The sequence below is a fragment of the Pseudomonas sp. NPDC047961 genome (assembly GCF_050272435.1).
Classification (GTDB): Bacteria; Pseudomonadota; Gammaproteobacteria; order Pseudomonadales; family Pseudomonadaceae; genus Stutzerimonas.
This window is the reverse complement of the sequence record NZ_JBNNMD010000001.1, coordinates 682187-738155: the sequence shown is the minus strand read 5'-3', so window position 1 is coordinate 738155 and position 55969 is coordinate 682187. Positions and strand designations below refer to the sequence as shown.

Below are 55969 nucleotides of genomic sequence, written 5' to 3'. Positions count from 1 at the left end.
AAGCGCTGAACCAGATGCAGCGCGGCATCGCCGAACGTGAGCAACTGATTGCACACAACATGCTGCACGACGATGTGACGGGTCTGCCCAATCGATCCCTGGCCGCCGAATTGCTTTCCCGTGCTGTCGAGGCCGGCCGGATAACGGCGGTTTTGCACATTGGTATCGGTAACCTCGACGCCGTGCAGGACAGTGGCGGCTCCGAAGGCGTAGACCAGGCGCTGCGCGAACTGACCCAGCGCCTGCAGGCAGGCTTGCAGCCCGGTGATCACCTGGCAAGGATGCTCTCCGATGAATTCCTGCTGATCGTCAGCGATACCTCTGCTGACAACGCCTTCAGCGCAGCGGTGGCGGTGCAGCAGGCATTGGCCCTGCCAGTGCGCGTCGCCGAGCTTGAAATGCGCATCGAAGCACACATCGGTGTGGCCGGTTATCCGGACGATGCCGGCAGCGTCGACGAGTTGCTGCGCCGCGCCAGAATCGCCATGCAGGACGCGGCGCAGATGCCGGACGGTCTGCAGCTCTACCAGCATGGGCGTGACGATGCCCATCAGCGGCAGATCAGCCTGATTCGCGACCTACGGCATGCCGCAAACGCCGGTGGTCTACATCTGCATTTTCAGCCCAAGGTTGATCTCGAACACGGTCGGGTCTACCAAGCCGAGGCGCTGCTGCGCTGGAATCACCCGATCTATGGCATGGTGTCGCCCGGCGAATTCATTCCGTTGGCTGAACGCACGGGCAGCATCCAGCTGCTTACCGCCTGGGTGATCGAGGCGGTGCTGCGGCAGCTACATATCTGGAACGGTCGCGGCCTGTACATGGAAGTGTCGTTGAACATTTCCGCCGAGGACCTCAGCAGCCTGACCTTGGAGCAACGGGTGACCGAGTTGCTGCAGCGCTACGTGATTCCGGGGGACCAGCTGGTATTCGAGATTACCGAAAGCGCCATGATGCGCGATCCGGAGCGCGCGCTGACGATGCTTCATCGGTTGCGTGCGTTGGGTATTCGGTTGTCGGTGGATGACTTCGGTACTGGCTTCTCCTCACTCGCTCAACTGCGGCGTATGCCGGTACAGGAATTGAAGATCGATCAGTCGTTCATTCGCGAGCTGGACGACACCTGTGGCGATGCGGTGATTGTCCGTTCGACCATCGACATGAGCCATGCGCTGGGCCTCAAGGTCGTCGCCGAAGGCGTCGAACATGGCGAAACGCGTGACCTTTTGCGGGCTTGGGGGTGCGACACCCTGCAGGGGTATTTTTTCAGCCGACCGCTGCCTGCTGATGCCTTCGAGGCCTGGTTGAAACAGCAACCCCACCTGGCTGCGCGACCGCTCAAGGAGCCTTCATGACAGTCCTGCGAACACTGCTGCTGGCCGCGTGCTGCGTGCCGATGATCGCCAGTGCCGATGCGGGGCGTTTATTGGCTACCGGTGGCGCGACGGGTATCGAAGGTGCTGCGGGCGGCGGGATCACGCCGTGGGCTGTGCTGGCCGGGTACGGCGAGCGAGGCGAGTGGGGCGGCGATGTCTTCGCGACTCGCGTCGAAACGGGCGACTACCGACTAGACGTCGCCGGTGTGGCGTTTGCCTTCGATAATCGCCTTGAGCTGTCTTTTGCGCGGCAGCGTTTCGATCTCGGCAATCTGGCGCGGGACCTGTCGCTCCCGGAAAACAGCCTCAGCCAGGACATTTTCGGCATCAAACTGCGGTTATTCGGCGATCTTCTCTATGACCGGTTGCCTCAGGTTTCGCTAGGCGCACAGCATAAACGCCAGAAGGACTTCCTGATCCCGTCGTTGATCGGTGCTCAGCGCGACGAAGACACCGAGGCCTACCTCACCGCGAGTCGGCTTATCCTCGGCGGTGCCTTTGGTTACAACCTGCTGCTCAACGGTGGCGTCCGCTACAGCCGCGCCAACGAACTCGGCCTGCTCGGCTTCGGCGGTGACCGTCGAGACAGCCGCAGCCTGCTCAAGGAAGGCTCAGCCGCTGTGTTGTTCAATCCGAACTGGGTGCTCGGCGTCGAATACCGGGAGAAGCCCGACAACCTGTCGTTCGCCGGCGAAAGCGATTGGGCGGATTTGTTTCTCGGCTATTTCCCCAACAAGCGCTTTGCCGTGGTGCTGGCTTATGCGCGGCTCGGTGAAATTGCCACGCTGGACAATCAGGATGGCGCTTACCTGTCCGTACAAGGGAGCTTTTGATGCACCGGCTCGTCCTGCTGTTCTGTTTGTGGCTTGCTGCCTGCACCCAGCAAGCGATCAAGGATGACAGCCTGTACCGGCAGCTAGGTGGCGAGCCCGGTATTACCCGCATCGTGGAAGGGATGCTGCTGCGCATTGCCCGGGACCCGCGCATCGTCGAACACTTTCAAACTGTCGATATCCAGCGTGTGCGCGACAAGCTGATCGAGCGGTTCTGCGTCGAGGCGGGCGGCCCGTGCATTTACACCGGCGACAGTATGGAGGAAAGCCACAAGGGCCTGGCGCTGACACCCAGCGACTTCAATGCGCTGGTCGAAGATCTGCAGGCGGCGATGACTGATGAGGGTGTCTCGATGCCGGCGCAGAACCGTTTGTTGGCGCGCCTGGCGCCCATGCGCGGGCAAGTCATCGACCGCTGAAAGCGCTAGCGGTGACGATCAAAACAAATCGCTGCATGACCGGTTCGCCAGCCTGGTCAGCCAAGGACGGCCCTAGGTCGTTCCGTTCGCACGTTTCCCAGTCAAAACTGTCCGGTCACGAGCGCAGAGTGCATCGAGACGCTATGCTTTGGTTCTAACCCGACCCATCCGTTGCCAACGCTGCGCCACAAGCGTTCGCGTTTCGTCAGTGAAGGCGGGGCCTGGTCCCCGCAGCACAAGGAAAACAAAACCAATGAATGTGAGTACCCCCACTCTGATCACCTTCGTGATCTACATCGCGGCGATGATTCTTATCGGTTTCACCGCCTACCGCGCCACCAAGAACTTCGACGACTACATCCTCGGCGGCCGCAGCCTCGGCAGTTTCGTCACCGCATTGTCGGCGGGCGCGTCCGACATGAGCGGCTGGTTGTTGATGGGGCTGCCGGGCGCGATCTTCGTTGCGGGCCTGTCCGAAAGCTGGATCGCCATCGGCCTGATTGCTGGTGCGTGGCTCAACTGGATCTTCGTTGCTGGCCGTCTGCGCGTGCACACCGAGCACAATCACAACGCCCTGACCCTGCCGGACTATTTCTCTCATCGCTTCGAGGACACCAGTCGCCTGCTGCGCATCTTTTCGGCGCTGGTGATTCTGGTGTTCTTCACCATTTACTGCGCCTCCGGCGTGGTGGCTGGAGCGCGCCTGTTCGAGTCGACCTTTGGGATGGAATACGGTACGGCACTGTGGGTAGGTGCAGCGGCAACCATTCTTTACGTGTTCATCGGCGGCTTCCTCGCGGTGAGCTGGACCGATACCGTGCAGGCGACGCTGATGATCTTCGCGCTGTTGATCACTCCGGTATTCGTCATCCTCGCGCTGGGCGACATGGGCACCGCCATGGACACGATCGCGGCGCAGGATCCGTCGAATTTCGACATGTTCAAGGGGCTGTCCTTCATCGCCATCATCTCGCTGCTCGGCTGGGGCCTTGGCTACTTCGGTCAGCCTCACATCCTGGTGCGCTTCATGGCAGCCGACTCGGTGAAGACCATTCCCAACGCTCGCCGCATCGGTATGGCTTGGATGATCCTGACGCTTGCAGGCGCTGTAACCGTGGGCTTCCTCGGTATCGCTTACTTCGCCGACAACCCCGCGCTGGCCGGTCCGGTCACTGAGAACGGCGAGCGTGTGTTCATGGAACTGGTCAAGCTGATGTTCAACCCCTGGGTGGCCGGCATCATCCTCTCCGGCGTACTGGCTGCCGTCATGAGTACCCTCAGTGCGCAGCTGCTGGTCAGCTCCAGCGCACTGACCCAGGACTTCTACAAAGCCTTCCTGCGTAAGGGCGCGTCGCAGACCGAACTGGTCTGGGTCGGTCGCGGCATGGTGCTGCTGATTGCCTTGATCGCCATCGGCATTGCGTCAAACCCGGACAGCAAGGTGCTGGGACTGGTGTCCTACGCCTGGGCCGGCTTCGGCGCTGCATTCGGGCCTGTGGTGTTGATCTCGCTGGTGTGGAAGCGCATGACGCGCAACGGTGCGCTGGCGGGCATGTTGGTCGGCGCTATCACCGTGGTGGTGTGGAAGGAGTTCATCGGTCTCGGACTGTACGAAATCATCCCAGGCTTCATCCTCGCCAGCATCACCATCTATGTGGTGAGCATCATGGGCAAGGAGCCGGCGGCTTCCATTCAGCAGCGCTTCGAAGTGGCTGACGCGGAGTACCACGCGGGCTAAGCGAGGCCTCGACAGGATCGTCCTTCGCTGGTGATGATCCTGTCGCATCTCAGTTGCCGTGTAACTTCGACTCAATCGGAAGAAGATGCCTCTGTCTTCGAGGCGCGCAGCGGCGGATACTGTTCCTCAGGCGCCAGCCCTTGGCGTCCAGAGGAAATTCAGGAGTATTCCAATGAAAGCGCAATCCGTGATGACTCGCGCCGCAGCCATCGTGCTGGCGGCTCTGTTGATGACTGGCTGCAGCCTGCGCTTGCCAGGTGTCGGTATCGACATCGGTGATGGCGGTGGCGGTGGCCACGGCGGCAATCACTGCCCGCCGGGCCAGGCTAAGAAGGGCAACTGCTGACCCAGGCGCAACCCCTCCCACCAACTGAATGGCGACTGCCATTCAGTACCCCTCCTAGTGACGCCAGGAATCGTCTCCTGCTCGATTCGGTTTCTTTGTTCGCCTCGCTTACCCGCCGTGCTCAGCCATCATAACCACGGCGACAGTCCTGATATTTCCGAGACGACATAGCCGCTCATCCCCTGAGCCGCCGAATGGTTTGACAGGTCTAAGCTTTCTGCCACGGTTAGTCTGGAGTGCGCGTACCGCTTGCGCTTGGCAAGCCCGGCAAAGCTCGCATCGCTAAAACAAAAACAATAAACATCTGAGGAACCTCTCATGCTTCCAAGCAAGTTGGCTTTAGCCTGCACGCGTGCCGTCGCCGGCGCGGTGCTGGTCGGTACTATCGGAATAGCTGCTGATGTTCAGGCACGGTCCAAGCCGATCAAGCCCCCGGTCTCTCACAGCGAATCACGTGAACAGGATTCGCGCGCCTTCGCCCCGATTGTCTCGCCGTTGGCAGCATTTCCCGGTCTGCCCAGCGAGCGCTGGACCGGCGTTTACGAGGGCGCGTCCTACCAGATCGAAGTGCCACCTAATTGGAACGGCATGCTCGTCATGTATGCGCACGGCTATCGCGGTACCGGACCCGAACTGACCGTTGGTCCGCCGCCGATCCGTCCATGGCTGCTGCAACAGGGATACGCCTGGGCGGCCTCCAGCTACAGCAAGAATTACTACGATGTGCGCGCCGGCATTGAAGACACCAACGCGCTGGCGCTGGCCTTCAGCGAGCTGACCGGCAAAGCCCAGCCGAGCAAGACCTACATAACCGGGCACTCCATGGGCGGCCACGTCGCTGCGGCCGCGGTGGAAGCCGAGACCTACGCCACCGCTAACAATCCGGTGCGCTACAGCGGCTCGGTGCCGATGTGCGGCGTCACGGGTGACGTCTATGAATTCGAATACCTGATGAACTTCACCCTGGCCGCACAGCACCTGGCCGGGCAGGGCCCGACCACCTTCCCGGCGACGGATTTCCAGGCCAAATTGCCGCAGATTATCGGAACGCTGTGGGACAGCTACCCGACCGACCCGTCGCCGCAGGGTGAGAAGCTGGAAGGCATCGTTCGTGACCTCAGCGGTGGTGAACGCCCGATCTTTGCCGAGGGCTTCCGCACCAGCCTGCAAAGTGTCGTACTGGGCACCGGAGGCCAAGACGGTTCGGTAAACGGCATTCTGGCCGACGCGCTCAGTGGCAACCTCGCCACCCGCTATCAGTTCGACACGAACAAAGCGATGTCCCGCGAAGAACGCGAGTTCAACGACTCGATCATCCGCGTCGTCGGCCATCCGCCGGCCAACAGCATCCGCCCGGACGGGCTGCGCTGGATTCCAGTCGTGAACGGCCAGTTCAACGTGCCCGTAGTCAGCATCCACACCCTCGGCGACCTCTACGTGCCGTTCAAGCACCAGCAGATCTATCGCCGCAACGCTGAAGCCAACGGCAACGGGGACTTGCTGGTGCAGCGTGCCATTCGCGCACCCAGCCACTGTGACTTCACGTATCAGGAGCAGGTTGAAGCGATGGCGGCAATGCTCCAGTGGGATCAGCAGGGCATCAAGCCGGCGGGTGACGAGGTCCTCAATCCGCGCGTAGTCGCAAACCCTTCCTACGGCTGCCAATTTACGCGTAATGACGGCACTCAAAACCGGACGTCGTTGCCGGCTTGCCCTGAGAGTTGATCCGCTAGCGACGGAAAACGAAAAAGCCCTGCTCCGGCAGGGCTTTTTAATTGGAGCGGGCGAAGGGATCGAACCCTTATGCTTGGTGTGTCGTTCCGTCTCAAAGCGTGTCGTTACGGGGTTTCCAGCTATCTCGCCTGCTCGTTTCGTCGCAATGCGTCACAGTGATTTCGGCACTTTTTCGACATGTCTGCTAGGGGTATTCCCGTTTCGATCTAAATCATCGATGTAGAGGAACAAGCTCGTATCGTTGTAGTTCTTACACAACACCAGTACGAGCTTGCAATGCCCCGATTGCTGCCCAGTGATGAGCACTGGTCGAAGCTGAGGGAAATTCAGCTGCACAAGGCCATCTACAACAAGCGTAATCTACGGATGACCGTCGAAGGCATGCTGTATCGCATGCGCGGAGGATGCCCCTGGCGAGATTTTCCCGAGGCATTCGTAAGCTTGAGCAAAGGCTACAAGCGTTTCAATGCCTGGTCCGCGTCAGGTTAGCTCGCAGCCAACCTCTATGGCTTCAACCTGACAGGTCGCATGCTTAGCGTACGATTTATCCGTTTTCTTTATCGCCCCCTTGAAGGCCCTCCGTCCAGCCAAACACTTTGCCCACCGACAGAGGTAACTCAATGATTCGACTTCTCTATATCAGCCGTGCCGCCCCCACAATATCGAATGAACAAGTGCAGGACATACTACTGTCCTCGCGCAAAAATAATCCGGCCAGCAGTATTACTGGCATCCTGGTCCACGGTGGTGGACTGTTCATGCAAGTTTTAGAAGGGCAGGAACAGGATGTTCTCCGGAAATATGTGAAGATTCTAGATGATCCCAGACACAGTGGTGCAGAGATTCTTTATATTTCGCCGGCGAACAATCGGATCTTTGGGAAGTGGTCGATGGGGGGCATCAAGAGCGATCCCTTGCAATTTCAATATATCTCCAAATCGCGCGCCCGCCGTCTAGAGGTCATCGATGCAAGTACGTTCACGGAGACGATGCGCGAGTTTGCACAGATGCTGGGAGACGCGAAGTAGGGTGTGACCACAAACCCCTGTTTAGGATGACCTGTGGTCAATGTGTAGGGGGTGGCCCAGCTTCGATCTAAATCATTTATGTATAGGAACAAGCTCGTATCGTTGTAGCTCACACACAACACCAATACGAGTCTGCAATGCCCCGATTACTACTCAGTGATGAGTACTGGTCGAAGCTGCGGTAAATTCTGCTGTACAAGGCCATCTACAACAAGCGTATGCTAAACGCTCCTCAATGTTGATAATTCTGAAGCTTCCGCTACCTCAGCCCATTGGGTTAAAGCTGCTTGCTGCTCCGCAATAACGGGTTTTCATCCGATCGCTTAGATCTTTGCGATCACCGTCAAAGCGGGCACGCCATGTCTGACATTGTTCATGGAAGTGCTGTTTGGCAGCCTTGCGGCATTCTCTATAGTCGATTGAGCCTCGGCGATGATTGCCGCACACGCTCGTTCCGTCGATGTAGTTGTTTACTGCCACCCACTCCGCCAGATAGTTAGTACCGCCATTCCAGCTCTTTATCCATGTGGATGTGCGCTCCCGGCTTACCGTGCGCGGACGTCGCTCGCTACTAGCGGGCTTTGCTGCACCTTCACGGACTACCGGCGGAGTGTAGGTGCTGGCCGGCTGCTTGGGCGTGTAGTTGTCATCGTTGAATGATGTTTGGCGAGACTGCGCGGCCTCCGCCGAACGCTCTGCGAACCACTCGATTTCTTCTTGGCTCAGCTGACGCTGCTGGGGCGCTGGTGTCGGTTCTACTGCTGGGGCTTCGTAGCTTGCAACGGATGGCTGGCTAATCGGCTGAATGGGTTGTGCTGGCTCTGGGTTAAACAAAGGCTTGCCGCCGATACGAATGCCTTGCTTGATCTGGTTCATGTCCAGAACGATCGGCTTTCCGAACGTCAATGCCAGTGCCGCGATGACCGCCGAACCGACCCCCAGTATCGCTAGGAATCGCCATGGCCCTTGCTTCTTCCTGCTGCGTAGATACTCGGGCGCATCGTCCCAGTCCGATTTCATGTCGCCTCCTTGCTTCGTGATCGGTGCCATGTAAATGGCCCGTTTTCTCTCGTCGGTTGGTTCGCTTGGCCGTCGCGAGGCAGTTTGTCACAGCGATTTTCACCACTTCCTTGATAGTTCTGCTGGACATCCAGCGTATTACCCTCGTAGGGTTCTGGCCAGCACGGTCGGACTTAGAAAGAACTATAAGATTTCGCTGAACGCTGCACAGTAAAACCCCCTCGGCAATTGGTCAAGTTTTGCGCTGTGATTGATCCTCATGATATTGCGGCATACTAAGGGTTCTAGCTGCTCTTTTTCTTCTGATTATTTATGGAGCGAAAATTGAAGAAAATTGATCTCCACATGCATACGATTCCAACGGTTAGTGAGTCACACTTTCAGTTTTCATTGGAAAAACTAAAGCAGTATGTGTGCTCCGCAAGCTTAGATGCTATTGCCATAACGAATCATGATATGTTTGATCTTGCCCAATACAACGAAATCGTTGAAGCGGTAAGTTGCGTGGTGTTTCCGGGAATTGAAATAAATTTAGAAAGCGGTCATGTTCTTATAATATCTGAAAGGGAAAATTTAGATGATTTCCAATTAAAAGCGAATGCTGTGACGCAGAAAATTGTAGCTGTAGGAGATTCAATAAGCGTCGATGAGTTAATTCGGATTTTTGGTGATCTGAATAATTATTTAGTAATCCCTCACTATGAGAAAAGACCCAGCCTCCACGCAGAAACAATAAAGAAAATACGGGGGTATATCTCCTCTGGTGAGGTTGATAGTCCTAAAAAATTCGTTCGAATGACCAAAGATGAGGCCGAATTAACGCCGGTAATCTTTAGTGATGTTCGAATTTCTGAGGGGATGAGCAAGTTTCCAATTAGGCAGACGTATATAGATTGTGGAGAGTTGTCCATAAAATCATTGAAATACAGTCTTCTGGATAGATCCAAAGTGGCACTATCTAAATCAGATGGGAATTCACTGTTCGAGGTTTTTGACGATGGGCAGAAGCTGTCTACGGGGTTAAATATTGTTCTTGGGGCTAGGTCTTCAGGGAAAACTGTAACCTTAGCCCAGATAAATAGTGACTTCGAAAACGTAAAATATATCCAGCAATTCTCTCTTGTTCAAAGGGATGATGCGAGCTATGAGAAGGAATTCAACGCGGATGTGGCTCGCCAAAAAAGTACTTTTGCGGATAAACATTTAGCCCCATTCAAAGCTGTTTTAGGCGATGTTCTGAATATTGACCTTGAGATAAATCAACGCAAGGTCACAGATTATCTCGAAAGTCTTTTGAAATCGGCTGAGGAAACCGAAAAGCTAGACTCATTCTCCCGGGTCGTCTTGTTTAACGAGGCCCTATTTGAGGTTGGCGAAGATCACACGCTTAATAATCTAATCGGCTCTGTTCGCCAATTAATAGAAAATATTGAGTATAGGGCGGTTATCGATAAGTATGTTGATATGTCCGGGCTGAAGGCCTTGGCTTGCGAATTGATATTGCTTCTATGGTCCAAGGCATATGAAAGAAAGAAGAAGTGTTTGGTTAATGACATTGTGCGAGATGTTAAAAACAAACTTCAGCTAAGGACGTCAGCTACTCAAGTTAAGGATGTCGATCTTTATAATATTATGCTTGAGCGCAGGAAGATCTCTAGATTTATTCAAATTACCAAGCTGCTCCAAGAGGAGAAGTTAATTTTCCAGGAAATTTTTCAAGGGTTTAAGGTTGTCTGTAAGCAGCGTGCTTTTTCAGGTGCTGGCGAAATCAAGCAAGTTAGCGGCCAGAAAGTTGCTTTTAGTGATGCGTTCAGAGATTACTCTAACCCATATAAGTATCTTGCTGCTCTGAAGGCAAACGACAGTCTGACTCCGTCGGAGTTTTATAGGTATTTTGCTTGTATCGATTATGAGATATTGAATAAGGATGGTTTTAAGGTTTCTGGTGGTGAAAGATCTGAGTTTAGATTGTTGCAAGAAATCAAAGATGCTCAGAACTTTGATTATCTATTGATAGATGAGCCGGAGTCGTCATTTGATAACGTCTTTCTAAAAGGCGAGGTTAATCAAATGCTAAAGCAAATATCCAGAAGTATGCCGGTTGTCATTGTTACGCATAATAGCGTGGTTGGGGCTTCAATTAAGGCTGATTATATAGTTTACACTGCCAAGGAGGTCGAAGGAGGGCGTATCATATATAGAAGATATTCGGGGCATCCGTCAGATAAGGAGCTGATCTCAACTGATGGAAAGAAAATAGGTAATTTTCAAGTAACTATGGACTCGTTGGAAGCAGGCGAAACTGCTTATGTGGAGCGAAAGGCTGGATATGAAAATCTTAAAAATTGAAAATCATCAAGGCTATTTCTTAACCGACGAAGGCGGATACGAACCTGTAGACAAGATAGGTAAGAACGTTTTGTCGAGGTTGGTTACTTTAGCTTTGGAAGATGATTTTGAAATCGACGAGTACGATGACGAAAAACTTAAAAATCAAGCCCATCAAATAATATATAAAAGTATCAGTGGAAAGCTGGCCGACTTGCATCTGAAACGGAATCAGTTTCGTGATGAGTCTGAGCGCCTATACTTAGATGAGTATGAAAAGTATAAGGTGTGACGCTCTCGTTTAAGCCTCAGTTTTCTAGAGAGCGCGGCCAAACCGCCGCTGCTCTGAATTCTTAGCTCTAGGAGTTGCATCGTTCCGTAGAGTCTACGGAATATCTCGCTGTCCGCTCTCAGGATAAGCCCCTCACTGCCCCGCCCGTTGGGAAAACCAGCGCCTAGCTACTGCTTTAGTAATCGCTATCCCGCGTTTTGATTGGGCAAGTTTGAATGCGAAAAAGGGGACATATTTATTTTTCCGCCAAAGCTGCCTGGACCTTGCCGAAACAAGCCAAACCCTAAACGAAAAAGCCCTGCGATTGCAGGGCTTTTTTAATCTGGAGCGGGCGAAGGGAATCGAACCCTCGTCATGAGCTTGGGAAGCTCAGGTAATGCCATTATACGACGCCCGCGTAGGCAGCCTTTGTACCAGAAGGGCGGCGTAAGGAGAAGCGGGTGCGGCATTTGGGTCGATGAATGTGTTCAGACCTGCGCAATTTCTCCGGGCGTCAGGCTGCGGTATTGGCCTGGGGCGAGGGTGGGGTCGAGAAGCAGCGGACCCATGCGTTCGCGATGCAAGGCGGTGACCTTGTTGTTGAAGTGGCCGAACATGCGTTTGACCTGGTGGTAGCGGCCTTCATGCAGTGTCAGGCGGGCCTGGTGTGAGCCCAGCAGTTCGAGTTCGGCGGGCAGCGTGGTGAGGTTCTCGAAGCGAAAGTAGAGGCCTTGGGCGAAGCGGTCGACACAAACCGGGTCGATGGGGTCTTCGGTGTCTACGAGATAGGTTTTGCCCAGCAGGCTTGCCGGTTGGGTGAGGCGGCGGGACCAGAGGCCGTCGTTGGTGATGATCATCAGGCCGGTGGTGTTGAAGTCCAACCGCCCGGCGATGTGCAGTTCGTCCTTGTCCGGCTCGTTCAGCAGATCCAGCACCGTGGGGTGTTGCGGATCGGCGGTGGCGCTGACGCAGCCGACCGGTTTGTTCAGCATAAAGAAGCGTGCGGGTTTGCCTGCTTGCAGTACCTCGCCGTCCAGCTCGATACGGTCGAAGACGCGAACGTCATGGGTGCCGTCGCAGACCGTCTTCCCGTTCACCGCAGCACGGCCCGAGGCCAGCAGCAGGCGCGCTTGGCGATGGCTGCAGTGGGGCAGATTGGCGAGGAAACGGTCGAGGCGCATCAGGGTTTTGCAGGCAACTCGCCGCGCGCGCAACGCGGACAGATACAGGCTTTATTGAGCGCGTCATCAGGAATCTGTTCGCGGGCTTCGGGCGCTATCTCAACGCTGAAGCACCAGCAGGGCCGTGTCGCAGTGGCTGGATTAGCCAGGCTACAGCTGTTGGGCTCGCCACAAATCGGGCATCTATTAGGTTCGGGTGTATCGGTCATAACCGCCTCCGGGCAGTGGCAGCGCGTGATGCAGTGGAGCGGTTAGTTCGTATCAAAATCAGGCACTCGGCATTGCACCGAGCGCCTGTGCTATGGCTTCGTTACTTCACGCGTTGACCGGGCTTGGCGCCGCTGTCCGGGCTGAGCAGGTAGATCTCTTCACCGCCAGGGCCGGCCGCCAGCACCATGCCTTCGGAGATGCCGAACTTCATCTTGCGCGCGGCGAGGTTGGCGACGTACAGGGTCAGGCGGCCTTCCAGCTTGCTTGGGTCCGGATAGGCGCTCTTGATGCCGGAGAACACGTTGCGCTTGGCATCGCCAATGTCGAGGGTCAGGCGCAGCAGCTTGTCGGCGCCTTCGACGAACTCGCACTTTTCGATCAGCGCGATGCGCAGGTCCACGGCGGCAAAGGCGTCGAACGCGATTTCGGCGGCGATGGGCTCTTTGGTCAGCTCCCCATTGCCGCTCGGCTGGGCGGCGGTTTCGGTGGAGGCGAGGTCTTCCTTGGATGATTCGATCATGGCTTCGATTTTGGCAGGCTCGATACGGGTCAATAGCGGGGTGAAAGTGTTCAGCTGATGGTTGGTCAGCAGCGTTTGCAGGTCAGTCCAGCCTAGTGGCTCGACGTTCAGGAAGCGCTCGGCGTCGGCGGCCAGGTTCGGCAGCACCGGCTTGAGGAAGATCACCAGTTGGCGGAACAGATTGATGCCGGTAGCGCAGATCGCCTGGACTTCATCCTGCATGCCGTCCTGCTTGTTCAGTGCCCAGGGCGCCTTGTCGGCGATCCAGGCATTGGCGCGGTCGGACAGGGCCATGATCTCGCGCATGGCGCGGGCGAAGTCGCGGTTTTCGTAGGCCTCGGCAATGGACGGCGCGGCGGACTGGAAGGCGTCGGTCAGTTCCGGCGCAGCGTTGCGGTCGACCATTAGGCCGCCGTTGCCTTTGTGGATGAACCCGGCGCAACGGCTGGCGATGTTGACGACCTTGCCAACGAGGTCGGAATTGACCTTCTGTACGAAGTCTTCGAGGTTCAGGTCGAGGTCATCCACGCCGCGGCCGAGTTTGGCGGCGTAGTAGTAGCGCAGGTATTCGGGGTTCAAATGGTCGAGGTAAGTGCGCGCCTTGATAAAGGTGCCGCGCGACTTGGACATCTTCTGCCCGTTCACCGTCAGGTAGCCATGCACCGCGACGGCGGTGGGCTTACGCAGGCCGGCGCCTTCGAGCATGGCGGGCCAGAACAGGGTGTGGAAATTGATGATGTCTTTGCCGATGAAGTGGTACAGCTCGGTGGTGGAGTCCTTCTTCCAGAACGCATCGAAGTCCAGTTCCGGGCGGCGTGCGCAGAGGTTCTTGAAGCTCGCCATGTAGCCGATGGGCGCGTCCAGCCAGACATAGAAGTACTTGCCTGGCTCATCGGGGATCTCGAAGCCGAAGTAGGGCGCATCGCGGGAGATGTCCCACTCGTGCAGGCCGCCGTCGAGCCATTCGGCGATCTTGTTGGCGACTGAGTCCTGCAGGCTGCCGCTGCGGGTCCACTCCTTCAGCATCGCCTCGAAATCGGGCAGCTTGAAGAAGAAGTGTTTGGAGTCGCGCAGCACCGGTGTGGCACCAGAGATGGCCGAGCGTGGGTTCTTGAGTTCGGTGGGCTCGTACGTGGCGCCGCACTTTTCGCAGTTGTCGCCGTATTGGTCTTCTGCCGCGCACTTCGGGCAGGTGCCCTTGATGAAGCGGTCGGCGAGGAACATGCCTTTTTCAGGGTCGAAATACTGTGTCACCGAGCGTGTGGCGATGTGGCCGGCGTCGCGCAGACGGGTGTAGATCATCTCCGATAGCTCGCGGTTCTCTTCCGAGTGGGTCGAGTGGAAGTTGTCGAAGTTGACCAGAAAGTCGGCGAAGTCCGCACTGTGCTCGGCCTGCACGTTGGCGATCAGTTGCTCGGGCGTGATGCCTTCCTTTTCGGCGCGCAGCATGATGGCCGAGCCATGGGCGTCATCGGCGCACACATAGATGCACTGGTTGCCGCGCAGCTTCTGAAAGCGCACCCACATGTCCGTCTGGATGTACTCGAGCATATGGCCAAGGTGAATAGAACCGTTGGCGTAGGGCAGGGCACTGGTAACGAGGATCTGACGGGCTTCGGACATGGGGGAAATCTGCAGTCGGGGTTGCGAAGTGAGCTGGTCACTATAAAGGTGCGACGTTTTTTTTTCACCCGCACTGGCGCGGCTGGTGCCGGTCAGATGCCGAGTGCCGCGCCATGTTGACGCGGTTGATGAGGCCATACGGCACCACGGGGTAAGATGCCCGTCTGTTTTACTAGGTTTTCTTGGGAGTAGTCATGACCGTCACACGCGAAGCTGTGGAAGCCGTACTGCGTCAGTACACCGACCCTAACCTGAACCAGGACCCGGTCACTGCCGGTTGCGTGCGTTCCATCGATGTTCAGGGCGATCGCGTCAGCGTGCAGATTGAACTGGGCTACGCCGCCGGGCTGTTTCGTAGCGGCTGGGCACAGATGTTGGCCATGGCCATCGAGCAGTTGGAAGGCGTCACTCGAGCGGACGTGCAGGTCGACTGCGTGATCCGCTCGCACAAGGCGCAGGACCAGCTCGAGTCGATGGCCAATGTGAAGAACATCATCGCCGTCGCTTCCGGCAAGGGCGGCGTGGGGAAATCCACCACGGCCGCTAATCTGGCTCTTGCGCTGGCCCGCGAAGGCGCGCGGGTTGGCGTACTGGATGCGGATATCTATGGCCCGAGCCAGGGCATCATGTTCGGCATTCCCGAAGGCGCCCGCCCCGAAATTCGTGACAACAAAGCCTTTATCCCGCTGGAAGCCCACGGCGTACAGATTATGTCGATGGCTTTCCTGGCCGACGACAAGACGCCGATGGTCTGGCGTGGCCCGATGGTATCCGGCGCGCTGCTGCAGCTGATCACCCAGACGGCTTGGAATGATCTCGACTATCTCATCGTGGACATGCCGCCGGGCACCGGTGACATCCAGCTGACCCTGGCGCAAAAGGTGCCTGTGGTTGGGGCGGTCATCGTGACCACGCCGCAGGATCTGGCGCTGCTGGATGCCAAGAAAGGCGTGGAGATGTTCCGCAAGGTGAACATTCCGGTGCTGGGCGTCGTGGAAAACATGGCCATTCACATCTGCTCGAACTGCGGTCATGCCGAGCATCTGTTCGGCGAAGGCGGTGGCGAGAAGCTGGCAGAGCAGTACAACGTAGAGCTGCTGGCCTCGTTACCGCTGTCGATGGCAATTCGCAGCCAGGCCGACGCAGGCAAGCCGACCACCATTGCCGACCCTGAAAGCCAGATCGCGATGATCTATCAGCAAATGGCGCGCAGTGTGGGGGCACGGATTTCGCTGAGCGGGCAGATCATTGCGCAGTCGATGCCGAACATCGTTGTAACCGACGACTAGTTTCAAAGCAGGGTGGCGCTTCGCGCTGCCCGTGGCTTATCGCTCGCCAGTAAATCGCAGGCATAAAAAAGCCCCGCCGAAGCGGGGCTTTTTCAGCAAAGAAGCTTCAGGTTAGATAACCTGAACTTCCTCAGCTTGCATGCCCTTCTGGCCGCGAGTAGCGACGAAGGAAACTTGCTGGCCTTCTTTCAGGCTCTTGAAACCGTCGCCTTGGATGGCGCGGAAGTGTACGAAAAGGTCGTCACCGGATTGCGGAGTGATGAAGCCGAAGCCTTTCTCATCGTTGAACCATTTAACGGTACCGGTTTGGCGATTGGACATTTGAAATGTCTCCTTGAACAAGGTGTAGAGATGATTTGAACGGGCAAATACCCCGAACGGTGACTGTGTGCAAGGAGTTAGGAGTCGTAGCAATGATCGGATCGAAATCTAAACATGTAGCGATTCACGGTGACACATGCAGCAGCAGCCAATGAAAGATACTCCATTTCTGTCGCAATGCGAGCATTATTTTCAGTTTCCTGCCAAAGCGTCAGAGATGCGACGCATGGACCCGGTTCGAGGGCTTTGAACCGGCTCCGTGGGGTCGGTAAGATGCACACCCTTATATGAACGCCCACCAGCCCAGTCAGGACGCCCGCCATGAGCATCAAATCGGATAAATGGATTCGTCGGATGGCCCAGGAGCACGGCATGATCGAGCCCTATGTCGAACGCCAGATGCGCGGCGAGGGCAGCGAGCGCTTGATCTCTTACGGCGTGTCCAGCTATGGCTACGACGTGCGCTGCGCCGATGAATTCAAGATCTTCACCAACATCAATTCGGCAATCGTCGATCCGAAGAACTTCGACGAGAAGAGCTTCGTCGACATCAAGAGCGACGTCTGCATCATCCCGCCCAACTCTTTCGCACTGGCGCGCACGGTCGAGTACTTCCGCATTCCGCGCAACGTGCTGACCATCTGCCTGGGCAAGAGCACGTATGCGCGCTGCGGCATCATCGTCAACGTGACGCCGCTGGAGCCAGAGTGGGAAGGGCACGTGACTCTGGAGTTCTCCAACACCACCACCCTGCCAGCGAAGATCTACGCCAACGAAGGCGTGGCGCAGATGCTGTTCCTGGAATCCGATGAAGAGTGCGAGACCTCTTATCGTGATCGCGGCGGTAAGTATCAGGGGCAGCGTGGCGTGACCTTGCCGAAGGCCTGATTTCGATCAGCGAGTTGGCTGCCAATTCAAGCGGGCGGCAACCGCCGCTCGCGTGCCTTGCGCTTTAACTATTCAGGTGCAGTGGGGCGTCTCTTCTATTGGCCTAGCTGCATTCTAGAGCGCGTCTCCGAGGTGAGCTGCGGCCCTTCGGCAGACGGGCTTCTTGTCGAGGCTGTCACCGTTCCGCTTCTGTTTTCGTTTTAACAAAAAAATGCCCGCACGATGCGGGCATTTTTGGTGCCTGGATGATGAGGCGACAGGCGCCCCATCAAGCAGACGGGACTCAGGCGAAGTTCTTCGCGACGAAGTCCCAGTTGACCACGTTCCAGAATGCTTCGACGAACTTCGGACGCGCGTTGCGGTAGTCGATGTAGTAAGCATGTTCCCAGACGTCGCAGGTCAGCAGCGGCTTGTCACCTGCGGTCATCGGGTTGCCGGCACCAATGGTGCTCGCCAGGCCGACGCTACCGTCAGACTTCTTCACCAGCCAGGCCCAGCCGGAGCCAAAGGTGCCGATAGCGGTCTTGGTGAACTCTTCCTTGAACTTGTCGAAGGAGCCGAACGCAGCGTTGATGGCATCAGCCAGGGCACCGGTCGGCTGGCCGCCGGCGTTCGGAGCCATGCAGTTCCAGAAGAACGTGTGGTTCCAGACCTGAGCGGCGTTGTTGAAGATGCCACCGGAAGAGGTCTTGATGATGGTTTCCAGGTCCTTGCCTTCGAACTCGGTGCCAGGAACCAGATTGTTCAGGTTGGTCACGTAGGCCTGGTGATGCTTGCCATGGTGATACTCGAAAGTTTCGGCGGAAATGTGCGGCTCGAGGGCGTTCTTTTCAAACGGAAGCGGCGGCAATTCGAAAGCCATGGTGTATCTCCTGCTCAGGTGTCGAGAATAGATGCGGCTCGGAAGGAGGCAGTCTGCGCTGTGACCAACGCCTCGCGGAACGGAGAAAACTACTGCACTGATGTTCGTCCGTTTACGCCTGTCTTTCCCTTCGCTCGCTACATACGTGCGCATTCTTCGGCCGATCGCGGGCGGCCGTAATGGCGGGCTGAAGCGTTCCACTCCATGCCCGCGGACCAAGGATCATAGCACTCAGCCTGTGGCAAAACCACGCATCAACTGTGTGGAGAAGCCGGTGCCAGAGCCTCTTAATCGAGATCTGGCGAAAGGTGCGAGGATGCCGAGGCCCTCTGCGTGGACCTCCGATTGGCGAGGGCGTTCCTTAGGCGAGGACAACAAGCTGCGCGGCAACCGCGAACATCATGGTCGCGACACCCAGGTCAATCAGTCGCCAGGTCAGCGGCCGTGCTAGCCACGGTGCAAGCCAGGCTCCGCCCAGGGCAAGGATCAGGAACCATAGCGTCGACGCGCTTGCGGCGCCTAGCGTATAGGCCCCTGGCTCGGGTTGCTGAGCCCCGAGTGAGCCAATCAGTAGTACCGTATCGAGATAAACGTGCGGGTTCAGCAAGGTGACGGCCAGCGCGGCGAGCAATACGCTCCGCAGCGAGCGCGGACCGCGTTGGGTGTCTTCCAGCAGGGCTTTCGGGCGCGCTGCGCGGCGCAACGCGATGACGCCATAGAACAGCAAGAACAGCACGCCACCCCATCGGGTGATTTTCAGCAGCAACGGGTTTTCCGCCAGCACGGCGGCGAGGCCAAAGACGCCGACACTGACCAGCAGAATGTCGCAGAGAATGCATAGTGCGGCTACGGGAAGATGGTGCTCGCGGCGCAAGCTCTGCGCCAGAACGAACGCGTTCTGCGCGCCGATAGCAACGATCAGGCCGGCGGTGACCAATAGTCCGTTGAAGTAGCTCTGCCACATGATGCGCTGCCTGTGTTTGTTGAGAGGTGCTCGCAGTGTCAGGTCTGTTGCGTTATAAGAAAAACGAAATTCGGTAATGCCCCATAAGGAAATCGAATGTTCGATTACAAGCTGCTGGTCGCTTTGGCGGCTGTGGTTGAGCAAGCCGGCTTCGATCGCGCTGCGCAGTCGTTGGGGCTGTCGCAATCGGCCGTGTCGCAGCGCATCAAGTTGCTCGAAGCGCGATTGGGACAGCCGGTATTGTTGCGCGCCTCGCCACCGCAGCCCACCGAGGTTGGCCGGCGTTTGCTCAACCACGTGCAACAGGTGCGCCTGCTTGAGCGGGATCTTCAAGGGCAAGTGCCGGAGCTGGACGAGAGTCGGCTACCGGAGCGGCTGCGTATTGCGCTGAACTCCGACAGCCTGGCTACCTGGTGGCCAGGTGCGATTGCTCCGTTCTGCACACGACATGGCGTGGTGCTCGATCATGTGCTGGAGGATCAGGATGTTGGGCTCAAGCGCATGCGCGCCGGGGAGGTGGCGGCGTGCGTGTGTGCGGTTGAACGGCCCTTGGCCGGTGCGCGAAGCGAATTTCTCGGGGCCATGCGCTACCGCGCTCTTGCCAGTCCCGCCTATGTCGCCCGCCATCTTAAGCCGGGCGCGCCGGCCGAGGCTTTGCTGAAGGCACCGGCAATTGTCTTCGGTCCTGACGACCAGTTGCAGCATCGCTATCTCGCTGCGTTGGGCCTGAAGGGGGCTTTCAGCCATCACTTGTGCCCCTCGTCAGAAGGGTTTGTTCGCCTGCTGCAGAGCGATCTGGGTTGGGGGTTAGTGCCTGAACTGCAGGTAGGCGCGGAGCTGGCCAGCGGAGCGCTGGTGGATGTGTATCCGGGCGATCCGATCGATGTACCGTTGTACTGGCATCATTGGCGCAACGGCGGTGAGCTGCTTGCCGAGCTTACGCGACAGCTGTCGCGCTCGGTCAGGCAGTGGTTGATCTGTTGAGCCGGTTCAGTTCAGGACTCGCTGGCCGCGGTAGATGCGCACCGAGGGCCCGTTGCGGCCCACTGTCGGTGATGGCGTTCGGTCGGGAGCTGGCATATCGCTGTACGTGGCCAGCTGTTTGCCAAGGTCCCGTGTCATCTCGTCGCCAGAGCAGAGGCAGGCGGTCAGCATGGCCTGGATCGCGTCCGGTTGGCTAAGGCGAATATCCAGCTGTTGCTCATCGCGCAGCCGGCGGCGTAGGTGCTGCATGCAATCCAGTACGGCCTTGTTGAACTCCATAATGAAACATCCTCCAATCTAACGATCGCTCGGCGTTCTTGGCCCGACATCCGTGTCGGAAAGCGCTATCCGCTGGCATCAAAGCCAAAGCAACAGGCGTACCAGTTCCTGTTCGGGCTGACTGCTTTCGATGTGCAATGCTGGATGAAGCCCACCGCCGTTATCCTTGCCGCTTGGATGCAGTCTTCCCAACATGGCGCAGTGACGAGCTGATCGCTTGCCCGTTATGTCGGTTTGCACGGTCTTGATACACCGCGGTGCGGGGCGCCTGTTCCGGGTGCAGTTTATGGGTGGTGTTCGCGCTGAAGTGCTTCTGTTGAATCGTTATACTGCGCGCTGTCTTTCGCTTCGCGCCATTAAAGGTATCCCATGCGCAACGATGCTCACGACGAACTGGACAACATACCCAGCCTGACCGCAGGCCGCGATCGAGATCCGTATCCTGCGCCTGAGCTCGAGCCGATCGGCCAGTCTGCGAGCAGCGCACCTGACGATGCGCGCCCGCGCCAGAAGCGCCGTACCGTCAGCACCGCACCGTTGTGGTTCCTGGTCCTGGTGTTGTTCGGCTTGCTGATAGCACTGGGTTGGTGGGGCATGCAGCAGGTATCGAGGCTCGAGGCTCAGCTGGTTGCTACTCAGGAGAGTTTTGCGCGCATCAGCGAAGACGCGAGCGGTCGGCTGCAGGATATTTCCGGCAAGATCGTGGCAACGGAATCCAGCGTTACCACCGAAGGCGAGGCGCTTAAACTGCGCATCAAGCAGCTGGAAAAGCAGGCATTGGACCTGGCCGAACAACAGCGCGCCATCACCACCCAGCAGCAAAGCCTGACCGGTAAACAGGGCAATCAGGACAAGCGCCTGGACGAGCAGGGCAGCCAGATCGAGCGAATCGCTACTGACGTACGTGGCCATCAGTCTGCTACGGCCGCGCTTGCCGAGTCCGTGAAAAAGGTCGCCGGTGAACAGACGGCGCTGACCTCATCGATGTCGGGGCTAAAGGGCACGGTGGACGAGCTGGGCAACATGTCTGCTCGAATCGACGGACTGGGTAAGGACATCGCAGCGTTGAAACAGCGGGGCGACGCCAGTCAGGCGATCAGTCGCTTGGAGCAGGATGTACTTATCTTGCGCAGCGAAGTGGATAACCGACCTGCGGCTACGCCGGGCGTAGTGACGTCCGAGTTCGACGCATTCCGGGCCCAGATGACCCGCAGCATCAACACGTTGCAGGGACAGATCGCCAACTTGCAGCAGCAGATTGACCAGCGCTAGTTGCCGTTTAAGAACAAAGCCGCTGCGTATATGCGCAGCGGCCTGGCGAGTCAGCCAAACGAGGAGTAGCGGTTTACAGGTCCAGCGCTAGGGATAAACCAACTGCGGCTGTTGTTGCCCTGAAAGCTGTACTCGGCTTGACCGCTGAGGCCGGCCCCCTTGTCAGCCGATGTTCGGCACTCAGGTGAGCGGGTCTGGCCGCCATGCAATGTGGGGCTGTTGATCTCCGCGCTGACCCCGCTATCTCTTCCGCTGCTCCTCTAATCGCGCGGTGCTCATTAGCCTTTGTCTTGGGCGCGTTTTGTAGCCTGAGCGGCGCAGTGGCGCAACGTAGATGCTTCGTAACTTGTTTTGTTACAAATTTTTTTCCGACGACGCTGTGGAAGCGCGCTTACCCGCCGCTAACTGGAAAGCATGCTAAACCGCAGGAAACGTGGGGTTTCTGCTGCGCTGCTTTCTTTGTTGGAACAACCCGTCGGGGTTGAGTAGGTCCGGCGTGGTTAGCTGATGACGCGGCGGTGATATGGCTAAGTGCTACTATTCGGCGCGGCTGGCACGAGGACGTGGACGGCCGCTCCAATGCTCCAGTCGGGTGATTATAAAAAATGCCGTCCTTGATCGATCTGCTGTTGAACCGCCTGGCTACACTGTTGCCCAGTGAGCTCAGGTCCACTGAGTTCATGAAGCTGGTCATTCCACACCGCCATTCCATGCTGATGAGCCAGCGACGCGCGACCCTGATCGTCAACCGGGTCAGGCTGTTCGCGTTTCTTTTCGCGGTGCTGACGCCGGTGTGGGGGATCATCGATCTGATGGTTTTCACCTATCCACTTTGGCTCGGACTGGCAACCCTGCGACTGCTCGCCTGCGCCGCCTTTGCCTGTCTGCTGCTGTTCTATCGGCCCAGCGGTAATCTGTTTGATGCGTATCGGGCAGTTGCGCTGCTGTTCGCCATTCCCACGGTGTTTTATATCGCTTCGCATACGTTGCTGGGGGGTTATCAGCTCACCCAGGTCTCGGCAGTGGTAGCCACAGGGTATGCGTTCCTGCCCTTCGTGCTGATGGCCGGACTGGCCATATTCCCGCTGACCTTGTTAGAGAACCTTGTCATGGCGTCCGTCCTGCTTCTGGCGCACGCACTGGCGGGCTATCTGTCGTGGACGACGCTCAACTGGCCTTCCTACGCGGGCGGATTCTGGTTGCTGATACTGATCGCCGGGGTTACGTCACTGGCGAGTCTCAGCCAGCTGGCCTTCATGATCGCGCTGGTGCGCCAGGCCATTCGAGACCCGCTCACCGGCGTCTTTTCCCGGGGCAGCGGGCAGGAAATTCTGAAACTGCAATGGGACACCGCACGACGTCACGACACCGGCCTTGCCGTTGCCTTCATCGATCTCGATCACTTCAAGCGGATCAACGACAGCTTCGGCCATGACGCCGGCGACCAGGTGCTGCGCGAATGTACCCAGCAGATGCTGGCCAGCTTGCGCAGCACCGACAGCTTGCTGCGCTGGGGGGGCGAGGAGTTCGTCGTGATCATGCCTGACACCGACCGCGAACAGGCGCGCTTGGCGCTCGCTCGCATGGTCAAGGACGGCCTTGGCGCACGTCCTGACGGCAGCCCCGTCACTGCCAGTATTGGCTTGGCTGAGCGTTGCGTTGACTTCGCCGAAAGCGCGGAAGAATTGCTGGACGTGGCAGACAGGCGGATGTACCTGGCTAAAATGTCCGGGCGCAACCGCGTATGTTTCGAAACGCCAGGCGAGCCATCCGAAGAGCCTCTATCAGCCGCTTGAGCGGGTCAGCGACTCACCCCAAACACATGCTTGAGGTAGCTGACGAAGGCTTCGTCCCGGCACATGGTCTTGCCCGGTGAATCTGAGATCTTGGCGACTGGTTGACCGTTGCAGCTGGTCATCTTGATCACCATGTTGGTCGGTTCGACTCCGGGTATGTCACAGGTCAGCTGAGTGCCGATGCCATAACTGGTGTTACTGCGCCCGACCAGGGCGCGATAGATATTAAGCGCCTTGGGGAAATCCAGTCCGTCGGAAAACACCAATTGCCGCGTCATCGGATCGATTCCCAGCTGTCGGTAGTGGGCGATGGCTTTTTCCGCCCACTCGACCGGATCGCCCGAGTCATGGCGCAGACCGTCGAACAGCTTCGCCAGATACAGATCGAAGTCCGCCGTGAAGGCGTCCATGGTGATGCAGTCGGTAATGGCGATGCCCAGCGCACCGCGATACTCACGTGCCCAGCAGTCCAATGCCGCGCTCTGGCTATCGATCAGCCGGGGGCCGAGTTGCTGGTGGGCCATGATCCACTCATGTGCCATGGTGCCCATCGGTTTGAGATTCAGTGTGCGCGCCAGATGCACGTTGCTGGTACCGACGAAGTGTCCGGGAAACGCCTCGCTCAACCGTTTGACCACCGCAGCCTGAACGCCGAACGAGAAGCGGCGGCGCGTGCCGAAGTCGGCCAGTTTGAAACCGGCCAGCTCTGCGGGCGTGGCTTCGTCGCGCAGCCACTGCAGCTTCTCTTCCAGACGGTCGGTGGCCTGCTCCAGCGTCACCTGCGGATAGCGGGCACGGTTGCGCACCTCGCTGATGATGGCCAGCAGCGGCACCTCGAAGAGGATCACATGCAGCCAGGGGCCGCGCAGGTAGACCACCAACTCGCCGTCTTCAAGCTCCACCCGCACGTAGCGGGGGTCAAAGCGGAACAGCCCGAGGAACCGGATGAAATCCGGCTGCATGTAGGGAATGCGTTCAATGAACGCCAGTTCTTGCGGTTCGAATCGCAGCTCCGCCAATGCTTCCAGCTGTTCCCGGATGGCGCCCAGATAAGGTGTCAGGTCTTCTTCGGATCGACTGCGAAAAGCCCACTCCACTTCGGCGTTTGGGTAGTGGTGCAGCACCGCCTGCATCATGGTCAGCTTGTAATAGTCGGTGTCCAGCAGACTCTGGATGATTCGTTCGGAGAAGGCGCTGACACGCATGGGCTGTTTCCTGGTTGCGGAGGCGGGATCAGGCTCCGCCGATGCCTTCGATCACCTTACCGGTGCCGCCGCAATTTTTACATTCTCCTGCATCGGTACGGCCGCTGCCGTTGCATACAGGGCAGATATTTTCACCGGTGCCCGGTGTCCCTGGCGCTGCTTCATCGCCGGGGTTGGTAGATGAGGCGCCATGATTAGAAGTGTTCATATCGCTAGTTCCTCGGTTGATGGTTTTTTATTTGTTGAAGCTAATTGAAGATTCAAGCAAATGGCTAAGTTTTGGTGTCGGTTTATTGTCGTGAAAAAAAGCACCATTCCAATTTTTGCTAGTTGCGAATACAAAATTAGTGCGCAACAAAAAAGGGCAAAGGTTTAACCTTTGCCCTTTGGTACCTATAGCATCAGCTATTACTGTTGCGACCACCGCCGTGGCTATTCTGTCCGCCTTTGCGACCGGCTTCGGACGCCTTTTCACGATCATTGGCGAAGTTGCCACCGCTGTTATGGCCGCCCTTCTTGCCTGCTTCAGACGCTTTTTCGCGGTCATTTGCAAAGTTGCCAGGATTTTTGTTTGCCATGTCTTACTCTCCTCAATGGACAAGACTTTCTGCGGGACTGAACAACTTCATCAGCCTTCAATATTTCAGAGCGGAGGAGCAGGCCAGTAGTTTCCGTTTTTTAAAGAACTGCGGACGAGTGGTTGTCCCATGACGGTTCATGGCTAAGTGCAACTACAACGAAGCGGTAAAGGGCAATGACGTTATTTAACATGCAGCAATTTCGATGCCCCATGCGTCAGGCTAAGCTACCAATGCAAGTTGGCGTTGTGCCAGCAGACGCATCACGTAACCGATCTTCAGCGCGGTCGGGCCTAGAATCACCAAGGCATGGCTGGCCACCACCGCACCGAGCAGCAGGTGGTCATCAAACATATAAGCGCCGGCGATGCCCAACAGAAGCAGCAGCACCCCCAGTGCCATCGACAAGTTGGCGACAGCCAGCAGACGGTGCGAGTCGAGTGGTTGCATAAACATGGGAAACTCCTCGTGTCGGTGATGGGAGTGGACCAGCCCTTGGACTGGCCCGTCCGGGTTTACTCCAGTGCGCTTGCCGGTCCGAAGAACTCATGCCGCGCCTGCTGAGCCGGCACCCCGAGTGCGTGCAGTTGCCGACGCACCGCTGCCATGAAGGGTTTTGGCCCGAGGAAGTACGCGTCCAGGTCGCGCTCGGCTGGCAACCAGGCGTCCAGTCGTGCTTCGGTCAGCAGGCCGATGGCGTCTGGTTGCTGTTCCTCGCCGCTATGTTCGTCATAGCAGTAGAAGCGCTTGAGCTGACCGTGCTGCTCGGCGAGCTGGTCGATGGTTTCGCGGAAGGCATGCGCTTCAGCGTTGCGGGCGCAGTGGATGAAGTGAATCGGCCTGCGGGTGCCTATCGCGGCTTCGAGCATCGCCAGCGTCGGGGTGATACCAACGCCGCCGCTGATCAGCACCAGCGGCTTGTCACCGGGTTGCAAGGTGAAGTCTCCAGCGGGCGCGAACAGCTCCAGCGTCTCGCCAGGCTGCATCCTGTGCAGAGCGGTGGAAGCCACCCCGCCGGGTTCGCGTTTGACGCTGATCCGGTAGTCCCGGCCGTTGCTCGCGGCCGATAGCGAATAGTTGCGGCGGATCTCCTGCCCATCGATTAGCAGACGCAGGCCGATGTATTGCCCTGGTTTGTGCTCAACCACCGGACCGCCGTCTTCCGGCTCCAGATAGAAAGAGGTGATTTCGCTGCTCTCGGTTACCTTGCGTGCGACCCGGAAGCGCCGCGCTCCACGCCAGCCACCAGGCGCCTCGGCTATCGCGTTGTAGAGCGCCTCTTCAGTCCCGATGAGAATATCGGCGAGCTGCTCGTAGGCGGCACCCCAGGCCTCGATGACCGGGTCCGTGGCGACATCAGCGCCAAGTACCTCGCGAATTGCTCGCAGCAGGCACGAACCGACGATGGGGTAGTGCTCTGGCAGCACCTGCAAGGCGACGTGCTTGTTGACCACCTGCGAGACGAGGCCGCCGAGCTGATCGAGGCGGTCGATGTGTTTGGCGTACATCAGCACACCATTAGCCAGCGCACGCGGTTGGTCACCACTGGCCTGATGCGCCTGGTTAAACAGCGGGCGGACCTCTGGGTATTCGGCCAGCATCAGTTTGTAGAAATGATCGGTGAGGGCTTCGCCGCCGCTTTCCAGCAACGGGACGGTGGCGGTGATAAGGGCACGGTGTTCGGCGCAAAGCATGGAAGGCTCCAGTCATCGATAAGGCTGTCTCTCATAAGGCGGCGTGGTGACCACGCAACCGGGACAGGTATCCATGCTGTTTCAATAATCGTTCCAGGCTGAAATTGACCGGAATCAAGGACCCTAGAGCGGTGAAGGTTGTTATGACCCCGGCTATCTGGGTTTATTGAACCCGGCGGGGTAGATTGAACCCAGTATTCGGGTGCCAACAGCGACCGATCGAACGGTCAGCAACCGCAGCGTTCTATAACTTCGACTATCGATGAATGACGGAGGGCAACATGGAGAACTACCACATCACGCACGATGACGATCGCTGGGTATTGCGCGAGGAGGGCGACAAGCGCGCGCTGATCGAAGCGGCGACCAAGGAAGACATCATCAACGAGACCCGCGACTACATGAAGTTGCGCACCGCCTCGGTAAAGATCCACACCCTCGAAGGCAAAATCGAAGAGGAACGGACCTACCCGCGGGACCAGGACCCTCGGGCTACCAAGGGTTAAGGCTCAGCTCGGCTGCAACTCGCGTCGGCGCCGATGCTGGCGTCTGCCCAGCGCGACCGCCCAGCAGGCGAGGATGAAGGGCATGGTCAGCGGCGGCAGGCCGAGCTGATCGAACAACAGCCGGAAGATGATCGCCAAGCCGATGCCCAGCGCTGGCACCAGTGCCGAGCGGTGGACCTGGCTCAACGCCAAGGCTGCCAGCGCCGGGTTATAGCCAGCCAGCCCGGCCAGGGCCGTTGGCTCGGAGGCGCCGGCCAGCAACGCTACGTAAATGCCAACCGCCGAGCCGCATAGCGCCCACGCTGCAGCGCGTCGATCAGCTAGCAGCAACGCCGCAAACAAGCACAGTCCCGCAAGCGGATCTGCGAGAAACAGCACCTGACCCAGCCCTTTCACTATTCCGCCGAGCGCACCCCACCCATCCAGTTGATGTTCGGGTACGCGCGCCTCAACAACGCCATCCAGAACACCACAGACTCCCATCGCCAACCAACCCAACAGTACGAAGGACAGGGTGAAGCCCGGCAGGCTACGCCGCTCGCGCATACGTCTGAGCAGGTGGTGCTGCACGGGAGTCGACAGAGCGCCAGACAGGATCACCAGCAGACAGGCCAGCGGCACAAGACCAAGCATCAGGGTGATCAACAGCCCCAGCAGCGCCGCGTTGTAGCCGTACATGCCGCTTTCGATATCGTCACGCGGATAACCGAGCCGCCATGCCATGCAGGTGCCGCTGAGTAGCCCGAGCAGGGCGCCGGCCAGCAGCGCGTGATCATGCAGGCCGATCGCAACCAGGATCAGCAGGCCGCAGCCCAGATGGCGCTGCAAAAAGACCTGGCTGATGCCGTTGAGTGTCGAGCGGATCAGATAAGTGAGATGAAGGCGCATGGGCACGTCGGAAGGGCGCGCAGGCCTGCGCCGATGGCGTGTGACTCCACCGGCGCAAGTTTCGCTGGACGGGTTAGTTGAGCGTTTCTATGCGCAGCGAGTTGGTCGTGCCAGATTGGCCGAGCGGCACGCCCGCAGTGATCACGACGGTATCGCCGGTGCCCGCCATGCCCTGAGCACGCGCCAGTTCGAGCGCGTTGAGGCAGACCTGCTCCATGTCGTACATGCGCGCATCGATCACCGAATAAACGCCCCAGGCCACGGTCAGCTTGCGTGCGGTCGTCAGATTTGGTGTCAGGCTGAGGATTGGCGTGGCGGGTCGCTCCCGCGAAGCGCGCAAGCTGGAGCGGCCTGATTCGGTGTAATTGACCAGCACCGCAACCGGCAGGATGCCGCTGATGCGCCGAATGGCGCAGCTGATCGCATCGGGCAGGGTGGCCTCGGCACTTGGCCGATTGACGTCCAGCTGAGCCTGGTAATCCGGGCCGCTTTCCACCTGGCGGATGATCTTGCTCATCATGCTCACCGCTTCCAGCGGGTACTCGCCGGAGGCGGTTTCCGCCGAGAGCATCACCGCGTCGGCGCCTTCAGCCACGGCATTGGCCACGTCGGTGACCTCGGCCCGAGTCGGCGCCGGTGAGAAACGCATCGATTCGAGCATCTGCGTCGCCACCACCACCGGTCGGCCCAGCTGGCGGCAGGTGCGGACGATGTTGCGCTGGATACGCGGTACATTTTCGGCCGGCACTTCGACGCCCAGGTCGCCACGCGCCACCATGATCGCGTCGCAGAGCCGCGCGATCTCTCGCAGGTGCTGCACCGCTGAAGGCTTCTCGATCTTGGCCATGAGGAAGGCACGGTCGCCGATCAGCTCGCGGGCTTCGTGAATGTCCTGCGGGCGCTGGACGAAGGACAACGCCACCCAGTCGACGCCCAGCTCCAGACCAAACGTCAGGTCGCGACGATCCTTCTCGGTCAAGGGACTCAATTCCAGCACCGCTTCGGGCACGTTTACACCCTTGCGATCGGACAGTTCACCACCGGCCACCACGCGCGTGTCGATCGCGTCGGCGTGCTTGGCGGTTACCGTCAGGCGCAGCCGACCGTCGTCCACCAGCAGGCTCATGCCGGGCTGCAACGCATCGATGATCTCAGGATGCGGCAAGTTGACCCGACTGCTGTCGCCCGGCGTCGGGTCGAGGTCGAGGCGCAGCGCCTGACCGCGCTTGAGCTGCACCTTGCCCTCAGCAAAACGACCGACGCGCAGCTTGGGCCCCTGCAGGTCCATGAGAATGGCGATCGGCTGATTCATCTGACGTTCCACTTCGCGAATCCAGCCGAAGCGCTCGGCATGGTCGGCGTGCTCGCCATGGCTGAAGTTGAGGCGGAACAGATTGACCCCGTTTTCCACCAGTTCGCGCACATCATCGATGCTGCGCGTGGCAGGGCCCAGGGTGGCGAGAATCTTGACCTTCTTGTCGGGTGTCATGGCAGGCTCTATCGGCAGTTGTGGTTATGGACCGTGCATGCCGGTGCCCCGCTAGCGGGACGACGGCAGGATCAGGATGGCGCGGAAATCGTTGACGTTGGTCCGTGTCGGCCCGGTCATCAGCAGCGCATCGAGCGCCTGGAAGTAACCATAGCCGTTGTTGTTGGCCAGTTCGTCGGCGGCTTTCAGGCCAAGGGTTTCGGCGCGGCTATAGCTCTCCGGGGTCATCAGGGCGCCGGCGTTGTCTTCCGAACCGTCGATGCCATCGGTGTCGCCTGCCAGTGCGTAGACGTTGGGCAACCCCTGGAGGTTTTCCGTCAGACCGAGGAGGAACTCGGCGTTGCGGCCGCCGCGGCCGTTACCCCGCACCGTCACGGTGGTCTCGCCGCCGGAGAGGATCACACAGGGCGGGGTGATCGGCTGGCCGTGCAGCACCACCTGACGGGCAATGCCGCCGTGGACCTTGGCCACCTCGCGCGCTTCGCCTTCCAAATCACCCAGGATCAGCGGCGTGATGCCGGCTGCGCGGGCTTTTTTGGCCGCCGCCTCAAGGGATTGCTGCGGCTTGGCGATCAGCTGGAAATGGCTACGCGACAGGCACGGGTCATCTGCTTTGACGGTTTCCGAACGAGGATCTTCCAGCCAGGCACGGACGTTCCCAGGGATCTCGATGTTGTAGCGTGCCAGAATCGCCAGCGCCTGGGCCGAGGTGGTTGGGTCCGCTACGGTCGGGCCGGACGCAATCACCGTCGCTTCGTCGCCCGGCACGTCGGAAATGGCATAGGTGTAGACGCTGGCGGGCCAGCAGGCTTTAGCCAGGCGACCACCCTTGATCGCCGAGAGGTGCTTGCGTACGCAGTTCATCTCGCCAATGTGCGCGCCGGAGCGCAGCAGTGCCTTGTTGATCGCCTGCTTGTCGGCAAGGCTGATGCCTTCGGCTGGCAGTGCCAGGAGTGAGGATCCGCCGCCGGAAAGCAGAAAGATCACGCGGTCGCTTTCCTTGAGGTTGCTGACCATCTCCAACACGCGCCGGGCAACGCGCTCGCCAGCATCATCCGGCACCGGATGCGCGGCCTCGACCACCTCGATCTTGCGGCAATCGGCGCCATGACCATAACGCGTCACCACCAGGCCGGAGAGCTCGCCTTCCCATACCGCTTCGATGGCTTCGGCCATGGCGGCTGCCGCTTTGCCTGCTCCGATGACGATGGCGCGGCCGCTGCGGTCGGCCGGCAAATGGTCGGCCAGCACCTGGCGTGGATGGGCGGCATCGATGGCAGCGGTGAACAGGTCGCGCAGAAAGGCTTGCGGGTCGAGGTTCATGTACAACTCCATCTAGTAGGTCAGGTGCCCGATTCCAGACCTTAGGGCTCGGCATTGCAAGCGCTAAGGTATGAAATTGGAATCGACCCACCCGTCAGTCAGGCCGTGACTCCTCGTGCCGAGCAGGTCGAAAGGGGTGCCGCCCGAGGGCAGCGATCGGATCGCAGATGCGCAGGGCTGAGGTTGTGGGGGACGCTGTGATTCCGACCCCGTGCAACTCCAATCCGATCCTTTGAGCATCGCTGCGCCAAGCGTTGCGGTTCCCACCACCTGGTCTGTCTGTCCCTGAAGGTGGGGCGCTAGGCTCGACGCAGCGCGCTCGAAGGCTGAGGTTTCTGTTTAGTCCTTGCGGATCGAGAAGTTGGCCATGTGCTCCAGCCCCTTGATCAGCGCCGAATGGTCCCAGCCGCTGCCGCCGATGGCCGCGCAGGTGCTGAACACCTGCTGGGCGTTGGCGGTGTTGGGCAGGTTCAGGCCCAGCTCTCGGGCTCCGGCCAATGCCAGGTTGAGGTCCTTCTGGTGCAGGCTGATGCGGAAGCCCGGATCAAAGGTGCCCTTGATCATCCGCTCGCCGTGTACTTCCAGGATCTTCGAGCCAGCAAAACCGCCCATGAGCGCTTCGCGGACACGGGCCGGGTCGGCGCCGTTCTTCGCGGCGAACAGCAGGGCTTCGCCCACTGCCTGAATGTTCAGCGCGACGATGATCTGGTTGGCCACCTTGGCGGTCTGGCCGTCGCCGTTGCCACCGACCAGGGTGATGTTCTTGCCCATCGCCTGGAACAGCGGCAGAGCACGGGCAAAACTCTCTTCACTGCCGCCGACCATGATCGACAGGGTCGCGGCCTTGGCGCCGACTTCACCGCCCGATACTGGCGCGTCGAGGTACTGGGCGCCGGTGGCGTTGATTTTCTCGGCGAACGCCTTGGTGGCGCTGGGGGAGATCGAGCTCATGTCGATCACCAGCTTGTTCGGGCCGACGCCCTCGGCGATGCCGTTCTCGCGGAACAGCACGTCTTCGACATGCGGGGTGTCCGGCACCATGACGATGATGAACTCGGCTTCCTGGGCCACTTCCTTCGGGTTGGCCAAGGCAACGGCGCCCGCTTCGAGCAGAGCTGCTGGCGCCGCATCGTGGTGAGTCGAGATGAAAAGGCTGTGGCCCGCTTTCTGCAGGTTCTGAGCCATGGGCAGGCCCATGATGCCGGTGCCGATAAATCCAATCTTAGCCATGATAATTCTCCTCAAATTCGTTCTAGTTGCTGAAAAAACTACCTGCATTGGCAATACTTCGTTGAACTCGGCCTGGGTCGCCAGCCCGGTCAGAATGCTCATTTAGAAAACTAAAGTCGCACGCGAGCCCGGTCCGCTTCTTCGGTCTCCTTCGCCTCGTCTTGCCTGCCTCGCTTACGTTTTTCGGCTATTTATTAGATCGCGTTGTGGCTCTTCATCCAGCCGAGGCCGGCCACAGTGGTCGTGGCGGGCTTGTACTCGCAACCGACCCAGCCCTGGTAACCGATGCGGTCCAGATGCTCGAACAGGAAGCGGTAGTTGATCTCGCCGGTGCCTGGCTCGTTGCGGCCAGGGTTGTCCGCCAACTGCACGTGGTTGATCACTGCCAGGTTGTTCTCGATGGTCCGCGCCAGGTCTCCTTCCATGATCTGCATGTGGTAGATGTCGTACTGCAGGAACAGGTTGGTGCTGCCGACCTTGTCGCGGATCTCCAACGCCTGCGAGGTGTTGTTGAGGAAGAACCGCGGGATGTCGCGGGTATTGATCATCTCCATGATCAGGCGGATGCCTTCTGCTTCGAGCTTCTTCGCCGCGTAGCGCAGGTTCTCGATAAAGGTCATCTCCAGCTTGCCGAGGTCGGCGCCCTTGGGTGCGATACCGGCCAGGCAGTTGATCTGGGTATTGCCCAATACCTTGGCGTAAGCGATGGCCTTGTCCACGCCGGCGCGGAATTCCTCGACCCGCTCGGGATCGCAGGCGACACCGCGATCACCATTGGCCCAGTCGCCGGCCGGCAGGTTGAACAGCACCTGGGTCAGGTTGTGGGCGTCCAGGCGTGCCTTGATTTCTTCGGCCGGGTAGTCGTAGGGAAAGAGGTACTCGACACCGCTGAAGCCGGCTTCGGCAGCGGCGGCGAAGCGGTCGAGGAAGTCCATCTCGGTAAACAGCATGGACAGGTTGGCGGCAAAGCGGGGCATATCGTCTTCCTTCTGTCTGTAGGGACATCTATGTGTCGCGTTGCGGTGGCGCGATGACCACCCTCGGTGCTGCATGCGGTGGATATGCTTCGCGATATCCACCCTACGGGTCTTCGTGATGGAGCCCTTGTGTCGCGCTTCTCGTAGGAGCCAGCTTGCTGGCGATCAGCAGGCAATGGCGCTCGGGATCGCCAGCAAGCTGGCCACTACGGGCGGTGCGTCTTCCATCAATCCAGCAACGCGACCGCAGTCGGTGCGTCTTCTCGGCCCTCGGCCAGCGGCTCGAATTCGTTGATCGCATCGATCTCGGTGCCCATGGCGATATTGGTCACCCGCTCGAGGATCACCTCGATCACCACCGGCACCTGGTGCTCGGCCATCCAGGCCTGGGCCTGGTCGATGGCCGGGCGCAGGTCTTCTTGCTTGAACACGCGGATCGCTTTGCAGCCCAGCCCCTCGACCACCGCGACGTGGTCCACGCCGTAGCCTTCCATACCGCTGTGGTCGGCATTGATGTTCTCGAAGCCCAGCTGCACGCAGTAGTCCATCTCGAAACCGCGTTGCGCCTGGCGGATCAATCCGAGGTAGGCGTTGTTCACCAGGATGTGGATGTACGGCAGCTTGAACTGCGCGCCCACGGCCAACTCCTCGATCATGAACTGGAAGTCGTAGTCGCCCGAGAGCGCCACCACCTTGCGGGTCGGGTCCGCTGCGACCACACCCAGCGCTGCCGGAATCGTCCAGCCGAGCGGGCCGGCCTGGCCACAGTTGATCCAATGGCGCGGCTTGTAGACGTGCAGGAATTGCGCGGCGGCGATCTGCGACAGGCCAATGGTGCTGACGTAGCAGGCATCACGGCCGAAGGCATTGTTCATGCACTGGTACACGCGCTGCGGCTTCATTGGCACGCTGTCGAAGTGCGTCTTGCGCAGCATCGTCCGCTTGCGCTCCATGCAGTCGGCAGCCCAGGGCGTGCGATCCGGCAGCTTGCCTGCGGCCTTGCGTTCCTTGGCGATTTCGACGAACAGCTTCAGTGCAGCGCCCGCGTCAGAAGTAATGCCGAAGTCCGGTGAAAACACCCGCCCGATCTGGGTGGGTTCGATATCTACGTGCACGAAGGTGCGGTCCTTGGTGTAGACCTCGACCGTGCCGGTATGGCGGTTGGCCCAGCGGTTGCCTATGCCAAGCACGAAGTCCGAGGCCAGCATATTGGCGTTGCCGTAACGGTGGCTGGTCTGCAGCCCGCACATGCCGGCCATCAGTGGATGGTCGTCCGGGATCGAACCCCAGCCCATCAGCGTCGGGATCACCGGCACGCCAACGGTCTCGGCGAACTCCACCAGCAGGGCTTCGGCGCCGGCGTTGTAGATACCGCCGCCCGCGACGATCAACGGACGCTCGGCGGCACAGAGCATGTCGATGGCTTTCTCGATCTGCTTGCGAGTGGCGGCCGGCTTGTAGACCGAAAGCGGCTCGTAGGTCTCGACGTCGAATTCGATCTCGGCCATCTGCACGTCGAAGGGCAGGTCGATCAGCACCGGGCCGGGGCGACCGGAGCGCATCACGTGGAAGGCCTGCTGGAACACGCGCGGCACCAATGCCGGCTCACGAACGGTCACTGCCCACTTGGTGACCGGCTTGGCGATGGATTCGATATCCACGGCCTGGAAGTCTTCCTTGTACAACCGCGCACGTGGCGCCTGGCCGGTGATGCAGAGGATCGGGATCGAGTCGGCCGAGGCGGAGTAGAGGCCGGTAATCATGTCGGTACCGGCCGGGCCCGAGGTGCCGATGCACACGCCGATGTTGCCGGCCTTGGTGCGGGTGTAGCCCTCGGCCATGTGCGAGGCGCCTTCGACGTGGCGAGCAAGAATGTGACGGATGCTGCCGTCGGCGCGCAGGGCGGAATACAGCGGATTGATCGCGGCACCGGGGATGCCGAAGGCGGTATCGATGCCTTCCTTGCGCAATACCGCAACCGCAGCATCGATTGCTCTCATTCGGGCCATGGGTCGTTTCCTCTTCGATAACTCGATAGTTTTTATACGTGGCCCAAGCATGAAGGGCTGGCCGGAACGAGGGAATTGGCCGAAACTTCAGTTCTGTCGATATCAGGAGTATCGAATGGATCGCTATACAACCCTGCACAGCTTCGTGCTGGTCGCTGAAAACGGCAGCTTTGCCGCCGCTGCGCTGAAGGAAGGCGTGACGCCAGTGGTGATGGGCCGCCGACTCGATGCGCTGGAGCGACACCTGGGCGTCAAGCTGATGCACCGCTCCACGCGCGGGCTGGCGCTGACCGATCTGGGCGAGCAGTATCTGGAGCGCGCGCGCGGCTTGCTCAAGGACTTCGATGAAGCGGACGCCAGCATCAGCCACGACCGCACCTCGGTGCGCGGGCACCTGGTGATTTCGGCGCCCGCTGCATTCGGCCGTCGGCATATCGGCCCGCACGCGCCGGCCTTTCAGGCTCGCTACCCGGACCTGCAGCTGTCGTTCAACTTCACCGACAGCGTGGTCGATCTGGTGCGCCACGGTTACGACATGGGCATCCGCATCGGCGAGGTGACCGATCCCAATTATGTCGCCATCAAGCTGTTTCCCAATCGCCGTGTGGTCTGTGGCGCGCCGGACTACTTCGAGCGACAGGGCGTACCGCGCACCCTGGAAGACCTGGCGCGACACAACTGCCTGGCATTCAACCTGCAGGGCGGGCAACAGCGTGGCTGGACTTTTTTGCGGGATGGCAAACAGGTGGCGGTGCGGGTGTCGGGGAATCTCGACTGCAACGACGGTGAGCTCTTGTTCGACTGGGTCAAGCAGGGGTTGGGTATCGGTTGGCGCTCGACCTGGGAAATTCAGGCTGAGCTCAAGCGCGGCGAGCTGGTGACGGTGCTCGACGAGTTTGCGTTGTCGGCTTATGACATCCAGGCGGTGTACCCGCAGCAGCGTTACCTGCCGGCCAAGGTGCGCTTTTTCATCGACTACTTGAAACAGGTCTACAACGCGCCTGGCTACTGGGAGGTGCGTTGAGTCAAACCTCCACGCACCTTGTGGTGGGCTAAAGCCCACCCTACGAGTGTGTAAGTGTTGTGGTTGGCGCGGGGTTTTGCGTTGCTCTGGTCTGTAGGGTGGGCTTCAGCCCACCGCGTGACAAACACGTCGAACCACGCCGCGCCGGGGTGAGTCACAACAAGGGTCATGAATCGGTGTGAGGCTACCCGTGGACTCCCTGAAAATCGCCACCTTCAACATCAACGGCATCCGTGCCCGTCGGACCAACTTGCTCGAATGGCTGGAGCGCGAGCAGCCGGACGTGGTCTGCCTGCAGGAGCTGAAGGCGCAGGACGCCGATTTCCCCATCGATGACATCCGCGCGGCCGGCTACGGCGCCATCTGGCACGGGCAGAAGTCCTGGAACGGCGTGGCGATTTTGTCCAAGGGCGACGACCCACTGGAAATCCGCCGCGGCCTGCCGGGCGACCCGGACGACACCCACAGCCGCTACCTGGAAGCTGCTGCCCATGGCGTGATCGTCGCCTGCCTTTACCTGCCCAACGGCAACCCGCAGCCGGGGCCGAAGTTCGAGTACAAGCTTGCCTGGTTCGAGCGCTTCATCGAACACGCCGCAGGCTTGTTCTCCAGCGGTCATCCGGTGGTGCTGGCAGGTGACTACAACGTTATTCCCACTGACGAAGACATCTACAATCCACGCTCCTGGACCAAGGACGCGCTGCTGCAGCCCGAGAGCCGCGAATGCTTCGAACGGCTGCTGGCGCAGGGTTGGACCGACGCACTGCGTGCCAAGTATCCGGACGAGCGCATCTATACGTTCTGGGACTACTTTCGCCAGCATTGGCAGAAGAACTCCGGCCTGCGCATCGATCACCTGCTACTCAGCGCCGAACTGGCGCCACGGCTTATCGATGCCGGGGTCGATCGCTGGGTGCGTGATCAGGAGCATGCCAGCGACCACGCGCCGACCTGGATCACGTTAACAGGCGAGGCGAGCGGCAAGGCGGTGAAGGAAAAGCCAGCCAAACGCAGCAAAGCCAAGACAACCCAGTAAACTCACTGCGTCAGCGCACAATGCGCCTGGCGCTTTCCGCTTCTGCTGGAGCTTGCCCGTCATGCGTCGCCCTAGTCGTGCGCCTATCTGGATAGCGGCCTTTGCCGTTCTGCTGCATCTGTTCGCGATGCCGCTGATGGCCGCGCATATGCAAGGCATGGACGGTACGGGCGGGCATTGCCCAATGGCCGAGGCCAGCCAGCATCATGCCGGACATGTCCAGCACGCCCACGTCGATGAATCCACGCCCAAGCCCAGTCATCACCAAGGGATGCCCTGCTGCTGTGCGGCGGGTTCGGCATCTCTCGCTGCGATTACGACCGGCTCGCCGGCGCTCCATCAACCTCACCTGGTACGGGTCGGCAGCCTGCGCACAGCAACTGCGCCGCAGCTGTCGCCGCGTTACCGTTGGCCTGCACTGAATCCCCGCGCATCCCCGCTCGCCTGATCGATATCCCCTGATCTGACCGGTAGCCATCGGCGGTCGCGTATGCGTACCGCCGCTGATTGCTGGCCCTTGCTGCAGGCCTCCGTCCCGGCCGGCAGCGCGAAAAATACGGTCCCGCCTTTGTAGGAGCGAGCTTGCTCGCGATCCCGATCCACTGCAGCGCCATTGAGGCCTGCAAGCTGGCTCCTATAGAGAAGCTGCAGCCATTTCGATCGAGTAAGTAGTCATGACTTCAAGTACCGCTGGCGCCCGCCCCCAAGCGCCACCCATGGTTTCCCGCACGCAGCAACCGCTGCTGGCCCTGTTGGTTCGTTTACATCTCTACGTCGGGCTACTGGTCGGCCCGTTCATTTTCATTGCTGCGCTGAGCGGCCTGGTTTATGCGCTGACACCGCAACTGGAAGACCGCCTTTATGCCGAGCAGCTTTTCGCCGATAGCACCGGCACGCCGCAGTCCCTCGCTCGGCAGATCGAGGTGGCCCAGGCCCATATCGGTGAATCGGCGACGCTTTCAGCGGTGCGCCCGGCACCAGGGGCCGGACACACCACCCGTGTGATGTTCAAGGCACCGACGCTCGGCGAGTCGGAGAGCCGGGCGGTGTTTATCGATCCGGTCACTGCCGAGGTCCGCGGTGATCTGCTGGTCTATGGCACTAGCGGTGTTTTGCCGCTGCGTACCTGGCTCGACCAGTTCCATCGAAGTCTGCTGCTCGGCGAACCGGGGAGGCTGTACAGCGAACTGGCGGCGTCCTGGTTGTGGGTGGCAGCGGTGGGCGGTTTCGTGTTGTGGATCATCAGGCGGCGGCGCGCCTCGGGTGCGGCGCGCTCAAAAGGGTTGAGGCACTGGCACGCCACGCTGGGGCTGTGCCTGCTGATCGGGCTGCTATTTTTCTCTGCCACGGGCCTGACCTGGTCGCGCTGGGCGGGCGACAACATTGGCGTCGCGCGCGCGGCGCTGGGCATGTCGACGCCGAGCGTGTCCACGGCGCTGAATGGCGAAGCGGTAAAAGCGGCGGGTGAACACGCGCACCACACCGGGATGGCCATGCCGGTGGCGCAAACCGCAGAACCGCAGATGTTCGATAGCGTGCTGCGCGCTGCACGTGAGGGCGGCATAGACGCTGGCAAGGTCGAAATCATGCCGGCCGCCGGGCCGAATCGTGCCTGGACGGTGACCGAGATCGACCGCAGCTGGCCCACCCAGGTCGACGCCGTGGCCATCGATCCGCGCACGCTGCAGATCACCGATCGCACCGATTTCGCGAGCTTTCCTGTCGCCGCCAAGCTGACGCGTTGGGGCATCGATGCGCATATGGGGTCGCTATTCGGTCTGGCCAACCAGCTGTTGTTGGCCGCCACCGCGCTCGGCTTGGCGGTGCTGGTGGCTTTCGGTTATCTGATGTGGTGGCGACGTCGTATGCCACGTCGAGTCGGCGGGCAGGGGATAGTCCAGGCGATGCATAAGCTGTCGCCCCGTGCTCGCTGGGTCACGGCCACCGTAGCGCTGCTGTTCGGCTACTGCCTGCCGGTGCTGGGCGGCAGTCTCCTGCTGTTTCTAGTGGTCGACCTGGTGGCTGTGGTTGCCCAGCGTACAGGGCCCGGTGTGGTCCGGCGGGATGCCTGAACATAGCGATAGAGCAACAGGCCCGGTGTAGAGCCGGCCGTCGCCGAAATCACAGCATGGCCATTTGTATCAGTAGTATCCGGCCAACTGTTCAGGGTCCGCGCCTGCAAGGTGCGGACCCAGGCCCCGCTGTCAGTTGTGTCCATCACGGCAAGGTTGCAGGCGCTGTGGTGAGGGAGGGATTCCATGTCTGATGATGTGCAGCCGAATCACGGCGATCGCTTCGAAGTGGTCGATGATCCGGTATCGATACTGCTACGCCTGGATGCAGCGAATCTCTCGCTGAGCGAGATGCTGGTCGAAACGCTTCATGCGGTGCGGACTCACCTTGGCATGGATGTGGCGTTTATCAGCGAGTTTCGCGGCGGAACAAGGGTGTTCCGTTACCTCGAAGGCAACTTCGTACCGCTACAGCTCGCCATTGATGCCTGCGATCCTCTCGAGGACAGCTACTGCCAGCGCGTTCTGGATGGTCGATTACCAGAGTTGATTCAGGACGCAGCTTTATTACCTGAAGCGCTTGCCATGCCGGTGACCAAAGCCTTGCCGGTCGGTGCGCACCTCAGTGTTCCGTTGCGTTTCAGCGATGGTCGCCTCTACGGGACTTTCTGTTGCTTCAGTACGACGCCGGACGGCAGTCTCAACGAGCGCGACCTGAATACATTGAAGCTGTTTGCCGAATTCGCGGCGCGGCTGCTCGAGCGTCATGCGCGCAGCGAGTTGCTATATGCCGAGAGCCACAGCCGTATTCGGTCGGTACTGGAACAGCGCTCATACGCTGTTGTTTACCAACCGATTGTTCACCTGCTGGAGAACCGAATCGTTGGGTATGAAGCGCTGGCCCGGTTCAGCGCAACGCCAGCGCGAAGTCCGGATCTCTGGTTTGCTGAAGCTGATTCGGTAGGCCTGCAAGCCGAGTTGGAAATTGCGTTGATTGAGGAGGCGCTCAGGGGGCTCGTATATCTGCCCGAGCAGGTCTACATGTCACTGAACATCTCACCCTCGACCGTGCTCACAGGCAAACTCGCTGCGGCGCTCGCGCATCAGCCGCTTGATCGGTTGCTCCTAGAGATAACCGAGCATGTATCCATTGACGACTACGGGATCATCGCTGAAACACTCGAACCTCTGCGCAAGCAGGGCTTGCGGCTGGCGGTCGATGATGCCGGTGCGGGGTTCGCCAGCTTCCGGCATATCCTCAAGCTCAAGCCGGACGTGATCAAGCTTGATGGCAGCCTGATCCGTAATATCGATTGCAGCACCGAATGTCGTGCACTCGCCGCTGCGCTGGTCCGCTTCGCCGAAGAGACGGGCAGCAAGGTCGTCGCCGAGTGCATCGAAACCGAAGCGGAGCTTGCTGTGCTGCGCGAGCTCCAGGTGAACAAAGCGCAGGGCTATCTGCTTGGACGTCCGGCGCCAATCACTGCGCCGGTCTCCAACGCATTTGACCGGTCGATCCTCAACCGCTGAGCCGCCAGGCCACGGGCTTTGATCAGGGTTCGGCTTGCCAGCCACCGCCCAATGCCTGGTAAAGGCTGATCAGCGCATTGAGCCGGCTTTCGCGCAGCTGTACGGCCGCCAGTTCGGTATTGAACAGGTTGCGCTGGGCATCGAGGGTCTCCAGGTACGACGAATAGCCCGCGCGGTAGCGGTCCTCGGCGTAGGTCAGGGAACGCTCGAGTACCGCGCGGCGAGCCGCGACGCGCGCGAGCTGCTGGCGCAGATTACTCACCGCCGAAAGGCTGTTTTCCACTTCTCTGAAGGCGTCCAGCGCCGCGGCGCGGTAGGCGAAGGCCGCCTGGTTGCGCTGGGCGACCGCGATGTTCACGCCTGCCTCCAGGCGGCCAGCATCGAATATCGGGGCGAGCACGCTGGCACCGAGATCCCAGACACGCACCGGGTCGTAGTCGAGTGAGTTGACGAATAGCCGACCGAGACTGGCAGACAGCTGTACCTGCGGCAGGAATCGGTCACGCTGGGCCTGCAGATTCAGGCTGCTGGCCGCGAGCAGCAGCTCGGCCTGCTGGATGTCCGGGCGGCGGCGCAGCAGCTCCGAAGCCAGCACGCCCGGCACCGGAGGCGGCTCGATGGCCAGCAGCCCGGCGCCGCGCTCCACGTCCCCTGGGAAGCGGCCGGTGAGCAGGCGCAGGGCATTTTCCTGCTCCCGGATGGCCTGCTGCAGCTGCGGCAGTAATTCGGCGGCGGCTTCGTATTCCGATTGCGCCTGGGTCAGCTCAAGCTGCGAGGTGTAGCCGAGGGCTGCGCGGTCCTCGGCGACGCGCAGCGCCTCTCGGCGTGAATCGATGGTTTCACGCGTGACGTACAACTGGCGGTCCAATGACAGCAGCGACACATACGCTCGGGCGGTGGTGCTTGCCACTGCCAACCTGACGGCGTCGCGCTCGGCCTCGGTCGCGCGATATTCAAGTTGCGCCGCTTCCTTCAAGCGCCGTAGCCGTCCCCAAAGGTCGACCTCATAGGACACCTGCAACGACGGCTGCACGGCCGTGGTATGGGTCATGCCCAGTACGCTGAGTTCGCGGGTGCGTTGCGCTCCCAGCGCCGCGTCGAGCGATGGCAGCAGCGCGGCCCGCGACAGTTGGATCTGTTCACGTGCCTGTTCCACGCGAGAGGCGGCGCTCAGCACCTCGGTGTTGTGCGCCAGTGCCGCCTCGACCAGCGCCGTCAGCTGAGGATCACCGAACGCCTGCCACCAGGTCGCGGAGACGCCGGCCATGTTCGATCCCGGTTCCCGCCAGTCTGCCGGTGGGGTGAACGCGGCTTCAGGCGGAAGCGGCTGCCGAGGCGGCATGCAGCCGGCTAGCGTAACCAGCAGCAGACCTGGCATTAGCCGGTGCAGGGCGCGGACCAGGCCGCTCATTGCGTACTGTCCGCGGTGGATCGCTCCGCTGCCTCTGTGGCGCCGGTATCCACATGAGTCACCACCGACAGACCGGGGCGCAGCCGCTTGGCGAGCGGCTGATCCGGGGCGATGGAGATGCGTACCGGCACGCGCTGAACCACTTTGGTGAAGTTGCCGGTGGCGTTGTCCGGGCGTAGCACGCTGAATTCCGAACCGGTGGCAGGGGCCAGGCGCTGTACATGGCCGCGGAGCCGCGCGCCGTCCAAGGCATCGACTTCAATCTCGACCGGCTGTCCGGGACGCATGGCGAACGTCTGGGTCTCCTTGTAGTTGGCGATTACCCAGAGCTGCTCCGGCACCAGGTACAACAGCTGCGAGCCGGCCGTCACGTATTGGCCCTGGCGCACCGTGACCTCGCTGACCTGCCCGTCGCGCGGTGCGTCGATTACCGTATTGTCCAGATCGATCTGCGCGCGCTTGAGCGCCGATTCTGCGATTTCTACCTGTGCCTGCAACCCGCCGCGTGAGACTTCGCTGGCCTTCAGCGTTTGTTCGGCGATGTCTATGGCCGCCTGCGCCTGTTGCACCTGCGCCGAGTCGGCGCGAGCGGTTGCACGGATCTGATCGCGCTCGCGGATCGAGACCGAACCCCGTTCGGCCAGCTCGTTGACACGTTTCTCATCCGCCAGGCCCCGTTTCAGCTCCGCTTCGGCAGCGGCCAGTTCGGCGCGGCGGGCGGCCAGCGTCGCCCGGTTGGAGGCCAGGGTCTGCGCCAGGTTCTCGAGCTCGAAGCGGCGCGCTGCAAGCTCGGCCCTGCGCTGTTCAACCAGCTGGCGGTACTGACGATCATCGATGCGCACCAATGGCTGGCCTTGCTCGACCTCTTCGAAGTCCTGCACCAGCACCTCGGTCACATAGCCGCTGACCTGCGGGGCCAGCACGGTGATCTGTCCGCGCACATAGGCGTTCTCGGTGACCGCCACGCGGCCGGTGAACGGCCAGAGCTGCCAGGCATAAAGGATCGCCAGGACGCCGATGAGCGCTACCAGCACCATCAGGATCACCGAACGGCGGCTCGGTTTGATGGTTTTTGGCGGATCGTCCGGGGTCGGTCCCGCGTCGGTGGCCGCCGCAGAGGGCTGCGTGGGTTGGGCCGGCTGCAGGCTTTGCTGTTCCTCGGGTTGGGTGCGTTCGCTCATGGAGAGGCGGAATTCCTGTTCTGCTGCGCAATGCGCAGGGTGCGATAGAGCGTCCAGCCGAACACGCCGATGGAAAGCATGCCGATCAGCCGGAATACATCATTGAAGGCCAGCACGTTGGCTTCTCGCGTGGCCGCTTGACTCAGCTGCGCTGCGCTCAGTGCCTGGCGAAGTCGCGGGTCGTTCTGGCGCGGTATCAGCGCCTGGCTCTGGGCCTGCAAACGTCCGGCAACCCGCGGGTCGCCGGCCACCACCTGTTCGGTGAGGTGGCTGGAATGGTACTTCTCGCGCATCACCTGATAGGTACCGAACAGTGCTGGTGCGGCCAGGCCGCCGAGGCTCTGGGTCATGGTGAACAAGACGATGAACGTCACCAGATAGTTCGGACCGTTGCGCAGCGCGCGGCCGATACCGGTGATCAGCAGCGGACCGAGGAACATGCCACTGGCGAAGGCCAGCAGGCCCTGGCTGAGAAACATGTCATGGGGACGGGTCAGGTTGGTGGCATCGATGTCGAGAAAGCTGGCGATGGCAATCAGCACGATCGACAACAGGATCTGCGGAAAGGCCCGGGTTGGGCTGAAGGTCATTGCGCTGCCGGCAATGCCCATGACCAGGCCCAGCAGGATCACCGCGTACAGCGGCTGCAGCTGTTCGGTGCCCATGCCGAGGGTCTGCAGCAGGCCCACCGCGCCGTAGGTCTGTTCGGATAGCAGCAGCCTCAACGCCAGCGCGCCGAAGGCGAAGCGCAGCATTTCGGCAGTGCCCAGCCAGCGTGTGTGCAACAACGGGTTGCGCCGGTGATGTTCGATCATGAAGGCAGCGCAGAACAGCAGCAGCGCGGCAATCAGGGCGTAGCCCAGCCAAGGCTCCTCCGTCCACCAGAGGATGCGACCCTGGGCCAGCACCGCCGCGATCAACGCCAGCGCGGGAGCCAACAGGGCGAAGGTGAGGAAATCCAGCGGTTCGAACACCTTGATGCGCTCGCCCAGCGGTAGCTTGAGCACCACCACGGCGGCCAGCGAGCAGAGCGCCAGGCCGCTTTCGAACACATACAGGCGATGCCATTCGCCCATCACCAGCAGCGCAGGGGACATCAGCCAGGCCAGGGGTGTGCCCAGCTGGGAAATGCCGAAGCCGAGGATAACCGCCTTGGGTAGATCGACCTTGCGAAACGCCTGCAGCATGTAGAACAGGCCCAGGGAGGAGGTGGTCGCAGCGGCCAGACCACTGGCTGCGCGGACGAACACGGCCATCTCAAAGCCTTCGACGAAAACATGCGCGATGCTCAGCAATGCGTAGAGCGTCAGGCCGATCTCGGCAAAGCGGCGCAGGCCGTATTGCTGGCGAAACTTGATCATCAGCAGGTTGGCCGACACGCTGACCATGAAATAGGCCGCCGGAAGCCAGGCCGCCTGCGACGGCGTCAGGCCCAGATCGCCCTGAATGCTCGGCAGGTTGGCGATGAACAGGGCGTTGCCCAGCCCGCCGGTGATGCCGACCAGTACGGCAACACAGGCATAGGCGATGCGCAGCGGCATGGGATGCAGCAGGATCGCCGGCGAGCCCGGCATTGAGGGGCGTTCTTCGGGGTCCCAGCGAGGAACGGGGGCGAGGTATTGCGGCATCGTAGGCAAGGCTCGAAGGGCGGTTTCAACTGATCGGAGCGCCGCATCGGGGCGGCGGCTACTCCCTTGGGACAATCTTTAGCGTGAAATGATTGGTCACACTTGGCAAAGCATGGTGCCGCTGCTCTCGGCGACGGCCGTGCAGTGGGGCCGCCACATGAGCGAACAGTGACGGCAACTTGGCTATGTTTGTGGGGCTTTTCGAGTTTGGCGGCTGCGTGCTGCTCAGGCGTGGCTGCTTGTGATCGACAGCTATTCAGCCAATCGATGGAGCCGCCAGGATGCAGCCCAGACCGGTTCAGGACGTTCAGCACCAGGCTAATCGGCGTTCAAGACACGCAGCGGGGGACCGATCATCCGGAAAACTCAGGCGAGTCGCCAGAAACGAACAACACTGGCTAAAGGTCCCAACGATTCAGCTGGGCGCAGTTGTGCTCGCCGCTGGATAAGGACCGTCAACCCGAGCCGTCGAAACGAAACGGCTATTTCACCGGAGGTGTGAATGCTGCAGAACGTTCGGTTGGGACCCGAGGCATTCGAGCGAGGCGGCGACCCGGCGGCCATGCTGCGGGACCTGGAAACAGCGGGCCATACGGTAGGTGACATGCTCTGCGAAGCGTTGCGCTCAGTGCGTTCGCACCTGGGTATGGATGTCGCGTTCGTCGCCGAGATGGTGCAGGGCTTTCGCGTGTTCCGCCATGTAAGCGGCAGTAGCGATCCGCCGCCGATATGTGTGGGCGGCTCCGATCCCCTTTCAGACAGCTACTGCCAGCGGGTGGTGGACGGCCGGCTGCCGCAGCTGATCCCCGACACCAGCAAACTGCCCGAAGCGGTGGCGCTGCCCATCACCGAGATATTGTCGATCGGCGCCTATATCAGCGTGCCGATCCGTTTCAGCGATGGTCGCTTGTACGGCACCTTCTGCTGCTTCAGTTCCAAGCCTGACGGCACCTTGAACGAACGTGATCTGGATACCCTGCGGTTGTTCGCCGATTTCGCCGGCCGGTTGCTCGAGACCCAGGCCAAGGAGCAGCGCGAACAGGAGGAGCGGCTCGCGCGCATCAACAGCGTGCTGAGTGAACAGGCGTACAACGTCGTGTATCAGCCGATCGTCGATGTGAGGCAGAACGACGTGGTTGGCTACGAAGCGCTGGCGCGATTCTCCGGCGAACCACAACGTACCCCGGATCTCTGGTTCGGTGAGGCCGAGCAGGTCGGTCTGCAATGCGAACTGGAAATGGCGCTCGTCCAGGAAGCCCTGAAAGGCCTGAGTGGCATTCGCCAGGACCGCTACCTGTCGTTGAACGTCTCGCCGGAAACCATCCTCGCCGGGGCACTCGGAACCCTGTTGGACGGCCAGCCGCTGGATAGGCTGATGCTCGAGGTCACCGAGCACGCGTCAGTACGCGACTATGACCTGATCGCCGAAGCGCTCGAACCCATGCGCGCGCAGGGCCTGCTGCTGGCGGTGGATGATGCAGGTGCCGGCTATGCGAGTTTTCGCCATATCCTTAAGCTCAAGCCAGACGTGATCAAACTCGACGGCAGCCTGATCCGCAACATCGACAGCAACCGCGACTGCCGGGCGCTGGCGTCGGCATTGATCCGCTTCGGTCAGGAGACCGACTGCAAGATCGTCGCCGAATGCGTCGAGACAGAGGCCGAACTGGAGATCCTCCGTGAGCTTCAGGTGACCAAGGCGCAGGGCTATCTGCTGGGCCGTCCTGGGCCGCTGGGTGGCAGCCAGCAGACCTAGACGAGGCCGCGACTGACAGGTGCCACCCGTCGGGTTACCTGTCAGTCGGCCCTTTCTGATGGTTCAGTTGCCCCGATAGGTCGAGAAGCCGTACGGGCTGAGTAGCAGCGGGATGTGGTAGTGCGGCACGGTGCCGTCCACCTCGAAGATCACCGGGACTTCCGGAAAGAAGCTCGCCGTATCGTGCGCCTCGAACCAGTCACCGGTCTTGAACGTGACGCGGTAGGTGCCTTTCTCCAGCGCCTTGTCCTGCGGATAGAGCGCGGTGATGCGGCCTTGCTGGTTGGTCACGCCATCGTTGAGGGCAGTCCACTGCTTACCGTTCTGCTTTTCCAGCGTGACCTTCACATCAGGCGAGGGCAGGCCGTCGTTGAGGTTGAGCACATGCACGCTGAGCGGGTTGTCGGCAGCCATGGCGAGGCTGGAAAGGCTGGCGAGAACGAGGCTGGCGCAAAGGGTTTTCAGGTTAGTCATGGGTTGATCTCCGGTTATGAATTGGAAGGAAGCAGTTTTGCGATTGCCTGAGTAGCGCACGCCTCGTCGGTCTCGGCGCCGCCGGCACCGGCTACGCCAATGGCGCCGATGACTTCATCGCCGACCCGCAGCGGAACGCCGCCGCCGAGCAGTAACAGTTCATCGAACGTGTTGAGGTTGGCGGCGTCCGGGTTGTTGCGCGCACGCTCGCCGAACAGGCGGGTCGGTGTCTTGCTGGACAACGCGGTGTAGGCCTTGCGCTGTGCAGCGATGGTGTTGTGCGGGCCGACGTTGTCGTCACGCTGCAGCGCGATCAGGTTGCCGCCGCGATCGACCACTGCCACCGCGGCGGTGCGGCCGTCGGCGTGGCAAGCCGCCATGGTCGAGTCGAGCAGGGCATTGGCCAGTTGCAGCGAGACGTTCTGCTGGCTGACAGGCTGCGGCGTGGCGGCCATGGCCTGGGCACCGGCAAGGGCCAGGCCGACCAACGAAAGGGGGACGATGCGCATCGGTTTCTCCTCAATGGGCTCCGTGGAGCAGGTGGCGCCATCCTGTGCGGTTGGCCCCGTCAAACCCATTGCCTGCGCATTACGTATTTGTAATGGGATAAACGCACGAGGGCGCCTAGCCTATGCGCCTCGCCCGGAGGAAACAGATGCGCATACTGGTAGTAGAAGACGAGTTCAAGACGGCCGATTACCTGCGCAAGGGGTTGAGCGAGTCGGGCTATCTGGTAGAGGTCGCGCTCAACGGCCTGGACGGTCAGCACCTGATTCAGGAAAGCGAGTTCGACCTGATCATCCTCGACGTCATGTTGCCGGGCATCGACGGCTGGCAGCTGTTGCAGATCGTGCGGCGCAAGGCGCAGACGCCGGTGCTTTTTCTTACCGCGCGCGATGCGGTGGAGGACCGGGTCAAAGGCCTTGAGCTGGGCGCTGACGACTATCTGGTCAAGCCGTTTTCCTACGCCGAGCTGCTGGCGCGGGTGCGCACCTTGCTGCGCCGCGGGCCGCCGCGCGAAGTCGAGCAGTTCAAGGTCGCCGATCTGGAACTGGACCTGCTGCGCCGTCGGGTGACGCGTCAGGGTGAGCGGCTGACGCTGACCAACAAGGAATTCGCCCTGCTGCATCTGCTGCTCAGTCGTGAAGGCGAAGTGCTGTCGCGGGCGCAGATCGCCTCGCAGGTCTGGCAGATGAATTTCGACAGCGATACCAATGTCGTCGACGTCGCGATACGCCGGCTGCGAGCGAAGGTCGACGACCCCTACCAGCCCAAACTGATCCACACCGTGCGCGGCATGGGCTACCTGTTGGAAGTGCAGGAATGAAGCTGCTGCCACGCTCGCTGAGCCTGCGTCTGGCACTGATGTTTGCGCTGGTCAGCACGGCGTTGCTGGGTGCGATTGGCTTCTACCTCTATCAATCACTGGAGCGCGAGATTGCCTGGCGCGACGACCAGGCGCTGCTTGGGCGGCTGGAGCGCATGGCGGCCTTGCTCGATGACAGTGACAGCATCGAGGTGCTGCGCGAGCGACCTCAGCTCTACGCCAACATGCTCGGCAATCGCGACAGTCTGCTGTGGGTGCTGGGGGAGAGTGGGGCGCCGCTGATCGAGATCAATCCCGTTCAGTTGGCGATCCCGCAATTGCCGCCGGCGGATCACCCGCAGCTGGAGGATCTGGGTGATCAGGCGCGGTTGGCCTGGATACAGATTGAACGACCACGTGGCGGCCTGACGCTGATTGCCGGCAAATTGTTGGGCGAGCGTGAGCAGATGCTTGCCGCGTACCGCCTGAAACTCTGGCTGGCCCTGGCCACCGGTGCGCTACTGGCGTTTCTGCTGGGCTGGCTGGTGAGCGAACGAGGACTGCGGCCGGTTCGTCAGCTGACCCGCCGGGCGCTGGCGATCGACGTCCAGCACCTGCATCTGCGCATCGAGGACAGTGCCGAGCTGAGCGAGTTGCGGGCCTTGAGCGAGGCACTGAACCAGATGCTCGCGCGACTGGAGGCCGGTTTCGCGCAGCTGTCGCGGTTTTCCGAGGACCTGGCGCACGAGATGCGCACCCCGCTCAGCAACCTGATGGGCCAGACCCAGCAAACCTTGCGGCGGGTGCGTTCGCTGGAGGATTACCAGAGCCTGCTGGCTTCCAATCAGGAGGAATACGAGCGTCTGGCCAGGATGATCAACAACATGTTGTTTTTAGCCCGCACCGAGCAGGTCGACGCGGCAATTCACCGGCAGGACCTCGACCTGACCGAAACGGTGGAACAGCTCGGTGATTATTTCGAGGGCGTTGCCGAAGAGCACCAGATGCGGGTAGTGAACGAAGCGAGCGGCAGCCTGCACGCCGATCCGGATCTGCTGCGCAGGGCGCTGGCCAACCTCATCGCCAATGCGCTGCGCTATGGCGCGACGGGAACGGAGGTCCGCGTGAGCTGCGAGCGTACCGCTGACAACGTGGTGATCACTGTCGAAAACAGCGGCGAGCCGATTGCAGCCGAACACCTGCCGCGGCTGTTCGACCGCTTCTATCGCTGCGATCCGTCCCGTGCCCAACCGGGCGACTCTGGCGGGCTGGGGCTGGCAATCGTGCGCTCGATCATGCAGTTGCATGGCGGTGAAGTTCGGGTGACCAGTGACGCATCGGTTACTTGCTTCAGCCTGTCCTTTCCTCGCTGAACGTTGCGGTCCCGCCGGGCAGACAGGCTGAACCTTTATCGAAACGGCAGAGTCGACTTAACAGGTTGGCCGTGTTCTTTCCGGCCGTTCATCCAAGCCCGTAGGAGACTTTCTCAATGGATAACAAAGACACCATTTCCGTACTCAACGATCTCATCGAAACCAGCAAAGACGGTGAGAAGGGCTTCCGCGAATGCGCTGATGACCTGAAGAATCCGCAGCTGAAGACCACCATGAATCAACGTGCCCAGGATTGCGCCACGGCAGCCGCTGAGCTACAGCAATTGGTACGCACTATGGGTGGCGATCCGGAAACCTCCACCAGCACCGCCGGTGATATGCACCGTCGCTGGGTCGACCTGAAGACCAAGGTCACCGGCAAGGATGACGAGTCCATCCTCAACGAGTGCGAGCGTGGCGAAGACGTTGCCCTCAAGAGCTACCGCAAAGCGCTCGAGAAGGACCTGCCAATGGATGTCCGTTCAGTGGTCGAGCGTCAGATGCAGGGCGTGCAGCGCAACCATGATGAGGTCAAGGCACTGCGCGACGCCGAGCGCGCCCGTAGCTGATCGATCGATGTTGCGAAAACGCCGGCCTCAGTGCCGGCGTTTTTTTGTCGATGCTGGACCCGTGATGCGGGCTGCGGCGTCATCCACAAACGGGTTCCGCCGTTCTGGTGAACGGAGCGTATTGATAGAGCTGTTCGGCTGACATGGGGCGACTGAAATGATAGCCCTGCGCAATGTCGCAGCCCGCCAGCTTCAGATAGACGAGCTGATCCCGCGTTTCCACACCCTCGGCCACCACCGTCAAACCCAGGCGCTTCGCCAGCGTGATGGTGGACGAGACGATGGGGTTGTCGTCATAGCTGTTCGACAGCGGGGCGATCAACGCCCGGTCTATCTTCAGCGTATTGAGCGGCATCGAGTGCAGGTGGGCGAAGCCCGCATAACCTCTGCCGAAGTCATCAAGGCTGATGTTCAGCCCTGCCACACGCAGCCGTTCGAGATGCTCGACGGCCATGCCTTCATCATCGAGTACGACCGTTTCGGTAATCTCCAGCTCGAACTGCCAGGCTTCGATGCCGCGCTGCGCCAGCTCGCTGAGCAAACGTTCGCTGAAATCGGCTTGACGCAGCTGTATGGCCGAAACGTTGACGGCGAGTCGCGAAGATCGGCCATCCGCCCGCCAACCTTTCAGTTCCTCCAGCGCGAGACGTATCACTTCCCAGCCGAGCGCGACGATGAACCCGCTGCGCTCTGCCAGCGAAATGAAGCGATCCGGGTAGAGCAGGCCGAATTGCGGGTGCTCCCAGCGCACTAGTGCTTCATAACCAGAGACCTGCATCGAATCCAACCGGATTTGCGGCTGGTAGTGCAGGACGAATTGCCGTTCGCTCAACGCGGCAACCAGCGACTGCTCCAGCGAGAATTCATTGATATCCGTGAGGTTCAGGGAGGGGTCGAAGAACCGATACTGGCCGCGGCCGGACTGCTTGGCCGAGTACATCGCCGCGTCAGCGCAGCGGATCAAACCGTCGACCTCCTGACCATCACGGGGACAGATGCTGACACCGATGCTCGGGCTGGTGTTGACCTCATGTTCATCGAGAGCATAGACGGCGGTGAGCTTGTTCACCAGATCGCGGACCCAGGTGTCGATCTGCTCTTCACTTCGGTCGCCCGCAAGCAGCACGACGAATTCATCACCACCGAAGCGCGCCGCCTGATCGCCGGGTTCCAGCGCGCGGCTGATCCGTCCCGCCACGGCCTGCAGTAGCAGATCCCCGACCTTGTGCCCCAGCGAATCGTTGATCGACTTGAAGCGATCCATGTCGATGAAGAGTATTGCCATCAAACGACGCAGGTTGCGCTGGCGAGCCAGGGTTTCACTGCAGGTATCCAGGAATTGCCGGCGATTGTGCAGGCCGCTCAGGTGGTCGGTAGCGGCTGCATGGGTGCTGCGCCGATGTTCGTCCTCCAGACGACTGATCCGCTCTTGGTCGATCCGATGGGCCTGCTCCAGCGCGCAGAATGCCTCGTGGCGCCTCTGCAACAGCCGCATCGCCCAGATCACTCCGCCGAGGATGAGCAACGTCATGCCGAGATTCATCCACAACTGACGGCTGAAACTGCGTTGGTGGGCCGCGAGGATTTCGCCAACCTGCTGGCTGACGACCACGCTGAAGCCGCTGTCGCGAGCGCGGCTGTAAAGGCTCTGATATTCCTGATCAGCGCTGTATTGGGTGGTCATGCCGGCATCCGTCGCCGCAGGCAGACCGGGTCTGAGGCGTTTGCCTGCGGCGGTCATTCCACCGTTTGTGAAGTGGAGCCGTCCCTCGTCAGCCCTGTCCAGCAATCGCACCAGCCCGGTAGCGCCCAGGTCGGCGTGATTGAGTAGAACGGCGAGTGGGCTGACGTCCAGCTGAACCAACAGGATGCGCTTCAACTCAATCGAGTCGGGGCCGGTCAGCGGTATCAGAAAAGGTAACTGCCAGCTTGCAGGCTCTGCTGCCTGCAGCGACGCCATGGGTCGTAGCAGGAAGGGCTGGTTACCGTACTGCGCATTATGGGCGTTGAATTCCGCGAGCCATTGCTCTGGCAGTGGCTGGCTGTCAGACGTGGTGGCGTTGAGTAGGTGCCCGTCCAGATCGTAGAGGCTCAAGCGCTTGAGGGTAGTGTCCTCGGCAAGCATGCGAGCGAGGCTTTGACCGTCGGAGCTGAAGCCGTCGCTCAACATCAGGTGACCGATGACCCGCACGCGGTCGACGCGTTGTTGCAGGTTCTCCACGGCACTACGGGCGAGGCTGAGATGCTCGGCGGCCTTGGCTTGCAACGCCGCCCTTCGCGACGTCTGTCCGTGGTGCCAGTACGATCCCCACAGGAATGCCAGCGTGGCGATACAGAGCGATAGCAACAGCGCCTGAGGAAACGTGGGGGAGGACAGGAACCGTCGAATCACGGCAGGGCACTCAATGCGTAGTGGTGGCAAAATATCATCACGTTATGTCATAGCGATGACAGCAATCGGAGGTGCACATTGGCTGGCTGCGGGTGCTTCGCCGCGAATCGCCGGCACTCGAACGGTTCTACACACAAAGGTCCCCATCGCTCAGGCAAAATCGAACGAACTGCTAAGCTGTTTCATCCGTTTTCCGGAACCCGCTGCTCATGAATTCCTTCATCTCCCCATCGAGTGACGAGACCAGCGCACAGCGCGCCGAGCTGGCGCGGCTGGTCGAAGGCGCCGTCAGCGGCGACGGCATGCACCCGACCGCCATCGAGCCGCTGCATCTGATCCGCTGCGCAAAGCCTGGCGAGATGACTTATGGCCTGCATAAGCCGGCGTTGTGCGTCATCGTTCAGGGCGGCAAGGAAGTGCGCCTGGCTGATGAGCTGTATCGCTACGACCCGCTACATTATTTGGTGGTGTCGGTGACGCTGCCTGTTGCCGGCTGCGTGATTCGGGCGTCCAGCGATGAGCCTTACATCTGCATTCGGCTGGACATCGACCCATCACTGATTGCCGGGCTGGTTGCCGACGCCAACCCGGCGCCAGCGCCGGAAGATACCGCGGGGCGTGGCCTCTATCTGGACCGTATCGACGCGCCGCTGCTGGACGCCACCCTGCGGCTGGTGCGCCTGCTAAACAACCCCAAGGACATCCCGGTCCTCGCGCCATTGGCAGTGCGCGAGATTTTCTACCGACTGCTCTGCGGGCCGCAGGGGCACCACCTTCAGGCGGTGGCGCTGCAAGGCAGTCAGTCGCACCGGGTCAACGATGCGATCGAGTGGCTCAATCGCAACTACGTCGAGCCGCTGCGCATCGATGAGTTAGCGCGACGGGTCAATCTCAGCAGCTCCAGCCTGCATCATCGATTCAAGGCACTAACGGCCATGAGTCCGTTGCAATATCAGAAGCAGCTTCGCCTGCAGGAAGCCCGCCGGTTGTTGGTGGCCGAAGGGTTGGAAGTGTCGGCAGCGGGTTACCGGGTGGGCTATGAAAGCCCCTCGCAATTCAGCCGTGAATACAGCCGCTTGTTCGGCGCCTCCCCGGTCAAGGACCTGGCCCGTCTGCGCAGCATGGCCTGATCTCAGCGCGCCGAATCATGCCCCTTGCTGGGCTTGAGTTCGAAGGCAATGGACCAGTTGTAGAGCGGGTAGGGCTTGCCGACCAGCGCCTCGATGTTTGCCTCTTCCGGCATGCCCTCGTCGGGCAGGTATTCATAGGTGGCGTCCGCTACGGTCGGGTCACTGTCATGCAGCTCACCGGCGCCGCCTGTTGCATGGCTGGCGTAGCGAATCGTCGGGATGCCCACCAGATCGCGGCCAACCACCAGGCGCAATACGGTATCAGCGGCGGCTTCGATGTTTTCCACCGGTACCTTGCCCTTGTCATCGGTGATGACGAAACCGTAATTCTCGATCATCTGCGCCTTGTGCCCCAGATAGGGCTCGCTGAAGGCCAGCGGCGGATGAGGCACGTGGAAGTCCATCAGGATTTCACGGCCTTCGACCGTCGCGTGCAGCGGTGATAGCGGTTGCCAGCCGCGCTGCTCGACCACCACCTGGTGGAGTACTTTGCCGAGCATCTGGCCGAACCAGCGGTAGCCATTGGCCGACAGATGCGTGCCTTTGTCGACGTAGGGATAGACGGGGCCGGCCAGGTACCAGTTGGGCTCTTCCTTCGCCAGCTCCCACTGCGCAAGGCCGATGTCCAGGCTGCCATCGACGACCGATGTCTTGGCGTCGGTCTGGTAGCTGATGAACGCGGGCATCCGCTCCTGGCCGATGGCCTTGACCGTGTCCTCGTTCAGGTCGTTGCGCAATTGACGCAGCATCTTCTTGTAGGTGGCCTTGTCGTTGACGCCGCCCTGTACCTCGGCATAGTCGTATTCGCCTTGCAGCCAGAACAGGGCGCTGAGGTTGTAGCTGGCGTCATCGGCCTGCGCGACCTGCCGGGCCTGATCCACCGCTTGGAGCACGCGCTTGTATTCGTGGGTGCCGCCGACCTTGGACAGCTGAGCAATGGAACGGCCGGAGGTGGCGGCGTTACTGGCGACGAGCAAATGCTCCGGGTCGGCCTCGATGCCTTTGCTATCGAGATAGAGCCGTCGGGCCATGTTCAATGCGCCGACTTCCACCGACTCGCCTTCTTCCTGCGCTTTTTCTTCCAGCTTCGCAACGGCGTCGGCATCGAGCAGAACCTTCGGGTCGCGTTTGAGTTGCACCACCGCCTGGAGCGGCTTGAACGCGGCGCCGCCGACCGGCACAAAACGATCACCACTGAAAGTCGCCGAGCGCGTCGCGTCGCCCAGCATCAGGTTGTCGTAGCCCGGCTTTTTCGACAGCGCGGGCCAGCCCTCGGCTGCCGAGGCCAGCGACTGACCGAAGGTGATGATGTGGTTGTACTTCGCGTCGAGCGCTGGCGGCTGATGCTTGGGTTGCTCGATCATCTGCTGGCTCCAGCGCTTGTTCTGCGCGTCGCGCGCCGCGATAGCCTGTTCATCGGCATGGGCGAGCAGTGCGGCGCCTGATAACAGCAGGCCGCTGAAGGCATAAGCAATCGGGGTGCGAGGGGCTAGGAAGGTTCGGCGGGACTGGTTGTCAGCAGGGAGCATCGATCGGTTCCTTGTGATTGAGGCGCAAACGAGCGCGATGCAAGGGGAGGAGGCCGGATGCGGCGTACCGCAAGCGTAGGGCAGGCGTTTCGACGGCCTGGGATGCGCTTAGTTCTGACGGAGTGCGCGACGGGCCCTAGCCATCAAGGCGATGCACATCGCGAGCGGCAAGGCTGTGGGGGGCCAAGATGGTTTCGACCACGTCCTTGAGGGCCGCTGCCAATTCTTCTAGCCGGTAGGGTTTGGCCAGCACCTGTACGCCTTCGGCTTCGGCCGTTTGCTTGATAGCCTCGGCGTAGCCACTGGTGAGCAGAACCGGTACACCGAACTGGCGCGCCCGGATTTCCCGTGCCAGCTCCAGACCGTTCATGCCGCCGGGCATCATCACGTCGGAGAACACGACATCGACTTCCCGCTCATTGGCGAGCGCACCCAGC

51 protein-coding genes, 1 tRNA gene and 2 pseudogenes (2 of these 54 cut by a window edge) are annotated in these 55969 nt (G+C 60.5%); 26 read left to right on the top strand and 28 right to left on the bottom strand.

The features are described from left to right. From ACQKIK_RS03460 to ACQKIK_RS03425, 8 genes and pseudogenes are all read left to right on the top strand, one after another. Positions 1–1355, top strand: the 3' portion of a protein-coding gene (locus ACQKIK_RS03460; protein WP_241530441.1) for a putative bifunctional diguanylate cyclase/phosphodiesterase. 1003 nt of this gene lie to the left of the window's left edge; 1355 of the gene's 2358 nt are visible here — the last part of the coding sequence; its start codon lies beyond the left edge, outside the window; it ends in the stop codon at positions 1353–1355. Beyond that, the gene (locus ACQKIK_RS03455) at positions 1352–2209 is read left to right on the top strand and encodes a DUF3034 family protein (RefSeq protein WP_241530442.1); all 858 of its coding nucleotides are present in this window, start codon (positions 1352–1354) and stop codon (positions 2207–2209) included. Before ACQKIK_RS03460 ends, ACQKIK_RS03455 begins: the two co-directional genes overlap by 4 nt. Further along, positions 2209–2628, top strand: coding sequence for a group I truncated hemoglobin (locus tag ACQKIK_RS03450; protein ID WP_241530443.1), 420 nt, complete (start codon positions 2209–2211; stop codon positions 2626–2628). Before ACQKIK_RS03455 ends, ACQKIK_RS03450 begins: the two co-directional genes overlap by 1 nt. Positions 2629–2881: 253 nt before the next feature. Then, positions 2882–4366, top strand: coding sequence for a sodium/proline symporter PutP (gene putP / locus ACQKIK_RS03445; RefSeq protein WP_045429288.1), 1485 nt, complete (start codon positions 2882–2884; stop codon positions 4364–4366). A gap of 172 nt (positions 4367–4538) precedes the next feature. Next, positions 4539–4712 carry a hypothetical protein gene (locus ACQKIK_RS03440; protein WP_196766687.1) on the top strand — a complete coding sequence of 58 codons (174 nt, stop codon included), beginning with the start codon at positions 4539–4541 and terminating at the stop codon, positions 4710–4712. 318 nt (positions 4713–5030) lie between these two features. Further along, positions 5031–6437, top strand: coding sequence for an alpha/beta hydrolase (locus ACQKIK_RS03435; RefSeq protein WP_499134771.1), 1407 nt, complete (start codon positions 5031–5033; stop codon positions 6435–6437). A gap of 285 nt (positions 6438–6722) precedes the next feature. Further along, a pseudogene (locus ACQKIK_RS03430) lies at positions 6723–6932 on the top strand (transposase); the annotation flags it as partial. A gap of 134 nt (positions 6933–7066) precedes the next feature. After that, entirely contained in the window at positions 7067–7474 is a 408-nt protein-coding gene (locus ACQKIK_RS03425; RefSeq protein WP_045429286.1) for a BLUF domain-containing protein, read from the top strand. A 264-nt stretch (positions 7475–7738) separates the two neighbouring features. Here ACQKIK_RS03425 and ACQKIK_RS03420 read toward each other — a convergent pair whose 3' ends face one another. After that, positions 7739–8494, bottom strand: coding sequence for a hypothetical protein (locus ACQKIK_RS03420; protein WP_499134769.1), 756 nt, complete (start codon positions 8492–8494; stop codon positions 7739–7741). A gap of 324 nt (positions 8495–8818) precedes the next feature. On the opposite strand from ACQKIK_RS03420, the gene ACQKIK_RS03415 reads away from it, so the two are divergent. Both ACQKIK_RS03415 and ACQKIK_RS03410 read left to right on the top strand, forming a co-directional pair. Then, on the top strand, positions 8819–10843 hold the full coding sequence (locus ACQKIK_RS03415) for a phosphotransferase (protein WP_045429283.1): 2025 nt from the start codon (positions 8819–8821) through the stop codon (positions 10841–10843). Beyond that, positions 10824–11114, top strand: coding sequence for a hypothetical protein (locus tag ACQKIK_RS03410; protein WP_241530445.1), 291 nt, complete (start codon positions 10824–10826; stop codon positions 11112–11114). Before ACQKIK_RS03415 ends, ACQKIK_RS03410 begins: the two co-directional genes overlap by 20 nt. Positions 11115–11437: 323 nt before the next feature. Here the strand turns inward: ACQKIK_RS03410 and ACQKIK_RS03405 are convergent. The 4 genes from ACQKIK_RS03405 to metG all read right to left on the bottom strand — a co-directional run bounded on the left by ACQKIK_RS03405 (position 11438) and on the right by metG (position 14627). Further along, positions 11438–11511: transfer RNA gene (locus tag ACQKIK_RS03405), tRNA-Gly, on the bottom strand. Between the two features lie 70 nt (positions 11512–11581). Continuing rightward, positions 11582–12274, bottom strand: a complete 693-nt coding sequence (locus tag ACQKIK_RS03400; RefSeq protein WP_499134766.1) for a pseudouridine synthase — start codon at positions 12272–12274, stop codon at positions 11582–11584. Next, positions 12274–12483, bottom strand: a complete 210-nt coding sequence (locus tag ACQKIK_RS03395; protein WP_499134764.1) for a cysteine-rich CWC family protein — start codon at positions 12481–12483, stop codon at positions 12274–12276. Before ACQKIK_RS03395 ends, ACQKIK_RS03400 begins: the two co-directional genes overlap by 1 nt. Positions 12484–12584: 101 nt before the next feature. After that, positions 12585–14627: a methionine--tRNA ligase gene (gene metG, locus ACQKIK_RS03390; RefSeq protein WP_499134762.1), complete on the bottom strand. Its 2043-nt coding sequence runs from the start codon at positions 14625–14627 to the stop codon at positions 12585–12587. A 194-nt stretch (positions 14628–14821) separates the two neighbouring features. Here metG and apbC point away from each other — a divergent pair, with 194 nt between their 5' ends. Next, positions 14822–15916, top strand: coding sequence for an iron-sulfur cluster carrier protein ApbC (gene apbC, locus ACQKIK_RS03385; protein ID WP_499134759.1), 1095 nt, complete (start codon positions 14822–14824; stop codon positions 15914–15916). Between the two features lie 111 nt (positions 15917–16027). Here apbC and ACQKIK_RS03380 read toward each other — a convergent pair whose 3' ends face one another. Further along, a complete protein-coding gene (locus ACQKIK_RS03380) occupies positions 16028–16237 on the bottom strand; it encodes a cold-shock protein (RefSeq protein ID WP_003282211.1) in 210 nt (69 codons plus the stop codon). Positions 16238–16558: 321 nt separating this feature from the next. Between ACQKIK_RS03380 and dcd the strand changes: the two genes are divergently transcribed. After that, positions 16559–17125, top strand: coding sequence for a dCTP deaminase (dcd, locus tag ACQKIK_RS03375; RefSeq protein WP_045161043.1), 567 nt, complete (start codon positions 16559–16561; stop codon positions 17123–17125). A gap of 283 nt (positions 17126–17408) precedes the next feature. On the opposite strand, the gene ACQKIK_RS03370 is transcribed toward dcd, so the two are convergent. Together ACQKIK_RS03370 and ACQKIK_RS03365 are read right to left on the bottom strand one after the other, a co-directional pair. Beyond that, positions 17409–17987, bottom strand: a complete 579-nt coding sequence (locus ACQKIK_RS03370) for a superoxide dismutase (protein WP_045429270.1) — start codon at positions 17985–17987, stop codon at positions 17409–17411. A gap of 361 nt (positions 17988–18348) precedes the next feature. Next, positions 18349–18951 (bottom strand): LysE/ArgO family amino acid transporter, encoded by a 603-nt coding sequence (locus ACQKIK_RS03365; RefSeq protein ID WP_045429267.1) that lies wholly within the window; start codon positions 18949–18951, stop codon positions 18349–18351. Between the two features lie 96 nt (positions 18952–19047). Here ACQKIK_RS03365 and ACQKIK_RS03360 point away from each other — a divergent pair, with 96 nt between their 5' ends. Further along, the gene (locus ACQKIK_RS03360; RefSeq protein WP_241530449.1) at positions 19048–19935 is read left to right on the top strand and encodes a LysR family transcriptional regulator ArgP; all 888 of its coding nucleotides are present in this window, start codon (positions 19048–19050) and stop codon (positions 19933–19935) included. Positions 19936–19941: 6 nt separating this feature from the next. Here ACQKIK_RS03360 and ACQKIK_RS03355 read toward each other — a convergent pair whose 3' ends face one another. Continuing rightward, positions 19942–20214: a hypothetical protein gene (locus tag ACQKIK_RS03355; protein WP_045429263.1), complete on the bottom strand. Its 273-nt coding sequence runs from the start codon at positions 20212–20214 to the stop codon at positions 19942–19944. A gap of 369 nt (positions 20215–20583) precedes the next feature. On the opposite strand from ACQKIK_RS03355, the gene ACQKIK_RS03350 reads away from it, so the two are divergent. Further along, positions 20584–21486 (top strand): ATPase, encoded by a 903-nt coding sequence (locus ACQKIK_RS03350; RefSeq protein ID WP_499134755.1) that lies wholly within the window; start codon positions 20584–20586, stop codon positions 21484–21486. Positions 21487–22091: 605 nt separating this feature from the next. Continuing rightward, positions 22092–23282: a GGDEF domain-containing protein gene (locus ACQKIK_RS03345; protein WP_046162692.1), complete on the top strand. Its 1191-nt coding sequence runs from the start codon at positions 22092–22094 to the stop codon at positions 23280–23282. Positions 23283–23287: 5 nt separating this feature from the next. On the opposite strand, the gene pncB is transcribed toward ACQKIK_RS03345, so the two are convergent. The 5 genes and pseudogenes from pncB to hmpA all read right to left on the bottom strand — a co-directional run bounded on the left by pncB (position 23288) and on the right by hmpA (position 26759). Continuing rightward, a complete protein-coding gene (pncB, locus tag ACQKIK_RS03340; protein ID WP_499134753.1) occupies positions 23288–24487 on the bottom strand; it encodes a nicotinate phosphoribosyltransferase in 1200 nt (399 codons plus the stop codon). A gap of 28 nt (positions 24488–24515) precedes the next feature. Then, positions 24516–24695 (bottom strand): hypothetical protein, encoded by a 180-nt coding sequence (locus ACQKIK_RS03335; RefSeq protein ID WP_241530452.1) that lies wholly within the window; start codon positions 24693–24695, stop codon positions 24516–24518. Positions 24696–24888: 193 nt separating this feature from the next. Next, a pseudogene (locus ACQKIK_RS03330) lies at positions 24889–25047 on the bottom strand (con-10 family general stress protein); the annotation flags it as partial. A 240-nt stretch (positions 25048–25287) separates the two neighbouring features. Then, the gene (locus tag ACQKIK_RS03325) at positions 25288–25521 is read right to left on the bottom strand and encodes a hypothetical protein (RefSeq protein ID WP_499134751.1); all 234 of its coding nucleotides are present in this window, start codon (positions 25519–25521) and stop codon (positions 25288–25290) included. A 59-nt stretch (positions 25522–25580) separates the two neighbouring features. Beyond that, positions 25581–26759, bottom strand: coding sequence for an NO-inducible flavohemoprotein (hmpA, locus tag ACQKIK_RS03320; RefSeq protein ID WP_499134750.1), 1179 nt, complete (start codon positions 26757–26759; stop codon positions 25581–25583). A 281-nt stretch (positions 26760–27040) separates the two neighbouring features. Between hmpA and ACQKIK_RS03315 the strand changes: the two genes are divergently transcribed. Then, positions 27041–27265, top strand: a complete 225-nt coding sequence (locus ACQKIK_RS03315; RefSeq protein WP_045429248.1) for a DUF2188 domain-containing protein — start codon at positions 27041–27043, stop codon at positions 27263–27265. Between the two features lie 3 nt (positions 27266–27268). Here the strand turns inward: ACQKIK_RS03315 and ACQKIK_RS03310 are convergent, their stop codons facing one another. The 6 genes from ACQKIK_RS03310 to gcl form a co-directional block, all read right to left on the bottom strand. Next, positions 27269–28153 carry an urea transporter gene (locus tag ACQKIK_RS03310; protein ID WP_499134749.1) on the bottom strand — a complete coding sequence of 295 codons (885 nt, stop codon included), beginning with the start codon at positions 28151–28153 and terminating at the stop codon, positions 27269–27271. Positions 28154–28226: 73 nt separating this feature from the next. Then, positions 28227–29642: a pyruvate kinase gene (pyk, locus tag ACQKIK_RS03305; protein WP_200598850.1), complete on the bottom strand. Its 1416-nt coding sequence runs from the start codon at positions 29640–29642 to the stop codon at positions 28227–28229. Positions 29643–29693: 51 nt separating this feature from the next. Then, complete coding sequence (locus ACQKIK_RS03300) at positions 29694–30965, bottom strand: glycerate kinase type-2 family protein (RefSeq protein ID WP_499134747.1); 1272 nt, start codon at positions 30963–30965, stop codon at positions 29694–29696. A gap of 339 nt (positions 30966–31304) precedes the next feature. Then, positions 31305–32195, bottom strand: coding sequence for a 2-hydroxy-3-oxopropionate reductase (locus ACQKIK_RS03295; RefSeq protein ID WP_499134745.1), 891 nt, complete (start codon positions 32193–32195; stop codon positions 31305–31307). 194 nt (positions 32196–32389) lie between these two features. Beyond that, positions 32390–33172 carry a hydroxypyruvate isomerase gene (gene hyi, locus ACQKIK_RS03290; protein WP_499134743.1) on the bottom strand — a complete coding sequence of 261 codons (783 nt, stop codon included), beginning with the start codon at positions 33170–33172 and terminating at the stop codon, positions 32390–32392. 227 nt (positions 33173–33399) lie between these two features. Then, positions 33400–35181: a glyoxylate carboligase gene (gene gcl, locus ACQKIK_RS03285; protein ID WP_499134742.1), complete on the bottom strand. Its 1782-nt coding sequence runs from the start codon at positions 35179–35181 to the stop codon at positions 33400–33402. Between the two features lie 115 nt (positions 35182–35296). Here gcl and ACQKIK_RS03280 point away from each other — a divergent pair, with 115 nt between their 5' ends. The 5 genes from ACQKIK_RS03280 (at position 35297) to ACQKIK_RS03260 (ending at position 40783) form a co-directional block, all read left to right on the top strand. Beyond that, positions 35297–36205, top strand: coding sequence for a LysR family transcriptional regulator (locus tag ACQKIK_RS03280; protein WP_499134741.1), 909 nt, complete (start codon positions 35297–35299; stop codon positions 36203–36205). Positions 36206–36395: 190 nt separating this feature from the next. Further along, positions 36396–37241, top strand: coding sequence for an exodeoxyribonuclease III (gene xth, locus ACQKIK_RS03275; RefSeq protein WP_499134739.1), 846 nt, complete (start codon positions 36396–36398; stop codon positions 37239–37241). Between the two features lie 61 nt (positions 37242–37302). Further along, entirely contained in the window at positions 37303–37689 is a 387-nt protein-coding gene (locus tag ACQKIK_RS03270; RefSeq protein ID WP_499134736.1) for a DUF2946 domain-containing protein, read from the top strand. Positions 37690–37915: 226 nt separating this feature from the next. Further along, complete coding sequence (locus ACQKIK_RS03265; RefSeq protein ID WP_499134734.1) at positions 37916–39313, top strand: PepSY-associated TM helix domain-containing protein; 1398 nt, start codon at positions 37916–37918, stop codon at positions 39311–39313. A 186-nt stretch (positions 39314–39499) separates the two neighbouring features. Further along, positions 39500–40783 (top strand): sensor domain-containing phosphodiesterase, encoded by a 1284-nt coding sequence (locus tag ACQKIK_RS03260; protein ID WP_499134733.1) that lies wholly within the window; start codon positions 39500–39502, stop codon positions 40781–40783. Positions 40784–40805: 22 nt separating this feature from the next. Here the strand turns inward: ACQKIK_RS03260 and ACQKIK_RS03255 are convergent, their stop codons facing one another. From ACQKIK_RS03255 to ACQKIK_RS03245, 3 genes are read right to left on the bottom strand one after another with little or no spacing between them, the layout of a single operon-like run. Then, positions 40806–42194: an efflux transporter outer membrane subunit gene (locus tag ACQKIK_RS03255; protein WP_499134732.1), complete on the bottom strand. Its 1389-nt coding sequence runs from the start codon at positions 42192–42194 to the stop codon at positions 40806–40808. After that, complete coding sequence (locus ACQKIK_RS03250) at positions 42191–43375, bottom strand: HlyD family secretion protein (protein ID WP_499134730.1); 1185 nt, start codon at positions 43373–43375, stop codon at positions 42191–42193. The genes ACQKIK_RS03255 and ACQKIK_RS03250 overlap by 4 nt, the downstream gene beginning before the upstream one ends. Then, positions 43372–44949, bottom strand: coding sequence for an MFS transporter (locus ACQKIK_RS03245; RefSeq protein ID WP_045429214.1), 1578 nt, complete (start codon positions 44947–44949; stop codon positions 43372–43374). The genes ACQKIK_RS03250 and ACQKIK_RS03245 overlap by 4 nt, the downstream gene beginning before the upstream one ends. A gap of 556 nt (positions 44950–45505) precedes the next feature. Here ACQKIK_RS03245 and ACQKIK_RS03240 point away from each other — a divergent pair. After that, entirely contained in the window at positions 45506–46759 is a 1254-nt protein-coding gene (locus ACQKIK_RS03240; protein ID WP_499134728.1) for a sensor domain-containing phosphodiesterase, read from the top strand. A 63-nt stretch (positions 46760–46822) separates the two neighbouring features. Here the strand turns inward: ACQKIK_RS03240 and uraH are convergent, their stop codons facing one another. Further along, entirely contained in the window at positions 46823–47233 is a 411-nt protein-coding gene (gene uraH / locus ACQKIK_RS03235; RefSeq protein ID WP_064481815.1) for a hydroxyisourate hydrolase, read from the bottom strand. A gap of 14 nt (positions 47234–47247) precedes the next feature. After that, the gene (locus ACQKIK_RS03230) at positions 47248–47742 is read right to left on the bottom strand and encodes a GlcG/HbpS family heme-binding protein (RefSeq protein WP_499134727.1); all 495 of its coding nucleotides are present in this window, start codon (positions 47740–47742) and stop codon (positions 47248–47250) included. 146 nt (positions 47743–47888) lie between these two features. On the opposite strand from ACQKIK_RS03230, the gene ACQKIK_RS03225 reads away from it, so the two are divergent. The 3 genes from ACQKIK_RS03225 to ACQKIK_RS03215 all read left to right on the top strand — a co-directional run bounded on the left by ACQKIK_RS03225 (position 47889) and on the right by ACQKIK_RS03215 (position 50481). Then, positions 47889–48560 carry a heavy metal response regulator transcription factor gene (locus tag ACQKIK_RS03225; RefSeq protein ID WP_499134726.1) on the top strand — a complete coding sequence of 224 codons (672 nt, stop codon included), beginning with the start codon at positions 47889–47891 and terminating at the stop codon, positions 48558–48560. After that, positions 48557–49912 carry a heavy metal sensor histidine kinase gene (locus tag ACQKIK_RS03220; RefSeq protein WP_499134725.1) on the top strand — a complete coding sequence of 452 codons (1356 nt, stop codon included), beginning with the start codon at positions 48557–48559 and terminating at the stop codon, positions 49910–49912. Before ACQKIK_RS03225 ends, ACQKIK_RS03220 begins: the two co-directional genes overlap by 4 nt. A gap of 116 nt (positions 49913–50028) precedes the next feature. Next, complete coding sequence (locus tag ACQKIK_RS03215) at positions 50029–50481, top strand: PA2169 family four-helix-bundle protein (RefSeq protein ID WP_045429196.1); 453 nt, start codon at positions 50029–50031, stop codon at positions 50479–50481. Between the two features lie 79 nt (positions 50482–50560). Here the strand turns inward: ACQKIK_RS03215 and ACQKIK_RS03210 are convergent, their stop codons facing one another. Beyond that, complete coding sequence (locus ACQKIK_RS03210; RefSeq protein WP_499134724.1) at positions 50561–52873, bottom strand: putative bifunctional diguanylate cyclase/phosphodiesterase; 2313 nt, start codon at positions 52871–52873, stop codon at positions 50561–50563. 209 nt (positions 52874–53082) lie between these two features. Between ACQKIK_RS03210 and ACQKIK_RS03205 the strand changes: the two genes are divergently transcribed. Then, entirely contained in the window at positions 53083–54003 is a 921-nt protein-coding gene (locus ACQKIK_RS03205; RefSeq protein ID WP_241530468.1) for an AraC family transcriptional regulator, read from the top strand. 2 nt (positions 54004–54005) lie between these two features. Here ACQKIK_RS03205 and ACQKIK_RS03200 read toward each other — a convergent pair whose 3' ends face one another. Further along, positions 54006–55532 carry a sialate O-acetylesterase gene (locus ACQKIK_RS03200; RefSeq protein ID WP_499134722.1) on the bottom strand — a complete coding sequence of 509 codons (1527 nt, stop codon included), beginning with the start codon at positions 55530–55532 and terminating at the stop codon, positions 54006–54008. Positions 55533–55668: 136 nt separating this feature from the next. Further along, positions 55669–55969 carry the 3' end of a response regulator gene (locus ACQKIK_RS03195; protein WP_499134720.1) on the bottom strand. 1421 nt of this gene lie beyond the right edge of the window, so the window shows 301 of its 1722 coding nt (coding positions 1422–1722); its start codon lies beyond the right edge, outside the window — the gene reads right to left on this strand; its stop codon occupies positions 55669–55671.

Excerpts from the sequence above, each read along its gene's own strand:
- ACQKIK_RS03455 (WP_241530442.1), top strand. The coding sequence starts at position 1,352 with ATGACAGTCCTGCGAACACTGCTGCTGGCCGCGTGCTGCGTGCCGATG.
- ACQKIK_RS03450 (WP_241530443.1), top strand. The coding sequence starts at position 2,209 with ATGCACCGGCTCGTCCTGCTGTTCTGTTTGTGGCTTGCTGCCTGCACC.
- putP (WP_045429288.1), top strand. The coding sequence starts at position 2,882 with ATGAATGTGAGTACCCCCACTCTGATCACCTTCGTGATCTACATCGCG.
- ACQKIK_RS03440 (WP_196766687.1), top strand. The coding sequence starts at position 4,539 with ATGAAAGCGCAATCCGTGATGACTCGCGCCGCAGCCATCGTGCTGGCG.
- ACQKIK_RS03435 (WP_499134771.1), top strand. The coding sequence starts at position 5,031 with ATGCTTCCAAGCAAGTTGGCTTTAGCCTGCACGCGTGCCGTCGCCGGC.
- ACQKIK_RS03425 (WP_045429286.1), top strand. The coding sequence starts at position 7,067 with ATGATTCGACTTCTCTATATCAGCCGTGCCGCCCCCACAATATCGAAT.
- ACQKIK_RS03420 (WP_499134769.1), bottom strand. The coding sequence starts at position 8,494 with ATGAAATCGGACTGGGACGATGCGCCCGAGTATCTACGCAGCAGGAAG.
- ACQKIK_RS03410 (WP_241530445.1), top strand. The coding sequence starts at position 10,824 with ATGAAAATCTTAAAAATTGAAAATCATCAAGGCTATTTCTTAACCGAC.
- ACQKIK_RS03400 (WP_499134766.1), bottom strand. The coding sequence starts at position 12,274 with ATGCGCCTCGACCGTTTCCTCGCCAATCTGCCCCACTGCAGCCATCGC.
- ACQKIK_RS03395 (WP_499134764.1), bottom strand. The coding sequence starts at position 12,483 with ATGACCGATACACCCGAACCTAATAGATGCCCGATTTGTGGCGAGCCC.
- metG (WP_499134762.1), bottom strand. The coding sequence starts at position 14,627 with ATGTCCGAAGCCCGTCAGATCCTCGTTACCAGTGCCCTGCCCTACGCC.
- apbC (WP_499134759.1), top strand. The coding sequence starts at position 14,822 with ATGACCGTCACACGCGAAGCTGTGGAAGCCGTACTGCGTCAGTACACC.
- ACQKIK_RS03380 (WP_003282211.1), bottom strand. The coding sequence starts at position 16,237 with ATGTCCAATCGCCAAACCGGTACCGTTAAATGGTTCAACGATGAGAAA.
- dcd (WP_045161043.1), top strand. The coding sequence starts at position 16,559 with ATGAGCATCAAATCGGATAAATGGATTCGTCGGATGGCCCAGGAGCAC.
- ACQKIK_RS03370 (WP_045429270.1), bottom strand. The coding sequence starts at position 17,987 with ATGGCTTTCGAATTGCCGCCGCTTCCGTTTGAAAAGAACGCCCTCGAG.
- ACQKIK_RS03365 (WP_045429267.1), bottom strand. The coding sequence starts at position 18,951 with ATGTGGCAGAGCTACTTCAACGGACTATTGGTCACCGCCGGCCTGATC.
- ACQKIK_RS03360 (WP_241530449.1), top strand. The coding sequence starts at position 19,048 with ATGTTCGATTACAAGCTGCTGGTCGCTTTGGCGGCTGTGGTTGAGCAA.
- ACQKIK_RS03355 (WP_045429263.1), bottom strand. The coding sequence starts at position 20,214 with ATGGAGTTCAACAAGGCCGTACTGGATTGCATGCAGCACCTACGCCGC.
- ACQKIK_RS03350 (WP_499134755.1), top strand. The coding sequence starts at position 20,584 with ATGCGCAACGATGCTCACGACGAACTGGACAACATACCCAGCCTGACC.
- ACQKIK_RS03345 (WP_046162692.1), top strand. The coding sequence starts at position 22,092 with ATGCCGTCCTTGATCGATCTGCTGTTGAACCGCCTGGCTACACTGTTG.
- pncB (WP_499134753.1), bottom strand. The coding sequence starts at position 24,487 with ATGCGTGTCAGCGCCTTCTCCGAACGAATCATCCAGAGTCTGCTGGAC.
- ACQKIK_RS03335 (WP_241530452.1), bottom strand. The coding sequence starts at position 24,695 with ATGAACACTTCTAATCATGGCGCCTCATCTACCAACCCCGGCGATGAA.
- ACQKIK_RS03325 (WP_499134751.1), bottom strand. The coding sequence starts at position 25,521 with ATGTTTATGCAACCACTCGACTCGCACCGTCTGCTGGCTGTCGCCAAC.
- hmpA (WP_499134750.1), bottom strand. The coding sequence starts at position 26,759 with ATGCTTTGCGCCGAACACCGTGCCCTTATCACCGCCACCGTCCCGTTG.
- ACQKIK_RS03315 (WP_045429248.1), top strand. The coding sequence starts at position 27,041 with ATGGAGAACTACCACATCACGCACGATGACGATCGCTGGGTATTGCGC.
- ACQKIK_RS03310 (WP_499134749.1), bottom strand. The coding sequence starts at position 28,153 with ATGCGCCTTCATCTCACTTATCTGATCCGCTCGACACTCAACGGCATC.
- pyk (WP_200598850.1), bottom strand. The coding sequence starts at position 29,642 with ATGACACCCGACAAGAAGGTCAAGATTCTCGCCACCCTGGGCCCTGCC.
- ACQKIK_RS03300 (WP_499134747.1), bottom strand. The coding sequence starts at position 30,965 with ATGAACCTCGACCCGCAAGCCTTTCTGCGCGACCTGTTCACCGCTGCC.
- ACQKIK_RS03295 (WP_499134745.1), bottom strand. The coding sequence starts at position 32,195 with ATGGCTAAGATTGGATTTATCGGCACCGGCATCATGGGCCTGCCCATG.
- hyi (WP_499134743.1), bottom strand. The coding sequence starts at position 33,172 with ATGCCCCGCTTTGCCGCCAACCTGTCCATGCTGTTTACCGAGATGGAC.
- gcl (WP_499134742.1), bottom strand. The coding sequence starts at position 35,181 with ATGGCCCGAATGAGAGCAATCGATGCTGCGGTTGCGGTATTGCGCAAG.
- ACQKIK_RS03280 (WP_499134741.1), top strand. The coding sequence starts at position 35,297 with ATGGATCGCTATACAACCCTGCACAGCTTCGTGCTGGTCGCTGAAAAC.
- ACQKIK_RS03270 (WP_499134736.1), top strand. The coding sequence starts at position 37,303 with ATGCGTCGCCCTAGTCGTGCGCCTATCTGGATAGCGGCCTTTGCCGTT.
- ACQKIK_RS03265 (WP_499134734.1), top strand. The coding sequence starts at position 37,916 with ATGACTTCAAGTACCGCTGGCGCCCGCCCCCAAGCGCCACCCATGGTT.
- ACQKIK_RS03260 (WP_499134733.1), top strand. The coding sequence starts at position 39,500 with ATGTCTGATGATGTGCAGCCGAATCACGGCGATCGCTTCGAAGTGGTC.
- ACQKIK_RS03255 (WP_499134732.1), bottom strand. The coding sequence starts at position 42,194 with ATGAGCGGCCTGGTCCGCGCCCTGCACCGGCTAATGCCAGGTCTGCTG.
- ACQKIK_RS03250 (WP_499134730.1), bottom strand. The coding sequence starts at position 43,375 with ATGAGCGAACGCACCCAACCCGAGGAACAGCAAAGCCTGCAGCCGGCC.
- ACQKIK_RS03245 (WP_045429214.1), bottom strand. The coding sequence starts at position 44,949 with ATGCCGGGCTCGCCGGCGATCCTGCTGCATCCCATGCCGCTGCGCATC.
- ACQKIK_RS03240 (WP_499134728.1), top strand. The coding sequence starts at position 45,506 with ATGCTGCAGAACGTTCGGTTGGGACCCGAGGCATTCGAGCGAGGCGGC.
- uraH (WP_064481815.1), bottom strand. The coding sequence starts at position 47,233 with ATGACTAACCTGAAAACCCTTTGCGCCAGCCTCGTTCTCGCCAGCCTT.
- ACQKIK_RS03230 (WP_499134727.1), bottom strand. The coding sequence starts at position 47,742 with ATGCGCATCGTCCCCCTTTCGTTGGTCGGCCTGGCCCTTGCCGGTGCC.
- ACQKIK_RS03225 (WP_499134726.1), top strand. The coding sequence starts at position 47,889 with ATGCGCATACTGGTAGTAGAAGACGAGTTCAAGACGGCCGATTACCTG.
- ACQKIK_RS03220 (WP_499134725.1), top strand. The coding sequence starts at position 48,557 with ATGAAGCTGCTGCCACGCTCGCTGAGCCTGCGTCTGGCACTGATGTTT.
- ACQKIK_RS03215 (WP_045429196.1), top strand. The coding sequence starts at position 50,029 with ATGGATAACAAAGACACCATTTCCGTACTCAACGATCTCATCGAAACC.
- ACQKIK_RS03205 (WP_241530468.1), top strand. The coding sequence starts at position 53,083 with ATGAATTCCTTCATCTCCCCATCGAGTGACGAGACCAGCGCACAGCGC.
- ACQKIK_RS03200 (WP_499134722.1), bottom strand. The coding sequence starts at position 55,532 with ATGCTCCCTGCTGACAACCAGTCCCGCCGAACCTTCCTAGCCCCTCGC.